Origin of the sequence: Stieleria mannarensis, from assembly GCF_014154935.1 — a bacterium.
Lineage (GTDB): Bacteria > Planctomycetota > Planctomycetia > Pirellulales > Pirellulaceae > Stieleria > Stieleria mannarensis.
On sequence record NZ_JACEHH010000011.1, the window covers coordinates 173,015 to 215,156 of the forward strand.

General features: G+C 59.8%; 29 protein-coding genes (1 of these 29 only partly in view). 12 read left to right on the plus strand and 17 right to left on the minus strand.

Annotated elements, in window-relative coordinates:
• Both H1B37_RS09845 and H1B37_RS09850 read left to right on the plus strand, forming a co-directional pair.
• A protein-coding gene (locus tag H1B37_RS09845; RefSeq protein ID WP_286177588.1) for a DUF1592 domain-containing protein crosses the window boundary here: on the plus strand, positions 1-741 show its final stretch. The gene continues 1,872 nt to the left of window position 1, outside the view; 741 of the gene's 2,613 nt are visible here — the last part of the coding sequence; the start codon falls outside the window, past its left edge; the stop codon is at positions 739-741.
• 131 nt (positions 742-872) lie between these two features.
• The gene (locus H1B37_RS09850) at positions 873-2,315 is read left to right on the plus strand and encodes a DUF1552 domain-containing protein (RefSeq protein WP_182866474.1); all 1,443 of its coding nucleotides are present in this window, start codon (positions 873-875) and stop codon (positions 2,313-2,315) included.
• A gap of 94 nt (positions 2,316-2,409) precedes the next feature.
• Here H1B37_RS09850 and H1B37_RS34355 read toward each other — a convergent pair whose 3' ends face one another.
• Positions 2,410-2,550: a pentapeptide repeat-containing protein gene (locus tag H1B37_RS34355; protein ID WP_182866475.1), complete on the minus strand. Its 141-nt coding sequence runs from the start codon at positions 2,548-2,550 to the stop codon at positions 2,410-2,412.
• A gap of 422 nt (positions 2,551-2,972) precedes the next feature.
• Here H1B37_RS34355 and malQ point away from each other — a divergent pair, with 422 nt between their 5' ends.
• Both malQ and H1B37_RS09865 read left to right on the plus strand, forming a co-directional pair.
• Positions 2,973-4,511 carry a 4-alpha-glucanotransferase gene (malQ, locus tag H1B37_RS09860; RefSeq protein WP_182866476.1) on the plus strand — a complete coding sequence of 513 codons (1,539 nt, stop codon included), beginning with the start codon at positions 2,973-2,975 and terminating at the stop codon, positions 4,509-4,511.
• A gap of 217 nt (positions 4,512-4,728) precedes the next feature.
• Positions 4,729-6,252, plus strand: a complete 1,524-nt coding sequence (locus H1B37_RS09865; protein ID WP_182866477.1) for a mercuric reductase — start codon at positions 4,729-4,731, stop codon at positions 6,250-6,252.
• A 20-nt stretch (positions 6,253-6,272) separates the two neighbouring features.
• On the opposite strand, the gene H1B37_RS09870 is transcribed toward H1B37_RS09865, so the two are convergent.
• Positions 6,273-7,211: a formyltetrahydrofolate deformylase gene (locus tag H1B37_RS09870; RefSeq protein WP_182866478.1), complete on the minus strand. Its 939-nt coding sequence runs from the start codon at positions 7,209-7,211 to the stop codon at positions 6,273-6,275.
• Between the two features lie 125 nt (positions 7,212-7,336).
• On the opposite strand from H1B37_RS09870, the gene H1B37_RS09875 reads away from it, so the two are divergent.
• From H1B37_RS09875 to H1B37_RS09885, 3 genes are all read left to right on the plus strand, one after another.
• Positions 7,337-7,783, plus strand: coding sequence for a YkgJ family cysteine cluster protein (locus tag H1B37_RS09875; protein WP_436298261.1), 447 nt, complete (start codon positions 7,337-7,339; stop codon positions 7,781-7,783).
• A gap of 32 nt (positions 7,784-7,815) precedes the next feature.
• Entirely contained in the window at positions 7,816-9,156 is a 1,341-nt protein-coding gene (hisS, locus tag H1B37_RS09880) for a histidine--tRNA ligase (protein ID WP_182866480.1), read from the plus strand.
• Positions 9,157-9,264: 108 nt separating this feature from the next.
• Positions 9,265-12,687 carry a hypothetical protein gene (locus tag H1B37_RS09885; protein ID WP_182866481.1) on the plus strand — a complete coding sequence of 1,141 codons (3,423 nt, stop codon included), beginning with the start codon at positions 9,265-9,267 and terminating at the stop codon, positions 12,685-12,687.
• A 23-nt stretch (positions 12,688-12,710) separates the two neighbouring features.
• On the opposite strand, the gene H1B37_RS09890 is transcribed toward H1B37_RS09885, so the two are convergent.
• Positions 12,711-13,790 carry a MamS/MamX family magnetosome protein gene (locus H1B37_RS09890; protein WP_182866482.1) on the minus strand — a complete coding sequence of 360 codons (1,080 nt, stop codon included), beginning with the start codon at positions 13,788-13,790 and terminating at the stop codon, positions 12,711-12,713.
• 381 nt (positions 13,791-14,171) lie between these two features.
• On the minus strand, positions 14,172-15,242 hold the full coding sequence (locus H1B37_RS09895) for an exonuclease/endonuclease/phosphatase family protein (protein ID WP_286177580.1): 1,071 nt from the start codon (positions 15,240-15,242) through the stop codon (positions 14,172-14,174).
• A gap of 422 nt (positions 15,243-15,664) precedes the next feature.
• On the opposite strand from H1B37_RS09895, the gene H1B37_RS09900 reads away from it, so the two are divergent.
• Complete coding sequence (locus H1B37_RS09900) at positions 15,665-17,518, plus strand: sulfatase family protein (RefSeq protein WP_182866483.1); 1,854 nt, start codon at positions 15,665-15,667, stop codon at positions 17,516-17,518.
• A 179-nt stretch (positions 17,519-17,697) separates the two neighbouring features.
• Here the strand turns inward: H1B37_RS09900 and H1B37_RS09905 are convergent, their stop codons facing one another.
• From H1B37_RS09905 to H1B37_RS09925, 5 genes are all read right to left on the minus strand, one after another.
• The gene (locus H1B37_RS09905) at positions 17,698-19,365 is read right to left on the minus strand and encodes a sulfatase family protein (protein WP_286177581.1); all 1,668 of its coding nucleotides are present in this window, start codon (positions 19,363-19,365) and stop codon (positions 17,698-17,700) included.
• A 331-nt stretch (positions 19,366-19,696) separates the two neighbouring features.
• Positions 19,697-21,235: an AI-2E family transporter gene (locus tag H1B37_RS09910; RefSeq protein ID WP_353620814.1), complete on the minus strand. Its 1,539-nt coding sequence runs from the start codon at positions 21,233-21,235 to the stop codon at positions 19,697-19,699.
• Positions 21,216-22,073 (minus strand): hypothetical protein, encoded by an 858-nt coding sequence (locus H1B37_RS09915; RefSeq protein ID WP_182866484.1) that lies wholly within the window; start codon positions 22,071-22,073, stop codon positions 21,216-21,218. The genes H1B37_RS09910 and H1B37_RS09915 overlap by 20 nt, the downstream gene beginning before the upstream one ends.
• 13 nt (positions 22,074-22,086) lie before the next feature.
• On the minus strand, positions 22,087-23,625 hold the full coding sequence (locus tag H1B37_RS09920) for a hypothetical protein (protein WP_182866485.1): 1,539 nt from the start codon (positions 23,623-23,625) through the stop codon (positions 22,087-22,089).
• Positions 23,626-24,294: 669 nt separating this feature from the next.
• Entirely contained in the window at positions 24,295-25,155 is an 861-nt protein-coding gene (locus H1B37_RS09925) for a DUF1571 domain-containing protein (RefSeq protein ID WP_182866486.1), read from the minus strand.
• A 278-nt stretch (positions 25,156-25,433) separates the two neighbouring features.
• Here H1B37_RS09925 and H1B37_RS09930 point away from each other — a divergent pair, with 278 nt between their 5' ends.
• Positions 25,434-26,681, plus strand: coding sequence for a serine hydrolase domain-containing protein (locus H1B37_RS09930; protein ID WP_182866487.1), 1,248 nt, complete (start codon positions 25,434-25,436; stop codon positions 26,679-26,681).
• Between the two features lie 91 nt (positions 26,682-26,772).
• Here H1B37_RS09930 and H1B37_RS09935 read toward each other — a convergent pair whose 3' ends face one another.
• The 5 genes from H1B37_RS09935 to H1B37_RS09955 all read right to left on the minus strand — a co-directional run bounded on the left by H1B37_RS09935 (position 26,773) and on the right by H1B37_RS09955 (position 35,197).
• A complete protein-coding gene (locus H1B37_RS09935; protein ID WP_182866488.1) occupies positions 26,773-29,001 on the minus strand; it encodes an efflux RND transporter permease subunit in 2,229 nt (742 codons plus the stop codon).
• A 102-nt stretch (positions 29,002-29,103) separates the two neighbouring features.
• Positions 29,104-29,910 carry an alpha/beta fold hydrolase gene (locus H1B37_RS09940; RefSeq protein WP_220498134.1) on the minus strand — a complete coding sequence of 269 codons (807 nt, stop codon included), beginning with the start codon at positions 29,908-29,910 and terminating at the stop codon, positions 29,104-29,106.
• 387 nt (positions 29,911-30,297) lie between these two features.
• A complete protein-coding gene (locus tag H1B37_RS09945; protein WP_182866490.1) occupies positions 30,298-33,438 on the minus strand; it encodes an efflux RND transporter permease subunit in 3,141 nt (1,046 codons plus the stop codon).
• A gap of 52 nt (positions 33,439-33,490) precedes the next feature.
• On the minus strand, positions 33,491-34,840 hold the full coding sequence (locus H1B37_RS09950; RefSeq protein WP_182866491.1) for an efflux RND transporter periplasmic adaptor subunit: 1,350 nt from the start codon (positions 34,838-34,840) through the stop codon (positions 33,491-33,493).
• 108 nt (positions 34,841-34,948) lie between these two features.
• On the minus strand, positions 34,949-35,197 hold the full coding sequence (locus H1B37_RS09955) for a DUF6868 family protein (protein ID WP_182866492.1): 249 nt from the start codon (positions 35,195-35,197) through the stop codon (positions 34,949-34,951).
• 105 nt (positions 35,198-35,302) lie between these two features.
• Here H1B37_RS09955 and H1B37_RS09960 point away from each other — a divergent pair, with 105 nt between their 5' ends.
• Positions 35,303-35,995 carry a potassium channel family protein gene (locus tag H1B37_RS09960; RefSeq protein WP_182866493.1) on the plus strand — a complete coding sequence of 231 codons (693 nt, stop codon included), beginning with the start codon at positions 35,303-35,305 and terminating at the stop codon, positions 35,993-35,995.
• A 14-nt stretch (positions 35,996-36,009) separates the two neighbouring features.
• Here H1B37_RS09960 and H1B37_RS09965 read toward each other — a convergent pair whose 3' ends face one another.
• Together H1B37_RS09965 and H1B37_RS09970 are read right to left on the minus strand one after the other, a co-directional pair.
• Positions 36,010-36,948, minus strand: coding sequence for an SHD1 domain-containing protein (locus tag H1B37_RS09965; RefSeq protein WP_182866494.1), 939 nt, complete (start codon positions 36,946-36,948; stop codon positions 36,010-36,012).
• A gap of 38 nt (positions 36,949-36,986) precedes the next feature.
• Entirely contained in the window at positions 36,987-37,598 is a 612-nt protein-coding gene (locus tag H1B37_RS09970) for an RNA polymerase sigma factor (RefSeq protein ID WP_182866495.1), read from the minus strand.
• Between the two features lie 136 nt (positions 37,599-37,734).
• Here H1B37_RS09970 and H1B37_RS09975 point away from each other — a divergent pair, with 136 nt between their 5' ends.
• Together H1B37_RS09975 and H1B37_RS09980 are read left to right on the plus strand one after the other, a co-directional pair.
• Positions 37,735-38,304 carry a sigma-70 family RNA polymerase sigma factor gene (locus H1B37_RS09975; protein WP_182866496.1) on the plus strand — a complete coding sequence of 190 codons (570 nt, stop codon included), beginning with the start codon at positions 37,735-37,737 and terminating at the stop codon, positions 38,302-38,304.
• Entirely contained in the window at positions 38,301-40,034 is a 1,734-nt protein-coding gene (locus H1B37_RS09980) for a serine/threonine-protein kinase (RefSeq protein WP_182866497.1), read from the plus strand. Before H1B37_RS09975 ends, H1B37_RS09980 begins: the two co-directional genes overlap by 4 nt.
• A gap of 193 nt (positions 40,035-40,227) precedes the next feature.
• On the opposite strand, the gene H1B37_RS09985 is transcribed toward H1B37_RS09980, so the two are convergent.
• Positions 40,228-41,883: an alpha/beta hydrolase gene (locus H1B37_RS09985; RefSeq protein ID WP_182866498.1), complete on the minus strand. Its 1,656-nt coding sequence runs from the start codon at positions 41,881-41,883 to the stop codon at positions 40,228-40,230.
• Positions 41,884-42,142 lie beyond the last annotated feature (259 nt).

Genomic DNA, 42,142 nt, shown 5'->3' on the forward strand with positions numbered 1-42,142 from the left:
TTCAAAGAGGTTGTTTGGGCACAGAATCGTCCGCTTGCGGATCTTTTGAATGCGCAGGTCACCTATGCCTCACCGGCGTTGGCAAAACACTACGGGTTAGAACCGATCGGCAAAGGGATCCAACGCTATGACCTGACCGAAGTGCCCAGCCGCGGTGGCATCTTGACTCAGGCCAGCGTGCTGACGATCGGCGGGGATGAAGCCTCGATGGTCTCGCGCGGTCTGTTCGTGCTCAACGACTTGCTGCGTGGCACGATCAATGCGCCGCCCCCCTGCGTCAACACCGTCCCGCCGCCGACAAAAACCGGGCTAACCCAGCGCGGTATTGCCGAATCTCGAGTCGCCGACCAAAAGTGCGGCGTCTGCCACATTCGATTCGAACCGTTGGCCTACGGTTTAGAAAAATTTGACGGCATCGGCGCCTACCACGAGCAAGACGAGCATGGGAACAAGCTTCGCGACGACGGCGAGGTGTTGTTTCCAGGCACGGCCGAACCGGTCGCCTATCAGACGTCCGCAGAATTGATGGACCTGTTGGCCGCCAGTCAGCGCGTGCAGCAAAGCCTGACTTGGAAACTGACACAATTCGCCTTGGGACGACCGCTGGTTGCCGCCGATGCGCCGGTGGTCGACCAGATTCATCAGGCGGCCCAGAAACACGGTGGAACCTATGTCAGTTTGATCACCGAGATCGTGATGAGCGATCTGGTGCAACGGGCCAGGACCGAAGCGGTGCCGTAACGGGCCAGATGATTGACCAGCCTGCGGCGCGAGCGAGTGACTCTCTCGCTCGCGCGTCGAGCTGGTATTGACTGAAAACGGACACCGTCCAGCCTGAATCGAGACACAAGAAGATGGGGGAGAGAAGATTGATGAATCGACCACGAATCAGCCGTCGCACGATGCTCAAGAGCACGGGGCTGAAGACCGCCGGGGCAGTTGCGATCGGATTGCCGTTGCTGGAGGAAATGACGTTGACGACGGCGTCCGCTGCCGGTCAGGTGGAGGTTCCGGTCCGCGCGTTCAACGTTTTCTTTGGGCTGGGGATCCCCGCACCGCTGCAACGGGAAGGCTATGACGGCGTGCTGGAACCGCTCAAGCCGTTGCGCGACAAGCTGCTGATCATGCGTGGGGTCGACCAGTTGCGGGCGGACGAAAAAGGCATCAACGCGCACTACGACGGAGCCACCGCGGCCTTCACCGCCCAGCCGCCCGACGGGGAAGCCAAGGCCGGCGGGGCGTCGATCGATCAAGTGATTCGCCGCGACCATTATCCCGATGGCATGCCGCCCGGCATGGTTCCGACGCTGGTCGCCGGCACGTTCTTTCGCCGCAGCCGGATCGGCCGTTATGTCCACAGTTTTAACGCCGACGGGACCGTTGCCGCGACGATGCAGGAGAAACCGCGGGATCTGTTCGAACGCGTGTTCGGAACGCTGGAAGCAGCCGGCGACGATCCCGATCAACGCCGCGCACGTTTACGGCGAAGTGTGCTCGATGCGGTCGTCGATCAGTACAAGTTCTACACGGGGGCCAATTCACCGCTGGGTAAAACGTCCCGGGCACGCGTCGCCGAACACCTGGACCGCATTCGTGAATATGAGCAGCGGGCGTATGCGATGAAAGGCAAGATCGAGGGGGCCCCCCCGTTGCCAGAGCGGTCGACGTTATTGCACGGCGGTTCGGCCGATCCCGGCGGCGAAGGGATCGATATCACGCTGGAGGAACTTTCATCGGAATGGCGATTGATGGCCGACCTGTATGCCTTGGCCATCCAAACCGATCGCACGCGATTCGGTGCGTTGACCTTCCTGGCCGCCGGTGAACGGATCCGTTTGACCGGCGATTATCACTACGACGGCCGAAAGATCTTCCAGTTCGACGATGAAGGGCAGCTCAAAAAATCGGGCTCGGCCGGCTGTAGCCATGAATGGTGGCACCAATTCAATGAGAAAAAGGCGAACGAAGCGCTGCGTGCCCACGCGCACCTGAAAATGCGCGAGGTCGCCTATTTCCTCAGCCGGCTGGACACCGAGGAATCGAGGGATGCCAACGGCAAGACTATCTTGGAGAATTCGCTGATCACGATCTCCACCGAGTCCGGCGACGGCCGCCACAACGACGTCAAACGCGAGCTGTCGGGGGTATTTCACGCGATCAGCGGTGGCGGCGGACGATTCAAAACGGGGCAAATCGTCGACGTCGGTGCCGAAGGGGTGGACGTTTACAACACGATGCTGACGGCGATGGGATGCAAGCAGCGATTGGGACCGAAGAAACGCGACGCCAGTCACGTCGACGCGATTCGCGTCTAACGCTCAACGTCGCGTGCCGAGGTTGGTCTGACGATCAATGTTATGCGGCACGCGGTCGTACTCGTACTCAGGCCGTAGGTCGGTACTCGTACTCCTACTCGATTGCGAATCCGAATCCGAATACGAGTACCGCGTCGCTGAGTACCGCGTCGCTGAGTACCGCGTCGCTGAGTACCGCGTCGCTGAGTACCGCGTCGCTGAGTACGAGTACGAGTACGAAGCATGGAGTTGACAATTAGCGATAGACCAACCACGACGCGGCTATGTTTTAGCGGCGAATCGCCGAAATTCTTGGCGGCTTGTTGATTTGATCAGCCGTTTGGCAACAGCCTTCAGTCCTTGGTGCGTTTGCGCCCGTGCTCCATCGTTTGCCGCCCGTAAGCTCGCGTGATAGGGCTGATCGCACGTTTGATTGGACGACTCAACAGGTCCGTCGGCGAAATCCGCCACCACAAATCCAATGGCCGACGAAGAAAACGGCACTAGGACCGAACAACGTGTCTTCAACCGCGATCGCCCGATTGGCCGGCTTGACGGATCGACCGTCAGCCGATCTGTTGCAGCGCATAAACGCGACGAGTGTGACGGCCCTGACAACAGGCTCGCAAAGGAGGATTCGTCGGCGAATCGGACGATCGGTCCATCGAGAGGTTCAGCATGACCGCCCCACGCCAGCCCCAGAGCCTATTCCCGGCCGATTACCGCGCCGCCGGCGTGTTGTTGCACGTCACGTCACTGCCGTCACGCTATGGGATCGGCGACTTCGGTCCCCAGGCGCGTGCCTGGATCGACTGGCTGCACGACGCCGGCCAGTCCTGGTGGCAGGTCCTGCCGCTGGGGCCGATCGGACGCGGCCACTCGCCGTATTCATCGCTTTCCTCGTTCGCCGGCAACTGGCTGTTGATCAGCCCCGAGGATCTGATTCACGACGGGTTGCTTCGAACCGACCAGATCGCGGCCGCGTCGTTTCCCGAACACGTCGTCGATTTCGATGCCGTGATCGCCTTCAAAAATGAACTTTTGGCGAAAGTCTGGGCGAACGTGCAATCCGGCGCCGGCGGTGCAGAGCTGAAATCGGAGTACGAACAATTCTGTCGGGATTCGGCGCACTGGTTGGACGACTTTGCGATGTTCAGTGTGTTGCGCGAGCGGCACGGTGAACACTACCTGAAGTGGCCCAGTGAGTTGGTCCAGCGCGACCGACAAGCGTTAGCACAGGTCGCCCAGGAACTGGCCGAGGAGATTGATCAGATTCGTTTGGCGCAGTTCCTGGTGTTCCGCCAGACAGACCGATTGAAAACTTATGCCCACGACCGGGGCGTGCGGCTGATCGGGGATTTGCCCTATTTCGTTTGCGCCGATTCAAGTGACGTGTGGGCCAATCCGGAGTTGTTCTTGTTGGACCAACAGCGACGGCCGAGTTTTGTCGCGGGGGTTCCACCGGATTACTTCAGTGCCGACGGACAACTGTGGGGCAACCCGGTCTATGACTGGGCGGCACTGCGGGAAACCGGGTACCGATGGTACATCGATCGCCTCGGCGCGTTGTTGAACCAAGCCGACCTGATCCGCTTGGACCATTTTCGCGGGTTCGCAGCCGCCTGGCATGTCCCCGCTGAATCTTCGACGGCACTCAACGGCCAATGGGTGACCGGGCCGGGGGCCGATTTTTTTCGTGCGTTGCAGTCTGACTTGGGATCGATGCCGGTGATCGCCGAAGATCTGGGTTTGATCACACCGGACGTGATCGAGTTACGCGACGCGTTCGACATCCCCGGCACACGTGTGTTGCAGTTTGCGTTTGACGGCATGAAAGACAATCCCTATCTGCCGGAAAATTACGTGCACAACACGGTCGCTTTCACCGGGACGCACGACAACAACACGACGCTTGGTTGGTTCGAATCGCTCAGCGAAGCGGAACAGGAAAGCGTGCGCGATGCCTTGTCGATGCCGAAAGGCGATGGCGTTTTGGTCACCGGCGAGATGCTGCGACAAGTCTGGTCGTCGTCGGCCGCCTTGGCGATGGCGCCGCTGCAGGACATCCTGGGATTGGGCGCAGACGCCCGCATGAACGTCCCGGGGACGCCGGAGGGCAATTGGTGCTGGAGAACAACGTCGGAGATGCTGTCCGCTTCTGCCGTGCAACGGTTGAGGGAATTGACGGCGGAATCGGGCCGGTTGATTTCCGCGTGATCGCAGGTTCCGTCAGCGGCCGGCAATCCGGAAGCGACTCGTTCCCAGACGACGCCTGGGAGTGGCCCCGCTTCTCAGCCATTGATAAAAATTGGGTAAGAAGATTTCGGGGGCAAGAAAATGATGAAAAGCCCCCCTCTTCGATTCAGCTAATCTTCCTACCTTCAAAATCTTCCTCCCCCTCCCTTCCGCCACGAGCACCGGGAGCAGCGAGCGTATGACAGCCCTTCAACCACGCGACGAGCACAACCGGCAGCTAGAAGCAAACGTTCATCCGCCGACGTGGAAAAACCCGACAGCCGGGTCGCCGTACCATTTGGTCGTGATCGGCGCGGGAACGGCCGGTCTGGTCACCGCTGCGGGCGCGGCCGGGTTAGGCGCTCGGGTGGCGCTGATCGAACGCGATCTGATGGGCGGCGATTGTCTGAACGTCGGCTGCGTGCCTTCCAAGGGCGTGATCAGTTCGGCGCGGATCGCGGCAACGGTCAGGCGGGCGGCTGAGTTCAGTGTCGACGTCCCTGATGGGGTCGAGGTGGATTTTGCCGGCGTGATGCAGCGGATGCGTCGGCTGCGGGCTGGGATCAGCCGTAATGATTCGGCCGGCCGCTTTCGCGAGCTTGGCGTCGACGTGTATTTCGGCCAGGCCAGCTTCGTCGACGCTGAAACCATCGATGTCGCTGGGGAGAAACTGAAGTACAAACGGGCGGTGATCGCGACCGGGGCACGCGCCGCGGCCCCGCCCATCACAGGGCTGGACGGAATCGACTACCTGACCAACGAGACCGTCTTCTCGTTGACGGAACTTCCGAAGCGATTGGGAATCATCGGCGCCGGGCCGATCGGATGCGAACTCGCGCAGTCGTTCGCCCAGCTCGGTTCGGAAGTATTTTTGGTCGAGTCGGAACATGGGATCTTGGCCAAGGAAGATCGTGACGCCGCCGAGATCGTTCAACAAGCGCTCCTTCGCGACGGCGTCCGGCTATTGTGCTGCGGTCGCGAGCTACAGGTTCGACGGGATAATCCGATTCGGCTGACGGTCCAGTCACACGACAAACACTACGACGAGCCGATCGATCAATTGTTGCTCGCGGTCGGTCGCGCGCCGAACGTCGAGGATTTAAACCTGGAAACGGTCGGTGTCGACTTCGATCGCAAGGGCGTCCGCGTGAACGATTACCTGCAAACGACCAACCCGCGGATCTTTGCCGCCGGGGACGTTTGTTCGAAATACCAATTCACGCATGCGGCCGACTTCATGGCTCGGATCGTGATTCAAAACGCGCTGTTTGCCGTCGGACCGTTGGGCAGAAAAAAGGCCAGCGATTTGACGATCCCTTGGGCGACGTACACCACGCCCGAGGTCGCCCATGTCGGGGTGCACGAGCACGACGCCGAACAAGCGGGGATCGAGATCGATACCTACGTCCAACCCTTTGGCGACGTCGACCGCGCGATTTTGGAAGGCGAAGACGAGGGGTTTGTGAAGGTCCACACCAAGCGAGGGACCGACAAAATCGTCGGGGCAACGATCGTTGCAAAAAACGCCGGCGACATGATTTCCGAAATCACCTTGGCGATGGTCCACCGCGTGGGGCTGGGCAAGATCGCCGGCACGATTCATCCCTACCCGACCCAGGCGGAAGCGATCCGCAAGCTGGGGGATCAATACAACCGGACGCGGTTGACGTCGACCAGCAAGGCGGTATTGGGGTGGTTGCGTCGTTTGAACGTGGGCCCGTAGTGGAAGCCGCAATCGCAGTCTTAACCGTAGCGACCTTCGCCAGAAGGCGGATCCCCCTTCACCCCACGCGCGAGCGTCGCTGCGCAAGAGTCGCCGTCCAGCGACGCCCGCTTGCGTGCGATGACGCGATGGAAATGCAATTCGACTTCGCGATCGACGACCCGCCGGACGCCTTCGGCCAGACACGCCGGTTCGTTTTCTTTTTCGCCGCGGGCGATGATCGTTTCCAGACTGGTTCCGGGATCGACGCTAAAGGTGCGTTGGTTGATCGTCTGGTTGCCGGCATCGAGTTCGGGAATGATGAAATGGCAGGTCGCGCCATAGGTCAACATGCGGGCTCCGAAGGCATCGTGGTAAGGACGAAACCCGGGAAAGCCTGGCAACAATCCGTGGTGCAGGTTAATGATCCGTCCGCCGGCAAATTGCCAACAGGTGCTCGGGGGCAGCACGCGCATGTAGCGGGCCAGAACCACATAGTCGACATCGTATTGGTCCAACAGCCGCACCATTTCGGCATCATCGGCCTTGCCCGAGTCGTCACCGATGCGGTGGTAGGGCACGTCGAACTCCTCGGCCAGTGAGGCCAGTTTTTTGCGGTTGGACAGGACGACGGAGGCTTCGGCCGCGATCCGCCCGTCCCGGATCGACTCCAAAATCGCCCGCGGGGTATGTTCGACATAGGTGCAACAGATCGCCAACCGCGGCGTTTTTCGGTGGTCGGGGCTCCAAACCCGGATGGCCAACCCGGTGTGCTCGCCGATTTGCACCATCGCCGACTGCAGCGTCTGGAAATGGTCCTGATCGATCGAAATCCGACACAACATCGCGAACAACTGTTCTTCGTCGTGGTCATACATTTGGATTTCGGTGATCCGCGCCCCCTGACCGGTGACGTAGTGAATGATCGGATCGGCCAGACCGACATTGTCAGGCCCGAGTGCAGTGATGACGACTTCCATTAAACTGTTTCCTCTGATATCCAGATTGTCGCTCGAATTCGACTTTTGTTCCATCCCCAGTTACGCTCCCTGCCCGACCGGACGCCGTGAACGCACTCCCCCCCAACGATGCCGCTGCGAATCCGATTCGCCTGAAACGCGATCAAGTGCCCAAGGGCGACAATTTGTGCGATCATTGCACCGCCAAGTGCTGTCACTACTTTGCCCTGCCGATCGATGAACCGGCAAATCGCAAGGATTTTGACTATATCCGCTGGTACTTGCTGCACGACAGGGCGACCGTCTTTGTGGAAGACCACAGTTGGTATTTGCTGGTGCACACCACGTGCAAGCACCTCCGCGACGATCACCGCTGTGGCATCTACGAAACCCGGCCCCAGATTTGTCGCGATTACACGACCGACGATTGCGAGTTCGACGACGACTGGTGCTACGAACAGTACTTTGAGACCCCCGAGCAGATCGACGAATATGCCGACGCGCTGTACGGGCCCCAATTCCCAACCCCCGACCTGGCCCCGAAAGATTCGCTGCGCAGCCGACGTCCCAGCGGTTTGCCGGTGGTGAACTAGCCGTCCAACAACCTCCCCCCCACCCGATGTCATTGATTAAACCACGAACGCTGAACGGATTTCGCGACTACCTGCCTGCGGTGATGATCCCGCGAGAACGATTGATGGAGACCGCCCGCGGAGTGTTTCGCTCCTACGGTTTTGCCCCGATCGACACCCCGACGCTGGAGTACCTGGAGATCCTGACGGGCAAGGGCAGCGACGAAACCGATCGCCAAATCTATCGCTTTGAAGACAACGGCGGCCGCGCCGTCGGTATGCGTTTCGACCTGACCGTTCCCCTGGCTCGCTTTGCCGCACAGCACATCAGCCAGCTCGGCACGCCATTCAAGCGCTATCACATCGCTCCGGTATGGCGCGGCGAGCGACCCCAGGCGGGACGCTACCGCGAATTCGTGCAATGCGACTTCGACACGATCGGAACCAAGAACGTGATGGCCGACATCGAGACGGTCGCGGTGATCAACCGGTTGCTCAACTCGATCGGATTCGACGCCTTTACGATCAGCGTGAACAACCGCGCCGTGCTGACGGAGTTGTTGCGTCATTTGGATCTGGCCGATCAATCCGTCGCCGTGCTTCGTTGCCTGGACAAGCTGGGAAAGATCGGACGGGAAAAAGTCGCCCAGGAGATGTGCGAGGCTGCGGACGTCTCGGCCACACAAGCCGACAAGGTGTTGCAGTTGGCCGAGCTTGACGGAGAGCCCGAATCGATTTTCGAGGCCCTGCCGCAGATCACCGGGGGCAGCGAACAAGCACTGGCGGCGATCGAACGTTTGCAAGACGTGTTCACCGGGGCGCTCGCCGCCGGCGTGCCCCGCCGACGGATCAAGATCGACGTCTCGATCGCCCGCGGCTTGGACTACTACACCGGAGTGATCTTCGAAACCACGCTCGACGACCTGCCTTCGATCGGCAGCGTTTGCAGCGGCGGTCGCTACGACAACCTGGCCGGGCTGTACACCAAACAGGAACTGCCCGGGATCGGCGCCTCGCTGGGGCTGGATCGACTGCTGGCGGCGATGGAATCGCTCGGGCTGTTGCCCGACTCGGCGACACCGGCCCCGGTTCTGATCGCCTACTTCGACGCCGATCACCGAGACGATTACTTGAAACTGTCGGCGCGATTGCGTGATGCCGGGATCGCCAACGAGCTGTACCCGGATGCCAAAAAACTGGGTGTCCAATTGAAATACGCCGATTCCCATGGTTTCCGGGTCGCTCTAATCGCCGGGGGCAGCGAATGGGGGGCGGGGACCGTACAAGTCAAAACGCTGGCAACGAAGGAATCGGTCGAGATCACCTATTCGCACGACCAGCCCGGTGAACTGACGGACTCTCTGAATCGAATCCTTGCGGGCGAGTTACAATAAAGCGTTGTAAGGCGTAGCTACGCTCGCCAGAGCGTGGAGAGTCATGCGGGAGCCCCACCTTCTGGCGAAGGTAGCCACGCCACTCCACTTCTCCATCCACAAGGTACCATGTCCACCGTCGCACCACCCGTCTCGCCGTCGCAACGCACCGGTGAACCTGCGCGACGCTCCGCCGCCGAACAGTTGATCGAACAGCGGATCGAAGAGGCGCGTCGGGCGCTGTGGTGGAGCGAACTGACGCGCACGTGTCTGATGGTCGTCATCGGTTCCATGCTGGCCCTGCTGGCGTGGCTGGTGATGGACCACTGGTTCTATTCCCCTGGCAGGCTGGTTCGTTCGATCAGCTTCGTGTCCCTGGTCGCCGTTGCAGGTTGGTTTCTGATCCGCCGCGCCTGGCCCGTGATGACGTCTCGCGTCACTCGCGAATACGCGGCATGGGCGTTGGAACAAGATCATCCCGACTATCGACAGCAATTGACCAGCTATGTCACGTTGCGCGATGACCAAGGGCGGCGCGGCATTCGCGCCCGCGTCGTCAGGGTGATCGGCTCGCGTGCCGCATCGCTGTTGAAATCCCACGACATGTTGCCGCGCGAGGCGACCGGGACGTTCAAGTGGTGGATCGCCGCGGCGGCGGTGTTCGCGATGCTGGCCGCCTACTGTGTCGCGTCGCCCAAAAGCTCGCTCGCATCGGTCAAACGATTGGCAGCTCCGCTCGCGTCGATCGATCCGGCGCGGCGGGTCAAGATTCGCGACGTCCGTCCCGGCGATGCCGAAGCGATGGCCGGCCGCGAGCTAGAGATCTCGGCCGCCGTCGACGGACTCCGCAACGGCGACGCGGTCATGTGTCGCTGGTCGGGAAGCGGACCGATGCAAGAAACGGAATTGGTGTTCGACCCCAGCTCGAATCGTTTTACCGGAACGCTGCGGTTGGATCATGCCGCTTCGGGGATCGTTCGCTACACCGTCACCGCCGGTGATGCGGTTGCCGGCCCCTTCGAATTGTCGGTCGAAAATGTGCCGGTCGTTGCCGTGGAAAGTGTTCGCTATCAGCCGCCCGAGTACACCCAGCGAAAACCGCGCACCACGTCCAGCCCGGCGATCACCGCGATCGATGGGACCAAGATCCGCATCACGGCGAAAACAAACCGTCCGATCGCCCGAGCCGAATTGCAATTCAACCCGAAACCACTCGGGGACACCGTCCGCGCAACCGCCGGTCGCACGCCGATCGCGATCGGCGATGACGGGGTGACGTTGACCGCCGACGTGACGCTGCGCTGTGCCCGCGGAAAAACGGCGAGTGTTGAATTGGAAAGTTACCGGATTCGTGTTTGGGACTCGAACGACCAGTCCAACCCCGATCCAATCATTTATCCGATCAAGGTCATCGCGGATCTACCACCCGAAGTCGCGATCGTTGTTCCCAAGAAGTCCCCGATCGAAATCCCCGTCGGTGCGCAACAGATCATCGAAGTCCACGCGATGGACGCCGACTTTGAATTGGAACGCGTGACGCTGCGGATCGAGCGTGGGATCGACACGCTAGAAGACCCGGTCATTTGGGTGAAACCCGAAGACGGCGGCGGCAAGGGCAACCAAGTCATGGAGTATCGGTTCCGTCCGCTGGAACATCTTTTGCGCGCCGGCGATGTCGTCCGAATCTCGGCAACCGCGATCGACAATCGCATCATCCCCGGCGATCAGAGCGTCCAACCAAATCAGACCACCACCGATCCGATCGAAATTCGCATCGTCGAAGACGCCGAACCATTGCCCGAAGACCCCACGGGCAATGACGGACTGTCACGTCCCGATGATCGACCGGCCAGTGATGCCGACCAGTCCCAGCAGGGTGACGGCCAGCAAAATTCCGGTGGCCAGGGTGGCCAGGGGCAAAGTTCGAGTGGTCAGGGGGAAACCGGACAGGGTGATCCGAACCAGCAGAACGGCGGTGGCCAAGAAGCAGAGGAACAAGAAGCAGAGCAAGGCGATCAGGGTGGAAGTTCACCGCAATCGTCTAACGGGGAAAACACCGCGGACGACTCGCAGGGCCAATCGGGGTCGAGCGGCCAATCCCAGCCCGGCAGTGAATCCCAGCCCGGCAGTGAATCCGCGTCCGGTGACCAAGGTGGTGATCCATCAGCCGACCCTCCATCCGGTCCAAACGAGAATGGCAGCAACCCGGCCGGCTCGGATCCGTCCGACGCGACACAGACCGACGCACAGAAATCGCCGCAGGGTCAAGGGGCAGAAAACTCGGCCGATCCCGCGAGCAGTGATCCTAGCGGGGATCCCAGCGGGGATCCCAGCGGGGATCCCCCAAACGGCGATCAAGGCAGCGGAACATCGAAACCAGACGGCTCCCAACACCAAGGCGACGGCAGCTCCGATCCGCCGCGTGACGAAAGCGGTGGATCCGGCGGCAGCGGTGAGTCCGGCAACGAAGGCGGGCCGTCTGGATCCGACGCGTCACAACCCGACGGTGGCGAGCCGTCTCACGCGCCACCGGAACACGACGGGCAAGCGTTTGAACGGATCAAAGATTACATCGAGAAACAAAAACAGAATCAAAACCGATCCGGAGAGCAGTCGCCGGCCGACAAGTCCGACCGCTCAAAGCAGGACGGCGGCGATTCACAGTCCGGTGATTCACAGTCCGGTGACGGCGCAGACAGTCCTTCGAAAAACGAACAAACCGACGCGAGCGAAAACGCGGACGGCCAAACGGTGGACCAAGGCTCGGGTGAATCGCAGTCGGCGCGAGGCGAGTCGCCTGGTAATCGCCCCGATGATAGACAACAAGGCACGGAAAGTGGCGACGCGGCTCAACCGGACTCTCAGAGCGGCGAGCAGGGATCTGGCGAGCAGGGATCTGGCGAGCAGGGATCTGGCGAGCAGGGATCTGGCGAGCAGCAAACGGGTGACGGGCAAGGGAGTGAATCCCAAGCGGAAGAATCACAAGGGCAGCCGGGCGAGCAGAATGGCGACGAGTCTGGTGGCGATCGCAGTTCGGACAACCGCCCTGATCCGACCGGCCAATCGAATTCACCTCAATCGGCCAATCGGCCGACGGGTCCCTCCGAATCACCCAGCCAGTCCTCGGGTAGCCAAGGTACCGGAACCGGCACCTCGGACGACGACGCGGACGCCGCCAATGAAACGCCGCCCGAGCCTGATCTGGAGTACGCGAAGAAGGCGACCGACATGGTGCTGGACTACCTGGATGAAACACGCGACCAGGTGGACGAAGACCTGCTCAAGGAACTGGACTGGACCGAGCAGGACCTGCAACGATTTCGCGAGCGATGGGAAAAGGTGCGTCAGTTGGATCAACCGACGCAACAAAGCGAGTCGACCGACGAGCTTCAAGATGCCCTCCGCAGCCTCGGGTTGCAGCAACGTCGGGGGCCAAGCCAATCGGCGCGAGAATCGGCCGACTCGATACGAAATTTGCGGGATTCGGGGAACCGCCGCAAAGCCCCGCCGGCAATTCGCGACGCCTTCGATGCCTTCCGGCGCCGCAGATAGCCGGCCACAGATCAGTTTTGGTCCTAGCGAGCGATCGTGGTTTTCTCACCGTTGTGGGTGATCTGGCGAGCCATCAACACGACTCGATCCTTGACCTTCACCGGAACGCCCTGCACCGTGACCGATGCGCCATCGGTGACTTTGGCGTCCAGTTTATCTTTCGGCCCAAGATCGACCATCAGCGTCTTGTCGTCGTCGGTGTTGATTTTGGCAAGCTGGTGATCCTCACCACGGAACTTCACCGTTTTGGTCTTCTCGATCTTGCCTTGATACTTTTTGCCGTTGCGGTCGATCGTGATGGAACCATTGTCGGTCGTCGCGTCGGTCGCGATCAGCAGGGGCGTCTCACCGACATTGGTCCCGTGACCGGAGGCGTATAGCTTGTCGCCAGCGGACAATTGAACCTCATCCCGGTTGGGGCCGAGATCGACCATGATCGGTCCTTTGCCCGGCTGATTGACTTTGACCACCAAATGGGTTCGGTCACGGACGGTCACGGTTTTGGATTTTTCCACCGTGCCGCGAGCGGTCGTCGGCGTTGAGACCATTTGCTTTTGTTTATCGCGTCCCTGATCTTTGGCCTGGGCGTGGGCTTTACCGTTGTGCTTGTCCTCTGACGCGGCATCAAAAGCGAAGTAGTCATAGTCTTCGTACATCCCATCGCCATCGGTGTCTCGATAGGTCGCAACGGAATCGTACAAGCCGTCGTCATCCACATCGTCGTAGATGCTGTAGGAGTGTTTGTCCCAGGTTCCGTAACCGTCATCGTAGTAGTCATAGAACCAGTCCGAGTCATTCCCCTCGCGGTATCCGTAATTGGAATACTGGTTCCAATCGTTATCCTGGTCGGTGCTGGTAGCGTTGTCGGCAAAGTCGAACTTTTCGTCGTCCCAGCGACCGATGGCTTCGTCGGTCGGGTTGTAATCATTGCCGTCGAACCACTCGCTGACGTCGTACCAGGCGTCGTCTTCGTAGTAGGACGTGTAGTCACCGAATTCACTGTCCGTCCCGAGCGGATTATCTGCTCGCAACGCGGTCACCGGCATCGCGACGGCGGCGCCAAGTGCGGCGGCCAACAGTAGTCGTTTTTTTTGAGTCGTCATAAGTGTTCTCCTGTATGCAGTTGTGGGAGTGTCACCCGCACCATGCAAGTGAACTGGCCAAGACAGGGACGCAAAGACGATGCCAAAGCGTGAAACACCGGGAAACGAGGGGGAAAGACAGGCGATTCTGGACCGGATTCGAGCAGCAAATCAAACGGACTGTTCGATCAGCCACCAAATCGGCCACGCACCGGGCAGCCCGGCGTTGAGGAGGCGGGACTGGTCCACTTAAATCGAGAAAACCCACCGATGGCAAGGCGTCCCCACGGATGAAAACACATCACCGATGGGTGACCGCACGCCAGCGTTATGGGATGAGCGGTAAGAAGATTTTGGAGGTAAGAAAATGATCCGCGAAGCCTCGCGCGGTGCACCAAGAACCTAGACCCCGCCGCCTTCGGTCGCAGTGAACTCGCCGAAAACCGGCAGGTGGCTGCTGACCGCTTCCGCCTGGCTGAGGTTCAGATTGAACAAACGCAGGAAATCGACGGGACCGCCGCGGCCGACGAATTCATTGGTGCGGTTGCGATCGACCAGGATGTTACAGGTTTGGTGTCGGTTAAAGATGTCGGTCGTGGTGCTGTCGACCGCCGCGACGACGTCGGTGCCCATCACGCGTGGAATCAGATAGGAGTCGTCGGCTTGAAACAGCCCCGCCATCACGACATCGTCTTCGCCTCGTCCGTCCGATCGCACCGATGCAAAGATCCCCGGCAGCAGCCCGACCTCGACCGGCGCCCGTGCCAAATTGATGCGGACATTGACAACCGAAAACGTCCACGCGGATTCGACCGATGGCTGGGCGGCGCGGAACCAGGCCACCATCGGATCATAGGTCATTTGGCCTTGTGGATCGGCGACGGTGTAGGTTTGCGAACGATCGATCTGGACCCGATTGACGTTAAACAGGATTGCCAACTGCTCGGGACGGTCGCTCGGGCCGGAGGGTTGTCCGAGCACGAAATCGAAGTTGCGTCCGCCCTCGTTGATCTCGTCGACCAAACGCGGCACCAAATCGCGTTCGACCGCGGTGATCTGTTGAAGTGCGATGACGTCGAACTTGCGAATCACCCGGGTTAGGTTCAACCGACATTCTTCGCTGGCCAGTTTGCTGGGGCCGAAACCGCTCAGTGCCCAGGACCCGATCCGCAGATTGCGTACCTTTTGCTCTGGACCGCTCGGCCGGGCGGCGTAGGCCGCCGGCGCCGCGTAGCCGCTGGTGGAACGTCCGCCGGTCTGGTTGGCCGAGACGAACATCAAGTCATCAATCGGGTCCACCTCGCCAGCCGGGGCCTCTGACTTGGGCGTAATCGTCACCTGGTCCAGGCCTGCGATCTCAAAATGCTGACTCGCGTAGAATCCGACCCCGAACAAGATCAGTGTCACGACCAGCAATAAGAACGGGCCCTTTCGTCGTTGTTCTTCCATTTGATGAAAAGGATAGGCACACATGGTCCGCCGCCTTGGTGAACAGAGTCGCCTCTGGCACCCGGTGGGGTCGGAAAGGATTCAACAGTCACACAGGGAGGCGCACATTCGCCCATGATCGAGCATCGGCAGCGGAGACGGGGCAGTTCAGCCTGGCGTCTCGATTGTCCGATTCGATGCGAGACAGAGGCGGTAAGATTGTCACAATTGGTGCCAGCGGCCGTACCCTGTCAGGGCGGTGGGAATCAGGGGAGCGATGGCAGAACGATTCGGGGCAGAATGATGCGGTGCGCGAAGGCTGGCGTTAGACGGCTGAACCAATGATAAACGTGGAGGACGCATTGATGCTGCTTTGCACGTCACGACGACCTGGAATAGGATGCACTGTCTTGCGATTCCCACCGCAACGTCCACTTGAGTCACCGACACTTGTACTCGGCACAACCATGAACGCAGTTCGATTAACGATCCTGGTCATCGCGACATCTTTGGCAACGATTGCCGTCGCGAAAGACCGGCCCAACATCTTGTGGTTATTTGCCGAAGACACCTCGCCGTGGATGGGATGCTACGGCGATCCGATCAATCAGGGCCAGACGCCGAACATCGATTCGCTGGCCGAGCGTGGCGTGCGGTTTTCCCGAGCCTACGTCCCGGCGCCGGTTTGTTCGGCGTGTCGATCGGCCATCATGGGTGGGATGAATCAAATCCGATTCGGCGCCCACGAACATCGTTCCAGCCGCGGGCCGGCCAAGATCCATCTTCCCGAGAACATGAAACTGTTGCCCCAACTGGTCAAAGAGAGCGGCTACTTCACGTTTAACCTTGGCAAAGACGACTACAACTTTGTCTGGGATCAAGCGGCGACCTACTCGTTGCAAAAGAAGCGTCGTGACGCGATCGATTGGCAGCAACTGAAAGACAACCAACCGTTCTTTGGCCAGATCCAAACGGCCGGCGGCAAGAACAACACGGCGAGATTCCCAGCCGATCGCAAGACCGATCCGCAATCGGTGACCGTCCCGCCGGACTATCCACAAAACCAACTCTACCGCGAAACCGTTGCACAGCACTACGACGCGATCCGAAAAGACGACGACTTCATCGGCACCGTGCTAGAAGGGCTCGAAGCATCCGGGTTGGCCGACAGCACGATCGTGGTTTACTTCGGCGACCACGGCGCCAACAACTTGGTCCGACACAAGCAAATGCCGACCGAGGGCGGGTTGCACGTTCCGTTCATCATTGCCGGGCCGTCACCTTATGTGCCCGCACCCTCGGTTCGCGACGATCTGGTGGATCTGCTAGACCTCTCGGCAACCACGCTCGCCTGGGCCGGAGTCGACCAGCCGGATTGGTATGAAGGCCAAGATCTGTTTGCCGAAGTCGTCGTGCCGCGCAGCTATGTCGCGGCGGCCAAAGACCGACTGGATCACACGATCGACCGGGTCCGCACGATTCGCACCGACCGGTTTCGTTACACCCGGAACTTCAAAACCGATCGTATTTTGTTGCAGCCCCAGTACCGTGACAAACGACCGTTCCTGCAAAACCTGCACCAGCTTTATCAGTCCGGGGAACTGTCGCCGAAGTTGACGGGAATCTATTTCGGCGAGCGCCCGGCCGAAGAGTTTTACGACGTCCAAGCCGATCCCAGCCAAGTCAACAACTTGATCGGTGATCCCAGCTATCGTGACGAGATTCAACGCCATCGCAAGTTGCTTGACGAGTGGATCGCGGCCGGTGACGAAGGCATCGGCGAAGAGTCGCTGGAGGAACTGGCCTACCAAGCCAATGGGCACAAGTGGGGCGAGGGGGTGAACCCGGAATACGAGGTCGTCCGCTCGGACAGCGATGGCGACGGGTTGTCCGATGACTGGGAACGCATCAATGGGCGTGACCCGGCCGACGGTCGACTGCTGTTTACGTTTGATTGCGGCGGATGGCAGACCGAAGGCTGGACCGCCGACGATGAAGCCGTGGGCAACCTCGCGGGCCGCTTGGGATTTCTGGATTTCCGACTTTCCGGCGGAACGGCGGTGATCGGCCGGACGGGGCTGAAGCTGGATCCGGAAAAAAATCAGGGCGATCTGGCCATCCGGCTTCGCTGCTCACCGGGCACCAAGGTCACGTTCACGGCGGGCGATGCCGAGGCGACGGCCGTGGCGCAAGAAGCGATGCAAACGATTCGTTTTCCGCTCGATTGGAAAGACACCGTCGACCGAATCGGATTGCGATTCGACGGTCCCCCCGAATCAGTCGTGGAAATCGATTCGATCGCCGTGGTTCCAGCGAAGTAAGGACTTGCCAGCCCCGTAGCAATCTGGGGAGAGATGGCAGAATGATGGGGGCAAAACGATGGGAGGAATTGCTAGCGGGAAGCGTTAGCGAGCGGCCCGCGCAAGGACCACGCTCGATAAGAGAACGCAAAACGACGGGACGGTAGGATTGCGCCGGACGGCGGATCAGTGCGGAACGATCATTGGGATGGACCACGTTCGGCAGCGGCCTGTTCATATTGTTCGGCCGAGATCCATTTCAAATCGTCCCAGTACCCGGTGTCGTTGGGTTGGACGGGGCCTTTGGTGGTTCGTCCACGGAGGATGATCTGTGTGGCTTTGGCTTGCAGGTCCATGGCGATGCCCTGGTGTTCCGCAATCACGTCGGTCGTTTCTCCCGGGTCTTGTTCCAGGTCGTAGAGTTCGGCCTCGGCTTTTCCATGCGGCAGCACCAATTTCCATTTATCTTCGGTGATTGCGAAGCGTCCGTTGACGGAGTGATTGATCAACGGCAATCGCTGGCGGTTGCTGAGCGGATTGAGCAACACCGATGCAAAGCTGTGGCTGTCGACGCCTTCGTCCGGCTGAAGGTCAACGTCGATCAGGTCGGCGATCGTTGCCAGCAGATCAATCTGTCCGACCGGGCGATGCCAGCTGCTACCAGGCGAGGCGATCCCCGCCGGCCAGCGGACAAAAAACGGGACGCGGTGACCGCCTTCGTACACGGACCGTTTGCCTTCGCGATAGTGATGGTTGCTACGATGCCCGAAGTCATTGATGCGTTGTTTCCATGATTTTTCCGGACCATTGTCGCTGGTGAACACGATCAGCGTGTCCTTGTCCAGCTTCGCATCGTCCAAATAGTCGAGGATGCGGCCGACGTGGTAATCGGTCTCGATCACAAATTCGCCGTAGCCGCCGCAATCACCCTGGCCGTGAAATTCGGGTAAGGGACACACGGGGTAGTGTGGCGAGGTCATCGGCAGGTACAGAAAGAACGGATTTTCGGAATCCGTGCCGGCGGTATGGCCTTTGATCCACTCGATCGCCATGTCGGTGAAACGCGTCAAACACTGGTTGTCGATGAAATCCGGTGCGACCTCCATGCCACGTGTTCCGATCGCTTGTCGGGTCGCTTCGGGAGACGCTTGGTAGGGTGGTTTGATCCGATAGTCCACGTGTCGCTTATTCGGCTTCTTGGCGGTAAACACCGTCGGTGGAACCTTTGCATGACGCCCCTCAAACCAGGCCAACACGCCATAGTTGAGCGACGCGGGGATGCCAAAGAAGTAGTCGAATCCCTTGTCCAGCGGCATGTCGCGGACCGGCTGCGACCAATCGCGACTTTGATGGTCCTTTCCCGGAAAGTCCATTCCGAGGTGCCACTTGCCGACCATCGCGGTCGCGTACCCGTTGTCCCGCAGCAGCGAGGCGATCGTGGTTCGATCGTCTTCGATCAAGCACTTACCCTCGGCGCCCATCACACCGGTTTTCAACCTCGTCCGCCAGCAGTAACGACCGGTCAACAGTCCATATCGCGAGGGCGTGCAAACCGAATCCGAGGAATGTCCGTTGGTAAACGTGATCCCTTCGGCGGCGATCCGATCCAGATTCGGCGTCTTGAACTTGGCGTCCGGGTTCAAGCAGCTGGCATCACCAAACCCTTGATCGTCGGTGTAGATGATGATGACATTGGGGCGCGGCGGGGACTGGGCATGAAGCGACGGGACGCACAGCGATTGCGCAATCAGGGCGGCTACCGCGAGTGTGCCGAAACTTGCGATTCGGTGTGGCACGCAACAACAGTGGCGTCGGCGACAGTGGGGTTGACGGGAAACGGCTTGCATCGACGCAGTGAATTGAATCATGTTGATTTCCAGGGCTTGAAAAGGCTGGGCTTTGGTCGTTCGGGTCGATCTCGCGTGCTACCCTTCTTGGCCGCTCGATTCACACCAAAACGTTGGCTGCGGTCGGCAGAACCGCACGGTGCCCCACGCCGACAGTGTCAGCTTTCCCAACTCCTGCGTCAAATCCTCGCGGCGACGCGCCGGATCCGCGAAGCGGAGCTGGAGCCCGCCACGCGCCGCCGGGCGGCAGCCTTCGCGCAACTCATCATTCTGCCCCGTATCATTCTGCCATCCTTCCCCTGACTTCCACCGACGCGACAGGACACCGTCGCCGGGTGGAGAGGCAGGGGCTTTATGGCGCGGCGGCAGCAGAGCTCTCCAACCGGCCGGCCATGATGTTGGCGATTTGACGGGTCGGTTCGAACCGCTCCAGCACGATCTTCATCGCCGCGGTGATCGGAGTCGCCAGGAACATCCCGATGATACCCCACATCATGCCCCAAAACATCAACCCCAGCAGGATCGTGACGGGGTGCAGGTCGGACGAATTGCCCATCAACTTGGGCTCCACCACGTTGCCACTGAGGACCTGGATGGCCGAGGTCGCCACGATCACCGAAACCATCCAGGTGATGTTGCCCGACGGGTCCAGCAAGATCAGCGGGATCGGCAACAAACTGGCGACGATCGGACCGATGTTGGGGATGAAATTCAACAGAAACGCGAGCACGCCGAATGACAACGCCATCGGGACACCGAACATTCGCAATGTGAGGCCGAACACGGCGCCGGTGCCGATGGAGATCACGGTTTTGAGTGACAGGTAGCCGCGAATCTGGGTGTCGATCTCGCGCAACGTCGCCGTCTGGGCGTACGAGGATTTCCCCAGCAACAAAAAGAACACGTAAATCAGCACGACAATGCTGGTCGACACCAGACTCAAAAACGCCTGCAGCACGACCGAAATGCCGTCGCGGACGAAGGCGTCGACCAACTCGGTCGCCTCCCTCATCCGCGCCGATTCGACCGGCGCGCTGCGGGAGTGGATTTGAAGCGTTGGCGTTTCGGCCAGCGGCGGCAGGTCATCATCGAGCTGCGGCGAATCAGCAACGGCTTCGCCATCGCCTGATTCGTCGATGGCCTCGTTCGATTCGAGTGCTGCATCGGCCGACGGTTCATCCGCCTGTTCGGCTGCAGACGCTTCGCCGCCCGCCTCGTCGCCCGGTTCAACCGGTGGGATCGCGACGTCGGACGGGGGCGGGGCGATGGGGTCCGCCGGCGTGCCCGCCGGCAGAGCGGCTTGCTCGGAAGGGATCACCGCCGATGGTTCAGCGCTCTCGTTCGGTGAAACGATGGGGCCGGCGTCGGCGAAAGTCGTTTGGTCTTCGCCCGCCGGCGGGTCGGAGCCATCGGCCGCGGAGAACCGATCTCCCGCGAAGCGTTTCAGCGACAGCGAATCAAACGACAGTGTGTCATCGAGCTTGTCCACCAACTGCCGGACGCGAATTCGGTAGTCGTCCTTGTTCTTAGCCAGGTCGATAATCGAAAACGAAATCGTCAGGCCGAAAAGCCCCATCAGGCCGACGCCCAACAAGAACGCCATCCCCGCGGCAACCACCCGCGAAACACTAAAGCGGTTTTCCAGGTACGTCAGAATCGGCCCGACGCCGCTGACGATGAAACAGGCGACGACGAAGGGGACCAGCACCGGTCGCAACCAATAGACCAGATAGATTCCCGCCACGCCCGCCAAGACCATCAAGCAGACCGTCTGGATCTGTTGGTCGGTCATCCGTTTTCCCGGTTCCGGGGAATCTGACATCATCTGCTCGTGCGCGTTAATCGAGTCGGCGTCGCTCTGTTGGGCCGGATCATTTTGATTCGCGGTCACTGACGTCACCGACGGGCTTGAGCTGCGAATGATAGGGAGACAAACTGCTCGGCGAGATCACTTCGGACGGGATTTCCAGGAACCGATCCAAGGTCGCAGAGATCCGTACGATGGTGTCCCAGTTTTCCCGAACCAGCGGTTGCGAATGGGCCAGATTATTGCGCAATCCTTCGACCTGGCCCAGGGTGGTTTTGATTTGCGTCCTCGACTTATCCCAATACGTCTTTCGCAGTTCCTCGGATCGAGACAGCAACTGACCTTTGTCACCGAGTTGCAGACAGTCGAGCAGCCGAACCGATTGATTGCGTCGTTGCCGTTCGTTTTGCAGCGAGACTGCCTTTTCAATTCGTGCTTCGGAGACGAATTGAGTCCACGAATCGCCTTGATAGTGGTTGGCAACGATCCGGGTCAAAATGAGTTCGAACAGGGTGACCATGCCGAACAGCCACATCCGCATTGGCGGTTTTTCGAAATCGTCGCGGACGATCACGCCGACCGGTTGGGCGAGGGTGGAAACGAGAAGGTAGTCACGCTCACAAAGTTCGGTGACCACCGTGTGCAACGGCGTCGTGGCGGGGACGATCCGGGTTTCCGCCAGCGGGATGGTTTGATCGGCCACGGGTCGATCGTCGAACGCGGCTTGCTCGATGCAGCCGATGACCAGACCGTCGCGGCGGATTCCCACGACCGTCAGCGGACGATCGACCATGAACGTCCGCACGGCGTCGACATCGGCCGTCGCGTCAAACGATGCCAACGGTTCGGCGAGATCCTGGGCGACGAATCCTTCATAGAACACCCGCCGCAGGCTATCCACCGTATTGGTCTGGCCTTGCATCAGCGCCGTGGCCCTAAAACTCGGCGTCGTACTTCTCGGTCATCGCCCGGCGGATCCCGGCGGTTTCCTGATCGATCGTCTGCCAAATTTGTTGGACCGTGGCGGCCCCGGCGGTCCGCTCTTGCTTGGTGATGATCGCATCGGTGCGACCTTTTTCACGCAACGAGGCTTGGCCGGCGCCGACGCTGGCCGTGTAGCCCTGGGGGCCGTAGCCGCCAGAGTTGTACCCATAGCCGACGCGGTAGCCGCCGCTGCTGTAGTAATACCCACCGGATCCCGCGTTGTTAGCGGCCCGGCGATTGGAGGCCCGCATTCCGACGCCCTTCATCGCCATTTCGGCACTGCGAAACAGTTCGGCGATGTTCGCGCCGTAATTCAACAGTTCTTCGTCGACGTTCAGGATGGGCAGGTTGTCGATCTTGCGGGCATAACGGTCGTACCACATCGCGGCCTGGCCGAACGTTTTGACGTGATCGCGTTTCGGTTTCTCACGCAGGTCTTCGATCAGCGTCGTGACAGAATTGTAATACTGTTGGGCGGCGATCTTTTTGGCCGATCCCTCGGGGTCCGATCCCGGCGAGGACGCCAAATGCATCGCTTCGGAAAGCTCGCGTGGGAGTTCCAACACACTCATCACTCGCCGTGCTCCGTCGGTCGAAAGCTTGCCTTGCAGCAGAAACGTGTTGCCCTTGACCGCGGGTTTCCAATCGTGAATGTCATCGATCATCGCCCCTTGCTTTTGCAGGATCGCGATCAACAGCGGTTTGCCGATTTCAGAAACCAGTCCCGCGTCCCCGTCAAAGTCGACTCGAATCGCACCGACCGACTGGCCCACCACGGTGACGCCCAAGGTGATGCCGCGGACTCCGCTCAGCAATTCCGTCAGCTCGTCCAGGTTCACGTCCGCTCCGAGTAACTCTTCATAGTTAGACAGCCGATTTCGGATCTCGGCCGGCGACAAGGTGTCTTTGACATCCATCGCCATGATGACCGGCGTCCCGACCTCGGTGGCGTACTTGAACGCTTGGGCCAGGTACGGTGAATACTCCGCATCGGTGCTCACCGTGTCGGTCTTTCGCAGCCAACGACTGACGTCCTGGCGGTTGGCCGGCGTGTAAGTCCCCAGCAGGTCCTTGGAGAGCTGGACGACGTAGCGGTCATTGGGCAGTTTGACTGCGGTGCGGCCTTCCAAATTGTCCATCGTACCGCCGAATCGCTGTGCCACCGTCGATACACTTCGCTCGCCTTCGAGTCGGACGAGCGCCATCTCCCAAAGCGATTCGCCGAATTCGTGGTCGTTGCGGCCGGCAAGCAGCACTTCTTTCGCGTCCGGCGGCAGCGCCGACAGCCCGGCGTCATAGGCCGCCTGACGACGCTCGTTCCAACGCTCGCGGTCAGCCACCGACGAACCGAACAATTTTTCGGCGTTGATCATCACCAGCATGTTTGCGTCAGTCGGGACCCGGTACCGCATCCCCGAAAAAGCCGACTGGGCCACCACCGCCGGAACGGTGGTCGAAAACATCATCAAGAAGAGTGCAAAACGGAACATGTTGTGGGTCCTTGGAACACCATGGCGAGGAGACGACAGAAGGCCCCAGTGTAATAGATCTCCTGCGAAAATGTCCCCGAGAAATTCAGGTGGCCCGCAAGGAAGGGGCGCGGCGGATCGGTAGACGCCAATCCCGCCCCCCCCTCTTCGGCAGGGGAGCCCTGTCGGTGGCGGTGTGTTCGCGATGGGAGGCAGCGAGAATCGAAAACCCACGGATGGCAGCGCGAACCCACGGATGTATTCAATTCGTCCCAAGGCTCCGCCTGGGCCGCGCAGAATCGTTCGATTCGTTCGCGTTTTCGATCGGAGGATTTCCACGTTTTCGATTCCGCTACCCCCCCATGGAATCAGCCGTTTGCCGCCAGCCCAACACCGCCTACTTTCGATCACAAACTGAGCCTCGGGCGCTAGCCCCGGGCCTTACAAGCCTCGAAGGGCAATCCAAGGCCCGCGGCTAGCGCCGTCGGCTCTAAAAGTAGGTGCCATTGAGCGCCAGCCGACGGGCTTCCATCGATGCGGGGCCCGAACGCTTGCGTGAATCGGCTGATGTCACTCGTGATTCGTCGCCCGATGGCTGCTGTGAGTCAACCATCCATTCGACTCAGGTCATTTTTCCACCCCCAAAATTTTCCTACCTCTCGACCCAGCCACGACGTCCTGTCGAATTGCCTACCGGAATCGGTACTCGGGGTTTTCGGTGTCGAAATCGACGGCCGACAAGCCGACGTTCACCTTCAAGTTGAAGTAGTTGTACTCTTCATCCAGCACCGGCGGACCGCCGGGCGATTCGGGCCACAACCACGCCTGGTACCGAATCGGCAACTTGGTCACGTTGTCAAAGTACACGCGGGCCCGGTAGAAGCGAAAATGATCGCGGCGGATCGGATGCACGACCTCCACCAGCGTGCAACTGGTCTGGCCGAACAGATGGTCGGCTTCGATTTGCACGTCACATTCGCCATGTTGACGGTCTTTCAGTGCCGTGACGACGAACTTTTCCAACAGGTTTTCAATCCCGATCTCCTTGACCGAATAGCGCTGTCCACGCATCGCCAGCATCCCTTCGGGATCCAGCTGGGTCGTCAAGAAACTGGCGAACCCGCCTTGATGAACGATCAAGTTGCCGTCGTTCGCGTTCTCCACCCAGATCACCTCACGTCCTTTCACCGAACGGGGCTTCAAGAAATCCAGATAAACACTTAACGGAACGCTCAAGGTTTCGCCGTCAAATTTGCGATTGCGAATCTTCAAGCTGGCGTATTGCAGCGGCGGCATGACGCCACCGACGCGGCAGCGTTTGATGAACATCGCGGTGTAGTCGTCGACATGGTCGCGGACGTGCCGCAGGCTTTCCTGGGCGATTTCGAGCGCCGGATCGATCGGATGCTGCCGCGGAGCAGTCGGGTCGACCGTCGGCACGCTCAGCCGAGCCACCTGCTCGACCTCTTGCGCATTTGATAGCAACGGCGCGGTGGCGAGCAAGGAAATGATGATCAGCCGCAGTCGTGGCAGTCGTAGGAATTGATGCATCCGTTCGTTCCAGATTGAGAGAGAAGAGATCGCCGCGAAAAAGCCCCGGTCGGGCGGCAACCGCTGGTGTGTACAAAGATTGCTGTGCCCAGGGCTAGTGAAATTTTGCCTCGATGTTGAGATTGTCACCCGCTAGACGGTTGCCTAGGATGAAACGAGCGCCATTGGATGCCGCTGGCCCAAGCGAGACTTGAGGCGGGGTGAGTGTCCAAAGTGAGTGTCCATTGGCAGCGATCAAATCTGACTTGGTCTATCGGTTCGCTTCAGAGGAAACCAGGATGTTAACGCAGAGCGACAATCGTCCGACGATCCTCGGATCGGTGGCACCGGGGTTCGAACAGGTCCGGACGGAATTTGAGAACAATTTTCTGCGGCGTGGTGAACGTGGCGCTGCGTGCACGGTGTTCCACCAGGGCCGAAAGGTCGTCGATTTGTGGGGCGGCCGTCGCTGCCACCACTCCGGTGCACGGTGGACCGAACAGACCCTATCGCTGGCGTTTTCGGTGACCAAGGGGATGGCCGCGGCCGTGATGGCCGTCGCACACAGTCGCGGGCTGTTCGATCTCGATGCCGCCGTCGCCGACTATTGGCCCGAGTTTGCCGTCGGGCAAAAGCAAACCATCACCGTGCGTCAGTTGCTCGCCCATCAAGCCGGTTTGGTTGCCATCGACCGCAAACTGAACCCTCAAATCCTGGCCGACCACGACCAGATGGCTGCGATCACGGCGAGTCAAAAACCGCTGTGGCAGCCCGGCACAAAGCACGGCTACCACACACTGACGTTGGGGTGGTATCAAAACGAATTGATTCGTCGTGTCGATCCCGCCGGGCGGACGCTGGGCGAGTTTTTTCACGACGAAATCGCCACACCGCTGGGCATTGAGTTCTACATCGGGCTGCCCGATTGGATCGATTCGGAACACATCAGCAGCACCCAGGGGTTCCGAAAACTGGCCCTGTTGGCCAATCTGAACCAATTGCCCTGGAAGATGGTTCTGGCGGGGGCCTGGCCCGGTTCGGTCGTGTCCAAGTCCATCAAGTGTTTAAAGTTTGATAACCCCGCGGCACTCGGCACACCGGAATACCGAAACGTCGAAATCCCCTCGGCGAACGGTTTCGGCCAGGCGCGAGCGGTGGCCAAGGTCTATGACGTCTTGGCACGTGGCGGACAGCGGTTGGGAATCACGCCGGCGACGATGCGTGAACTGGTCGCCCCACCGCTGCAACCGTCGCGCGGCTTGCGCGATGCCGTGTTAAAAATCGACACCAATTACGGCTTCGGTTTCTCGCGTCCCAGCAGCGGATTTCGCTTCGGCGCCGACGACCAGGCCTTTGGGTGCCCCGGCGCCGGCGGGTCGTTCGGGATGGCCGATCCGGTCGAGCAGTTGTCGTTCGCCTATCTGACCAACACGATGAGCTTCCGCATCTTTGACGACCCACGCGAACGATCCGTCCGCCAAGCCGTCTACCAATGCATCGGCTCGATCGAGCAACAGCCGGTGGAATCGGACACCCGGGCGGCGTAGGGTTTTGTTCCTGTCGTAGCGGAAGCCGCCAAGGCTTTCGGCCCCCGTTGCGGCATCGCGGCGCCAGGACGAATCTGCGGCGAAATCCTAGCTACGTCTTGTTCTTTTTCTCAAAACATCGCCCCAACGGACCGACCAAAATCGCCGGCAACAGCACCAGGTCGCCCAATAGCGCCGAGGCAAGCAGGAAGACCATCAGCCAAGCGAAGTGCAGGATCGGCACGAAGGTGCTGAGCGCGAACACAACCAGCCCGCAGGAACAAATCAGGGTGGTGTGTACCATCGCGCCGGAGCAATGCGCAAACGCGCTTTCGACCGCTTGCCGACGTGACAACCCTTGGGCCAGCCCGCGTCGAAACCAGGTCAGCAGGTGAACGGTATCGTCGACCGCGATTCCAAGCGCCGCACTGGCCGTCATCACCGAACCGATCTGAACCGGGATGTCGACCCATTCGATGCCACCGAAAACGATGACCGCGGGAAAAATGTTGGGGAACATCGCCAAACAGGTCGCCCAGAAGCTTCGCAGCACCACCAGCAACACACCGGCGATGACCGCGAACGCGACCAAAAAGCTGCGAAACAAATCCAACAACAGTTGACGCTGGGCTTTGTAGATCAGCGGAATCACACCGGTAAACGTCCCGCCGACCTGCTCTTGGTCCAACAGCGGGGAAACGGTGGAACGGATCTGTTCGACAAAGATCCCATAATCCAAATCGCCGATGGCGTTGGCGCGTACCGAAATCCGCCAAAGTTCTTGGTCATCGGTTTCGCTCAAGTACCGCGCAGCGATCAATTGCTGTTTGGTTTGTTGACCGTTGATCACCTTGCGCTGGACGATGTCACGGACACGGTGCCCGGCGGGAAGCCGCGGACAGAGGTTAAATGCCGAAAGGGTCGCAACGGGTTCACTGAGCGATTGGATCTTGCTTTGGATCAACGCAATCAGCTTGATGCGATCGACGCGGTCGCGTGGGTCGTCTTGGTCAAAATGGATCACCACTTCCAAGGGCACCATCGGTCCGACGCGTTCTTCCAACCAGCGGTAATCGGCGATCGCGTCGCTGTTGGGCAGGAAGCGGTCTTGCAGTTTGACCGTGGATTCGATCGACGGAATCCGTGAGCCACACAACAGCATCAACGACACGCAGAACAATGCGAAAAAGACGTGATGATTCAGGATGGCGTCGACAAACGCCCCGGTCTTTTTCGGCGGATCCTCTTCGGCGGGACGATTCGCGTCCGCGTCCGGTTTGGGAGGGAACAGGTAGAGCGCCGAGGGGAGCAACAGGAACAGCACCACGACGCTGACCACGACGCCCAGGGCGGAGTAGAATCCGAAGCTCTGGATCGGCTCGATCTTGCTGAGCACCAGCGAGACCAGGCCGATCCCGGTGGTGACGGCGGCCAACGAGCACGGCAGCCAGCCCTGATAAATCGCCCGAATGGCGGCCGGAACCGTTGACGCTTCGTCCCGGGATGCGTCGCGATAATAATTGGCCAAGTGCACAGCCGACGAGATCGTCAACACATAGATCAATGGTGGCAACATGGTCATCAACAGATTCATCTTGCCGCCGCTGAAGTACATGAGCGCCAGCGACACCGCGGTGCTGTAGACCGCCACCGCCAGCACCGAGACTGCCAACCGGATACTTCGCATTCTCAGCGAGGCGACCAGAAACGAAACCAACCCAGACAGTCCGGCCAGGCCGAACAACAATTTCCGGCTCTCGGCATCGATCATCGCGGCGTCGACCGTCGGGCCGGCCAGTTTCAGTTCCGTTTGGTGCAACTGACAGACCTGCCACGCCTGGTCTTCGATTTCGCGCACCGCCGCGCTGCGATCGTCTTGGCCAACTGTCGAGGTGGTCAACACCAGGCACGTCGTCCCGTCCTCCGCCCCGATCAAGATGCGGCGCAGGCGGCTGATCGCGGCGCCGCGAGAAAAGTTTTGCGGCGGTGACGTCAGTTCGGCGACGGCGTTCTGACCGGTCCGCACACGGTTAAAATACGGAGTCTGCACGAGCACATTGGCGAGTTGCCCGACACGGGGATCGTCCAGGTCGCAGCCCGGCCAGCTGACCACGGCGAATTCGTCCGTCCCGAAATGGCTTTGAAACCAGTCATAGGTGTCCGTTTCGGCGAACGATTTGGGCAGCCACTGCCTGGGATCGTTGGAAGTGCTTTTGAGCGCCCGCAGTGCACCGAAACCGATCACCGGCGATGCGAGCACGGCCAACAAAACAATCACGACGGCGTAACGCGCGGGACGTTGGACCGGCGGGCGGGCGGACTCGGCCGACGATCGGTTCATGACACCACCGGTCGGTCGCTGCAGCGGCGTCTGCCACCGGGGCCAATCGTCGGCACGTCGATGACCGCTCGGCACGACACACCGTAGCGAGGTCGCGTCATCTCAGTCAGTAAAGCAGGTCGGTAGAAATTGATCCAGGACCTCGGCAAACGCTTCGGGTTGTTCCCAATTGGGTGCGTGCCCACAGTCCTCGATAAACTGCAGTTTCGATCCCTTGATCCGCCGCTGAAACTCGCGACCGGTCTCCGGCGGCGTGATCGTGTCTTCTTGACCCCAGATGATCATCGTCGGCAAATCCAATTTCGTCAGTTCTTTCTCGACCGATCGGTCGCGGGTGGCGCGGGAAACACGCAAGACGAAGCGAACATAATCGCGATCTTGGATCGACGAATGCCAATCGTCGACCAGTTCATTGGTGACCAGTTCCTGTTTGTGAACGATGCCGCAAACCGTTTTTTTGACGAATTCGCGGGACGGTTTCGGACGCATCCCGCCGATCGGATTCTTTTCGAACAATCCGGCGCTACCAGCCAGCACCAGCCCCTTGGCGAAATCCTGTCGGCGGGCACACAGGTCGATCGCGACCAGACCACCAAGCGAATTGCCACAGATCACGAAGGGATCAATTTGGCGCGATTCGATCAGCTCGGCGACTTGATCGCTCAGGTCGGCGATCGCGTTGATGCCGTGTTGACGACGTCCCGGTTGGGGATCGACGGGCAGTTGGGGGGCGATCACGCGGTAGCGATCCGACAAACGCTCCATCACCTGACGCCAATGCTCGGGGGTTCCAAACAAACCGTGCAGAAACAAAACGGTTTGATCCCCCTTACCCATCTCAACGATCCCGGCGGGGTCGATCCCAGCGGTGGTCGTCGATTTTGAATGAGAGGAGCGATTGAGTAGCACAGACGATGCTTTCCTTGACGAGCGAAGCGAGTCCTTGATGAGATTCGTTTCCATCATCGGGGGGATGGGAACGGACGCCTCCTGCGGCCGGCATTTTAGCTGGAATCGGGATTCTGGTCGAATCCGTTTTTTGACCGGACCGGAAATTTTGTCGCGAGAGCCGGCTCCGCCCCGCCGAGCCGAAATTATCGTTGCAGATTACTTCCCCAGAGTGGTTGAAACGGGCGTTCACCACCCCTCGCGCACCCCAATTCGCCTGTCTTGCCCGTCCTATGAGTCAACAAGGGTGCCCAAGCCCGGCAGGGACGGGTGGAAGACTCCCCGCACACAGGACTGAATGAACACAGGGCTGCATGCCTGTCTGACGCCCCCCATGGGAACAGCAGATCAGGCCGAATCACCCCGGGCCGAAACCGCTTCTTGCCGCCCCGACGCAGCCCAGCGTGAGATCGTTCGGAAAAAGACAAAGAATACCGGGACCATCAGAAGCGCAAACACGGTTGCAGCGATCATCCCACCCACGACGGCGGCACCCACCGCCCGACGGCTCGCCGCACCAGCCCCCGACGCGACCAGCAGTGGCATGAAACCCAGCACCGACGAAAATGCGGTCATCAAGATCGCTCGAAAACGCAATCGGGCCGCCGCGGTGGCCGCATCGCGGATGCCCATCCCCTCACGCTCCCGCTCGCTGGCAAACTCCACGATCAAGATTGCATTTTTGCTGGCCAATGCGACCAGCAACACGATCCCGATCTGGGTATACGTGTTGTTGTCACCCCCGCTGAGCACAATCGCCAACACGACGCCCAAGGCGGCCAGGGGGACTACGGCGACCACCGCTGCGGGACTCGTCCAACTTTCATACTGCGCCGCCAACACCAGAAATACAAAGATGAATGCGAGCGCAAAGATCATGTACTGGCCGCCCGCGGCGGCCTTTTCTTGATAAGACATACCCGTCCAAGCCGTGCCGAAGGAATCTGGCAGTTGGCCTGCAGCGATCTGCTCCATCAATTCCAATGCCTGTCCGGAGCTGACCCCCGGCGCGGCAGCACCGTTGACCGCGGCGCTGGGATACAGGTTGTAACGCCGGACCACGTCGGGGCCGAAGTCGTCACGGATGGTGACGATCGAACCCAATGGAACCATTTGCCCCGACGCATCGCGGACCTCAAGTCGGTTGATGTCGTCGGTCGATGTCCGAAATTCATCTTCTGCCTGAACACGCACCTGATACGAACGATTGTTGTAGGTGAAATCGTTCACGTAGGAAGATCCGAGCGAAGCTTGAAGCGTTGCGAAGACGGATCCCAGCGGGACATTCATCGTTTTTGCTTTCGTGCGGTTCACTTCGACAAACAGTTGCGGCACGTTGGCGCGAAACGAGGTGTTCATCGATGCGAGGTTGGATTGTGCCGACGCAGCTGACATCAAGGCGTCGGTGGTCGCCTGCAATTCATCAAAACCGTTTCCGCCCCGGTCCTGGACCTCCAGTTGAAAACCACCCGACATGCCAAGCCCGTCGATCGGTGGCGGCGTGAATGAAAACAGCAACGCACGCTGCTCTTGGGCCAACTGCTGCTGCAGAGCGGCTTGAATCCCTTGAACGCTCGATTCGGCGGTGGTTCGTTCCTCCCAGGGGTCCAGCACGAGAACAGAAAACGCGACGTTGGATCCCGCGTTGCCAGCCAACAAGGAGTATCCCGCCACGGACAACCAACCTCGAACCGCTGGCAAGTCGGCGTACACCTGGTCCAAGTCGTTGACGACCGCTTCGGTTCGTTCTTTGCTGGCGCCATCGGGAAGCTGGATGTTGACGAAGAGAACGCCTTGGTCTTCGTCAGGGACAAACCCGGTGGGCAACCGAGTGAAGGTCCAACCGGTGATGGCGACCAGGACGATGAAGACCGCGGCGACGATCGAAACGAGACGGACCAACCGGGCGACCACCGAACCGTACACCTCGGTGATTCGATCGAACGCGGCATTGAACATTCGAAACCCGACAAAGGTCGATTCCGTCGGAGCCCGCAAAAAGATGCCGCACAACGCCGGGCTGAGCGTCAGTGCGTTGATGGTGCTGATCAAGACCGAAGCGGAAATGGTCAACGCAAATTGTCGAAACAGCTCGCCGGTGATCCCCGACATGAATGCACACGGTACAAACACCGCCAGCAACACCAATGTCGTGGCGATCACCGGACCGGTGATTTCGGACATCGCGTTGACGGCCGCTTCCTTGGGTGATAGCCCCTTTTCCAAATGCCGCGAGGTGTTCTCCACAACCACGATCGCGTCATCGACAACAATCCCGATGGCTAAAACGATCCCGAATAACGACAGCATGTTCAGCGAGAATCCGATTCCGCTCATCACCGCAAAGGTTCCGATCAGCGAAACGGGGATTGCCGCAACCGGAACAATGGTTGCCCGCCAGTCTTGCAGGAAAATGAAGATCACCGCCACGACCAAAACGATCGCCAAAAACAGCGTGCTGTACACCTCGTCGATCGAGGCGGTGACAAATCGAGTCGCATCATAGGCGATCACGTACTCCACGCCCTGGGGCCAGCTGGGAGCGCGACGCAACTCGGCCATCTTTGCTCGAATCGCATCGGCGGTTTCCAACGCGTTGGCACCGGGCAATTGGTAGATGGACAGCACCGCCGCGGTTGATCCAGAGTACCTGCCGGCAAAGGAGTAGGTTTTGGCACCCAACTCGGTGCGTGCCACATCACGAAGTCTCAAGACCCGCCCCTCGCTGCCCGCCCTCAGGATAATATTTTCGAACTCATTGACGTCGGCCAAGCGACCTCGCGTGTTGATCGATAATTGGAACGGGGTTCCCTTTGGCGCCGGGGGACCGCCGATCTGCCCCGCGGCGACTTCGACGTTCTGTTCTCGAATCGCTGCGACCACGTCCTCGGTCGTCAGGCCGCGCTGTTTTAATTTTCGCGGATCAAGCCAGATCCGCATGCTGTAATCGCCATCTCCGAACGTTTGAACATCCCCCACGCCTTTGATTCGACTGATCTCATCTCGCAAGTCCAGCGTGTAGTTGCTCAAGAACAGTCCGTCGACGCGATCTTCCGGCGATGTGAGCGCGATGAACTGTAGTGTCTGTGTTGAGCGTTTCTTGGTGGTGATTCCCTGGGACCGAACCTCCTGGGGCAAACTCGCTTCGGCAGTTGCGACCAGGTTCTGCACCAACACGGATGCATTGTCCAAGTCCGTTCCGAGTTCGAACGTGACCGTCAACGTGTACGACCCGTCGTTTGCGCTGGTCGACGACATGTAGATCATGCCCTCAACGCCGTTGACCGCCTGTTCGATCGGGGCGGCGACCGTTTCGGCGATCGTTTGCGCGTTGGCCCCCGGATAGACCGCCGAGACCTGGACCGTCGGAGGCGTGATGGGTGGGAACTTTTCCACCGGTAATGCGCCGAAGGAAACCAGCCCCGCGATCAGAATCACGACCGAAATGACCGTTGCGAAGATGGGGCGATGAATGAAAAAGCGTGACATCAGGTCGGAATGGTCGGAGAATGGAAGAAGACGGACCGGACGCAGCGACGGATCAGGAACCTGGTCCCGGCGCTGGGGCGGGCGCCGGCGGGGGCGAGGTTTCTTCGGCCGTGCTGAGCGACGCTTGCAAAAGTGGACTCCCTTCGGTCGACAATTCGGTCGGCGTCGGCGTCACCTCCGTGCCGGGACGAGCACGCTGTAATCCTTCCAACACAAACGTTTCGTCCTCCTGAAGCCCCTGCTGGACGACCGCCCAACCGTCGAGCTTTTGCCCCAGCGTGACCGGGCGGCGCTCGATCCGATTGTCTTGCCCGACAATCAACAGGAACGCTCCCGTCTGGCTTCGCGAAACGGCACGTTCGGGGACCAGCAAAGCCGACTCAAGTTTTGCAACCGGCAACCGGATCATCACGAACATGCCAGGCAAGAGGCTCCGTTCGCTGTTGTCAAACACCGCGCGCATCGCAAGCGTTCCGGTTGATCCCTCGAATCCGGTTTGATCGACGTACTCCAGGTTGCCCTGAATAAACTCGTTCTTTGTGATGTCACGTTGTAAATACACAGCGACCGACGACCACGCTTTCGGCCCGCTGCGATCGACTTCGCCGTCCGGCAACGATTCCATCAGTTCCAAGACCTGCCGATCGCTTAGGCTGAAGTTCGCGAAAACCTTTCGATGGTCAGTGACCGTCGCCATCGATGCCCCCACGTCGACCAGATTGCCCAGCTTGACCAGTGTTTTGCTGACCTGCCCGCTGATCGGTGCGCGGATGGTGGTGTACTGCAGGTCCAATTCGGCCTGGGCGAGCGTCGCCTCGGCTTGAAGTTCCTTGGCCTTCTCGGCTTTGACATTGGCCTTCGCGGCCTCGACGCGAGCCAGCACGGCATCGCGATCGGCCTCGGCGGCATCGAGTGCCGACTGCGATCCGGCCCCCGAATCGAACAGCCTCTTTTCTCGATCATACGTGCTGGTCGCATTCTTAACGTTCGCCTCGGCGGTGAGCAGCGACGACTCGGCGACCTGCACGGCGGCTTTGGCGGCTTCCACCGCGGCAGCCGCTGAATCTCGGACGGCACGGTAGGTGTCCGGTTCGATTTTGTAGAGTTCGTCGTCGGCCTGAACGTCTTGCCCAGGTTCGAACAGAATTTCTTCCACAAAGCCGCCGACTCGTGATCGGATCTCCGCCGATTCCACGGCCTCGGTCTGGCCGTTTTGTTCCAAGTACAAGGTCAGCGGCTGTCGGACCGGACGAGCGGTCGTAACGGTGGGCGGCGGCGGCGGGACGTACTCGTTACCTTTGTCTGAGCACCCGACAAAACACAACACCCATCCGACCAACGTCCAGTGAGCGATCCTCCAGTGGCTCGGTCGACAACCCGACGCTGTCAATCGCTGTTTCATCGCGGTACTCTATTGAAAGCGGTACTCTATCGAAAAATGAACAGTCTTAGGGGCAGTGCCCATCGGTCCGCAACCTGAACGCGTTGGCCCCCGACACGACGCCCCGTCTCATTGCAGAGCCAGACGCAACGCTAAATACGGTACCAGATTGAACACCAGCACCAGGAGTTTGTAGTTCGCCAGAAAGCGAAAGTAGGCCTGTTGGAGCTCTCGTTTTTCCAGATGAAACCACTTCTGGTGCAGTCTTCCGATCGCATCGCCCCAAAATGCCAGCAGCCCGGCGGCTAAGGTTAACATGCCCAGATTGATCAGCGTGGACCAGCCCAAAGCCGCCAGCAACAGTTCCAGTGACGTCATGACGGGGTTTACCTCGGTTCGATTTGAAGTTCAATGATGCGGGTGCAAGGCCCGCTTCCACGTTGCCGCTTGCTGCCCCAACTTCGCCACTCCCTCTGATCGACGATGTCCTCTACCAAACCCGCCCGGCGTCCTGATTTTTGGCGACGCAGCCATCTGGAACTGCTGATCGCGTTGCTGGCGATGTTTGTCGTGCAAAGCTTCGTGTCGCCCCACGACCGACTGCAACGCATCTTGCTCAACATCATGTTCCTGATTGTAGTCTCTTCGGCAATCCGCTCGCTGTCGGGATCGAAGATCCGCATGTGGGCGACGATCGTTCTGGGAGTCGCGGCCTATGCCTTGTCCTGGGTGGATGAATTGCAGTCATCGAAATGGGTCACCGGCAGCGCCAATGCGTGCATCTTTGCCGTGTTTGTCTTGCTGATCAGCACTTTGGCGACAACGGTATTCGGCAAGGGGCCGGTCGATGCCAACCGGATCGTCGGTGCGGTCTCGATCTACTTTCTGATCGGGCTGGCCTGGGCGTTCGTTTACGCGTTGATCGAATTGATGTCACCGGGGTCCTTCAAGATGGCTTCCGGCGGACCGATCATCGAGACCCGGCCGGGGTTCGTGAACGAATTCATCTACTTCAGCAACGTCACGCTGACCACACTCGGTTACGGCGACGTGATTCCCCTGACCTCGCCGGCGCGGATGTTTGCAACGCTGGAAGCCATGATCGGGCAACTTTATGTCGCGATCGTGATCGCGCGGCTGGTCGGGCTGCAGATCTCTCAATCGGTCCGAGATTAAGCGTTGACGCGGTACTAACGGCTGACCTTTCGCGTCGGGCCGACCGTGAATCCGGGGTATTGCTGGAGCGCGTTGAAGCGGGCTTGTCGGCTGTCGCGGCCCGGGACGACCACCCAGATCGGCGCGGCCATGTTTCCGTTGCCCGGGTACAGCGTGACTTCCCAGAAACTGGTCAGTCCGGCGTTGACGGCATTCATCGCCAGATTCGCGACGGCGATCTCGCGGCGGATCGCACGGTCGTGCTGCATCGCCGCGGCCATCGATTGCAAACGAAATGCTTCGTCGTTTTTGGCGTCGTCATCCGTTTGCCCCTCGTCGCCGTGAGCGGCAAGCCATTCGTCCCAGCCGGCCTTGAGGATCTTCAGGCTTTCGTTGCTGAATAAGAAGAAGGGCACGGTGTATTCATTTCCATCGGCCAGCTCGATCACGACGCCTTCGATGTCAAACACCCGCGGTTGCCCCTTTTGCTGGACCAACCAAGATTCGAACTTGCGGTCGTCAACGTCTTCGATCCCTTCCAGGTGCTCCAGACTCTTTCGAATGATCACCTGATAGACCGCAGGAAGCGATTTGTACTGGCGATCATTGACCCAGGACTTTGCGCGGCGTCGCTGCACGGTGACGGTTCGTTTGGTGTAATCGACGATCCGGCCAACCAATCGATAGCCGTCTTTCATTGTCCAGGCTTGTTCCTTGTCCAAATTGGCTTCGGAAAGCGTTGCCGCCTCTTCGCTCTGCAAGTAATCCTTGTCGTCATCCGAGAGCACGTCGATCGGAAGCATGCCCATCTCGCCGTCCTCTCGCTGGACGACCACGTGTTCACCGTTAAAAGCGAACAGCTCCGCGTCGAGCGTGTACCTGCCAGTCTTGTCGGTCCACGTGCGCGCCTGAGCGACGCCGGTCAAACCGATGCATAGAAAGGTCATCACGATCACACGAAAAACAGGATGCATGGCAAATCTCTCCAGAAAAGTAGTCGGCCACAGGCCCTCTAGGGTACTTCGTCGAGCGCCCGAAAGTAAGTGTCGACGCGAGTCAACGTTTCCCGCAACCGCAGCCGGGCCCGGGACAGCCGGCTCCGCACGGTGCCCAACGGGATCTGCATGATCTCGGCGATTTCTTGGTAAGAACGTTCTTCAAATTCACGCAACAGCAAGATCTGGCGGTGACGGGGTTCGATTTGGGCGAGCGCCTGACGCAGCATCACGACGCGTTCAAGCCGTTCCAGCGGGACGTGCGGCTGCGTCGATTCGGGTGCCGAGGCGTCCGAGTCGGCGCCGCTGGCTTCCAGACTGACCTCGTCGCAGCGGCGGCGGGAACGATTGACGCTGGTGTTGAGCGCGATTCGGTAAATCCAGGTGTACAGATGGCTGCGGCTCTTGAACCCCGCCAAGTGCTGAAACGCCTTGATAAACGTCTCCTGAACGACCTCTTCGGCATCGTGACCGCACCCGGTCCGCGCCAGCATGCTGGAAAACAAACGGTCTTGATACCGATCCACGAATTCGCGGAACGCCTGTTGCTCTCCCCCCAGCATCCGCTGGACCAGCTCGTGGTCCTCCGGCCGATCCGGTTGATCGGAGTTCGTCGCTCGGGTTGCCATCGATTAAACTGCGTGGTGTGGGGTGCCTGGGAGTCGGTCACGGCGCTTCGGTTGCCGGGACTGACGCGGCGCCGCGTCCCACCGTCCGCAGAAAAAAACTGAAGTTTTCCGTTTTGGTTACGCAGGAGCCGTCCTCTTGGAAGAGATCTCGACCAGCGAACTGGTCAGCCAGGCCTGTTCAGGCAACCGTCGCTCGGCCGATCAATTGATCCAGCGGGTCTACGAACAATTGCGGACGCTGGCAGCAGAACTGCTGCGGCACGAGGCGCCGGCACACACGCTGCAGCCGACCGCGCTGGTCAACGAGGCTTACCTGCGGATGGTGGACCAGAACCGCGTCGATTGGAAAGGCACGGCGCACTTCTATGCCATCAGCGCCCGGATGATGCGACGCATCCTGGTCGATCACGCGCGCGGTAAGAAACGCGAGAAACGTGGCGGCGGCATGAAACGAATCGAGCTGGCCGAGGAACTTTGTGTCTGCGATCGGAACGAAGCAGAGGTGATCGCGGTCGACGACGCCATCAAAAAGCTCGCCTCATTGCAGCCGCGACACGCCGAAATCGTGGAATTGCGGTTCTTCGGCGGACTGACGGTGGCCCAAGTCGCCCAGGCACTGGGGGTTTCCAAGCGAACCGTCGAATCGGATTGGACGTTCCTGCGCGCCTGGCTGCGGCGGGAACTCTCGGAGGCCGCCGAGACATGAAACCGGATGAGTTTCAAGACGCCCAGCAGGCCTTCTTGCAAGCCCTGAAGCAACCCGACGAACAACGCGAGCGTTTCCTGCGCGAGCACTGCCGATCGAATCGGGTGCGCGACGAGGCGCTGTCGCTGCTAAAATTCCATCGCAACGAAACATTGCTCCCGGAAACCGCAACTTCGATGGACGCCCCGTCGCAAGATCTTGACCAAACCGCACAGTGGAACGGCGGACCAGAGCCGGTTCGGCCGGCACCGATCGAAGAACCGATCCGACAGTCTCCGCCGATCATCCGACGTGCGGACTTCGAATTATCGTCAGACCTGTCCGAACGGTTTTCCCAGTCCACCAATCAGCTGTTGCGCCATCGCTTGATCGCCGCAACCTACGTGCTGAGCGCGATGTTGGTGTTCGTCACCATCGTGGCCACCATCCTCGGTGAACTGCACTGGGTGCGGTTGGGCGTCCGTGGTGTCACGCTGTCTTCGCTGGGCGTTTGTTGCTGGTTCCTCAAGACCCGGCGTGATTGTTCGCGTCCAATGCTCCGCGGGTTGGAATTGGTCATCATCGCCACGCCGCTGGTCGAATTAAGTTTGATCCAGTGGTTCAAATCAACGGAAATGCTGGTCCAAGGCCAGGCGATTCAGATCGAAGAGTTTCGTGCGATCGCGTTCGCCGCCGCGTCGGTCTACATCGCCGTTTATGGCATGTTTATCCCGTCCAATTGGCGACGCACGGCGGTCGTGACCGGTCTGATCGCGCTGTTGCCGACGGCCATTTCCCTCGTGCATCAATCCGTCCACACTTATCCGCCGGAAGTCCAGTGGATGAATTTCCTGAATCCCACGCTGATCCTGGCGATGGCGTTTACCGCGACGGTCGGTTCGGGAATCGTCCATCGCGTCCGCCGTGAAGCGGAATCGGCAAAGTACTACGGCCAGTATCAATTGATCGAAGAAATCGGACGCGGCGGCATGGGCATCGTCTACCTGGGCAAACACCAAATGCTCAAACGGCCCGCCGCGATCAAACTGATCCGCGGCGAAGCGGCCGGCAGCCCCGATGCGATCACCCGGTTCGAACGCGAGGTCCAGGCGACGGCCACACTATCGCACTGGAACACGGTGCAGATCTACGACTATGGCATCACCGAATCGAATGATTTCTACTGCGTCATGGAATACCTCAGCGGCGTCACGTTGCAGCAACGATTGAATCGCCATCAGACGCTCGACCTGAAACCGTCCTTGGACATCGTCGTCCAGCTTTGCAACGGATTGGAGGAGGCTCACCACAAGGGGCTGGTGCATCGCGACATCAAACCGGCCAACGTTTTCCTGGCCGAAATCGGCGGGTTTCCGGATGTTGTCAAGTTGCTCGATTTCGGGCTGGTCGTCACCCGCGCGGAAACCGAAGGCGAAAACGCGGCCGTCGTCGGCGGGACACCCGCGTACATGTCACCCGAACAGATCCGCGGCGATTCCCTGGACGGGCGAAGCGATCTTTATGCGATCGGATGCGTGTTGATGGAGTGTCTGACAGGCTCGCCTCCCTTTCAAGCGTTCCGGGTTTCCGAGCTTGTCACCGCGCACCTGTTCCGAACGCCCGATCTGAATCCACTTGCCAAAGTCAACAGCGCGCTGCCGCAACTGTTGGAAAAGTGTTTGGCGAAAAAGGCGGACGATCGGTTTGCAGATGTCGCCGAACTGCGCGATGCCTGCCGTCGCTGGATGTGAGGGCAGGCGGTCCACAACCGTAGCGGAAACCGCCAAGGTTTTCGCAAGTGCCCCCCACGCACGAACCCGATGACAGGCGATGGATCTTTGCCCGCAGCGGGCAGCGTGGGGCGACGCCGTGCCCCTCGCTCACGCGTCGCGTCTGGCGTGGGACCAAGGAACCAGATGAATCACAAGCCGTTGACGAATCCCGCTACGGCTTGGGCGTTTCACGGGACTTGAACATCGCCTTCAACGTTTCGGTTTGATCCGCCGTCCAGCCCTTGGGATCCGTCACCGCGATCCAGGCGTCGATGTAGCTAGACGGGGAATAATTGTGCCCATAGCCCAGCGGCACCGCGGTCGCAACCGGCAGGTCAAAGGCGACCTGCAACAACGTGACCAGCGGATACCATCGCAGGTGCGGTGACACATCTGGGCCGCGCCGGTCGCCCAACCAATCGGGGCGATTCCATGCCAGATCGGGCGAAAACCAGACCATCGGATCACTGGCGTATTGCACATAGACGCAGCGCATCGGCCCCCAAGGAGCGTCTGGATCGAGCGCATTGCGTTGCGACGTGAATCGTAAGATTCGGCTATCGCGAAACTCGGGCAGCCAAGCCGGTGTGCCTTCGTTTCGGTTCCGAACGATCAGCTTCCAGTTCTGGCTGGGAAACGGTGGGCCACTCCAGACGGCACCGTCGATCGGGTCTTCAAAAATCGTGAACAGGTCCGCCGACACCTCCGAACCCAGCGACCCGAGGCTCAATCCGTGCAAGTAAAGTTTCGGGCGCGCGTCTTTGGGAAGCGTTTTCCAATACCCGTAAATCACTTCGAACAACGCCTCGGCCGATTCGATTGAACGCCGCGGGTCGACCAGGATCGTGATCCAGCTGGGCAGGTAGGAATACTGCGTGCTGACGATGGCCGAATCGCCGCCGTGCAAGTACTCCAGGGTGTCGACCGCCGACGGATCCAACCAACCGGTGCCGGTGGGCGTCGCGACGACCAAGACCGATCGTTCAAACCCGCCCACTCGCTTGAGTTCACGCAGCGCCAGTTCGGCACGCTCCTGCGCCGTCGGTCGCGATCGCATGCCGACGTAGACGCGAATCGGTTGCTTCGCTTCGGCCCCGGTGACGGCCGCGATCTCCGCTTTGGTCGGACCGTCGCTCAGAAACCCTTTGCCCTGGCGGCCGATCGTCTCCCACGTCACCAGCGACGAATCGCTGCCGGTCAGCATCGGATCGGTCGGTTTGCCGGTGTCGTCATCGACCAGTTGATCCATGTTCAAGAAAAACGCGTCGGCCGAGCGCAACAGACCGACCGCGATGACATCGTTGGTCAAAAACAAAACCAGCAGAACGGCCGTCGTAAAACCGATTCCCTGGGCCATCCGCCGTGGCATCACTCGCTGTAGCTTGGCGGAAATAAAATGGCCACAACGCACAAACATTCGCCCACCTGCGATCAGGATGACGGCACACACGACCGCGATCAATGCCACGCGATACGGATACGCCGTTTCCAATCGCGGCATTTCCATCCGTTCGCGGATCGAATTCTGCCAAAACGTCATCCGCCACACGAAGGCCACACTGACGACGGCGACCAACGCGACCGTCACACGTTTGGCGATCCGCTGCGTCTTTCCGGTCGGCTCACGCAGTTCAAAGAATCGATACAGCGTCAACACGGCGATGCCGACCCCGTAGCCGATCGCCAACGAAAATCCGGACAAGATGCCCTGGACCCAGTAATTCCTGGGCAACAACGACGGCGTCAGCGAAGCCGCAAAAAACAACGTCGCAACGATCAGCCCGACAAACGAAAACGAATCCCAATAGTTTGCTAGTCGTTGCTTCATCTCTTCCCGCTACGCTCCCTGTGTCACCAAGCCCTAGCATACAGTTATTCCGAACCGCCTGTGACGCGTGGCTAAAGGGGACGGGGGTTGATTCCAACGCCAAAGCGATCGCAACGCCAATTTCTCGCCGATTTGACCAAACCTGCCCGATGCGGGTTGCGCTTCACGTAACGAGATCTGATGTAAAAGTGTTCGTTGTCCTGATTTGGAAGACTCTTGAACCGAGACTGGCAAAAATGTCTGCACGGTTGACGCCGAA

Bases quoted from the DNA above. Each gene is read 5' to 3' on its own strand.
- H1B37_RS09945 (WP_182866490.1), bottom strand. From the start codon at position 33,438: ATGTCACGCTTTTTCATTCATCGCCCCATCTTCGCAACGGTCATTTCG.
- H1B37_RS09865 (WP_182866477.1), top strand. From the start codon at position 4,729: ATGACAGCCCTTCAACCACGCGACGAGCACAACCGGCAGCTAGAAGCA.
- H1B37_RS09885 (WP_182866481.1), top strand. From the start codon at position 9,265: ATGTCCACCGTCGCACCACCCGTCTCGCCGTCGCAACGCACCGGTGAA.
- H1B37_RS09930 (WP_182866487.1), top strand. From the start codon at position 25,434: ATGTTAACGCAGAGCGACAATCGTCCGACGATCCTCGGATCGGTGGCA.
- H1B37_RS09965 (WP_182866494.1), bottom strand. From the start codon at position 36,948: ATGCATCCTGTTTTTCGTGTGATCGTGATGACCTTTCTATGCATCGGT.
- H1B37_RS09985 (WP_182866498.1), bottom strand. From the start codon at position 41,883: ATGAAGCAACGACTAGCAAACTATTGGGATTCGTTTTCGTTTGTCGGG.
- H1B37_RS09980 (WP_182866497.1), top strand. From the start codon at position 38,301: ATGAAACCGGATGAGTTTCAAGACGCCCAGCAGGCCTTCTTGCAAGCC.
- H1B37_RS09960 (WP_182866493.1), top strand. From the start codon at position 35,303: ATGTCCTCTACCAAACCCGCCCGGCGTCCTGATTTTTGGCGACGCAGC.
- H1B37_RS09955 (WP_182866492.1), bottom strand. From the start codon at position 35,197: ATGACGTCACTGGAACTGTTGCTGGCGGCTTTGGGCTGGTCCACGCTG.
- H1B37_RS09950 (WP_182866491.1), bottom strand. From the start codon at position 34,840: ATGAAACAGCGATTGACAGCGTCGGGTTGTCGACCGAGCCACTGGAGG.
- H1B37_RS09925 (WP_182866486.1), bottom strand. From the start codon at position 25,155: ATGCATCAATTCCTACGACTGCCACGACTGCGGCTGATCATCATTTCC.
- H1B37_RS09935 (WP_182866488.1), bottom strand. From the start codon at position 29,001: ATGAACCGATCGTCGGCCGAGTCCGCCCGCCCGCCGGTCCAACGTCCC.
- H1B37_RS09920 (WP_182866485.1), bottom strand. From the start codon at position 23,625: ATGTTCCGTTTTGCACTCTTCTTGATGATGTTTTCGACCACCGTTCCG.
- H1B37_RS09870 (WP_182866478.1), bottom strand. From the start codon at position 7,211: ATGGAAGTCGTCATCACTGCACTCGGGCCTGACAATGTCGGTCTGGCC.
- H1B37_RS09905 (WP_286177581.1), bottom strand. From the start codon at position 19,365: ATGATTCAATTCACTGCGTCGATGCAAGCCGTTTCCCGTCAACCCCAC.
- H1B37_RS09890 (WP_182866482.1), bottom strand. From the start codon at position 13,790: ATGACGACTCAAAAAAAACGACTACTGTTGGCCGCCGCACTTGGCGCC.
- H1B37_RS09900 (WP_182866483.1), top strand. From the start codon at position 15,665: ATGAACGCAGTTCGATTAACGATCCTGGTCATCGCGACATCTTTGGCA.
- H1B37_RS09850 (WP_182866474.1), top strand. From the start codon at position 873: ATGAATCGACCACGAATCAGCCGTCGCACGATGCTCAAGAGCACGGGG.
- H1B37_RS09915 (WP_182866484.1), bottom strand. From the start codon at position 22,073: ATGCAAGGCCAGACCAATACGGTGGATAGCCTGCGGCGGGTGTTCTAT.
- H1B37_RS09970 (WP_182866495.1), bottom strand. From the start codon at position 37,598: ATGGCAACCCGAGCGACGAACTCCGATCAACCGGATCGGCCGGAGGAC.
- malQ (WP_182866476.1), top strand. From the start codon at position 2,973: ATGACCGCCCCACGCCAGCCCCAGAGCCTATTCCCGGCCGATTACCGC.
- H1B37_RS09895 (WP_286177580.1), bottom strand. From the start codon at position 15,242: ATGTGTGCCTATCCTTTTCATCAAATGGAAGAACAACGACGAAAGGGC.